Raw genomic sequence first — 57,671 nt, forward strand, 5'->3', positions numbered from 1 at the left:
GCCTGGCAAGTTCGGGACGCTTGAGCGACGCTGCGATCGAACGCACCATCGCCGCGCTGAAAATCTGCGCGGACAAATTGAAACGCCGCAACGTCACCCTGTCGCGCGCGGTGGCCACCGAGGCCTGTCGCCGCGCCAGCAACGGAGCCGAGTTCATCGCTCGCGCTTATGCCGAAACCGGGATTTTGCTCGACGTTATCACCGCCGAGGAGGAGGCGCGGCTCGCGGTGCTCGGGTGCCATGCGCTGATCGAGCCGGGCGAAGACCCTGCGCTCATTTTCGACATTGGCGGCGGATCGACCGAACTGGTTCTGGTCGACACCCGCGGCCCCGACCCGAAGGTGCTGGACTGGCACAGCGCGCCATGGGGCGTGGTCTCGTTGACCGAAAGCGCCGGCCATGGCGACGGGCCGGAGGGCCGCGCGGCCGCTTATGCCCGCATGCGCGCGCTGGTTACCGAAAGCATGGCCCCCTTTGCGGCGCGGCTGCCACGCGGCATCGCGGTGCCGCGCCTGCTCGGCACATCGGGAACCGTCACCACGCTGGCAAGCGTGCATCTCGGCCTGTCGCATTACGACCGGGCGCAAGTGGACGGTTTGATCGTCCCCGCCAGCGCCATGCGGCGCATCAGTACCGAGCTTGCGGAAATGGACTTGCGCCAGCGCGCGCAATTGCCCTGTATCGGGTCGGAACGCGCCGATCTGGTCGTCGCTGGTTGCGCCATTCTGGAAACCATTCTGGACTTGTGGCCGGCCGAACGGCTCGGCATCGCCGATCGCGGCATTCGCGAGGGCATTCTTCGACGCTTGATGGGAAATGGTGCATGAGCCGGGATGGTGGCGGCCTGAGGGTCCGCGTGAAGACGGCACGCAAGCGCACCGCGCAATCGACGCGCTGGCTCGAGCGGCAATTGAACGACCCGTATGTGAAGCGCGCCAAGGCCGACGGCTTTCGCAGCCGCGCGGCCTATAAATTGAGCGAGCTGGACGAACGCTTCGCCTTCCTGAAGGGCAAGCGCCGCGTGGTCGATCTTGGCATCGCGCCGGGTGGCTGGTCGCAAGTGGTGCGACGGCTGGTGCCCAAGGCGGCGATCGTCGGGATCGATTTGCTCCCGGTCGACCCGATCGACGGCGTCACGATATTTCAGCTCGATTTCATGGCCGATGTCGCGCCCGAGCGACTGATGGCGGCGCTCGATGGCGCGCCCGACCTTGTGCTGTCGGACATGGCGGCCAATACCGTCGGCCATCCCCAGACCGATGCCTTGCGCACGATGGGCTTGGTCGAGGCGGCTTTGGCCTTTGCCATTGACGTGCTGGAGCCCGGCGGTGCCTTTGTCGGCAAGGTCTTCGCAGGTGGTGCTGACACCGCCCTGGTGGCGGAGATGAAGCGCAATTTCGCGACGGTGAAACACGCCAAGCCCGCCGCCAGCCGCAAGGCGTCGAGCGAATGGTATGTGGTGGCGCAGGGTTTCAAGGGTCGCGCCAAGGCCGCGACGGAACCAGACGAGGCGTGATCTGGGAGACGTAAATACGGTGTGGCAAACCACGCCGTCGGACGGCAAACGCGGGAACACGCCCCGCGCTACCGCCGTCCGCCACTTGGGTGACCCGCGTCTAACGCAAAGCGTCAGGCGCGGGCGTCATACTCAGCCTTCGTAGTCCGCGCCGAGATTCTGGTTGCGCGGGGGAGCCGCTGCGGTGAGGCGCAGCGCTTCGGCTGAAGCCGCCAGCGAACCGACCGCATCGGCAACATCGTCATCGTCCATCTGGACGCGCTGCAGACCGGAGACGACCGATTCCTGCAGATGCGCGGGCTGCACCAGCTCCTCGGCGATCTCGCGCAGCGCGACGACCGGGTTCTTGTCGCGATCGCGATCTAGCAGCAATTCAGCACCACCCGAAATCTGCCGCGCGCGCTGGGCGGCGAACAGGACGAGATCGAAGCGGTTGGGAATCTTGTCGACGCAATCTTCGACAGTGACGCGCGCCATGAACGGCTTCCTTGCTTGTACGACGATAGTCGGAAAGGCGGCGATTTAGGCTGGAAGTGCGCGGGAGTCAAGGAAAGCGGGTTGCATCCCGCCAGCGGCCCCGCCAGAGCAGGCGGATGGAGAGCCCGCGCGAACAACCGACCTTCACGGTCGCTGGCAACCGCCTGACCATGCTCGATACGGGTCCGCGACGCCTCGACACGCTGATCGCGCTGATCGACGGTGCCAAACACACGCTGCGCATCCTCTACTACATCTATGTCGATGACGCGGCCGGGGCCAAGGTGCGCGGCGCGATGATCCGGGCGGCGGCGCGCGGGGTGAAGGTATCGCTGGTGGTCGACGGCCTGGGCAGCGAAGTCGCCGAGAGCCATCACTTTTTCGAACCGCTACGCGAAGCCGGCGTCGAGGTCTGTCGCTTCGTGCCGCGCTGGGGCAGGCGCTATCTATTGCGCAATCACCAGAAATTGGCGCTGGCCGATGGCGAATCCGATCAAGCGCGCGCCATTATCGGCGGCTTTAACGTCGAGGACAGCTATTTCGGGACACCCGCCGAGCAGGCATGGCGCGACCTCGGTTTGCTGGTCGAAGGGCCCGCCGCGCAGCGCATCACCGGTTATTTCGATGCGCTGGCGCGCTGGGCCAAGCGGCCCAAGCCTCCGTTGCGCGCACTGCGCCGTGCGCTGAAGACGTGGAGCGAGCCAGATGGCAGCGTGCGCTGGCTGTTCGGCGGCCCGACCCGCAGGCTGTCTCCCTGGGCGCGCGCGGTGAAGCGCGATCTCGAAGCCGCCCAGCGCGTCGATCTGATCTCCGCCTATTTCGCGCCGAGTCCGGGGATGCTGCGGCGGCTCGACGCGGCCGGGCTGCGCGGCCGGGTGCGGATCGTGCTGGCGTCCAAAAACGATCACGGTGCCGCGATTTGGGCGTCGCGCTTCACTTATGCCGGGCTGCTGCGCAAGCGCGTGCAGATCTACGAATATCAGCCGACCAAGCTGCACACCAAGCTCTTCCTGATCGACGACGTCGTCTATATCGGCTCGGCCAATTACGATATTCGCAGCCTGTTCCTGAACCTGGAAATGATGCTGCGGATCGATGACCCGGCCTTTGCCGCGCATGTCCGCGCCTATGTCGATAACGAGGTGGGTGAATCCGAGCGGATCACCGCCGAACATTATCGCGCCACCACCGGCTGGTGGACTCGCACCAAGCAGGCCGCTGCCTTTTTCGTGATGACCGTGCTCGACTATAACGTCACCAAGCGGCTCAATTTCGGGCGCGAGCGGTGAAGCGGCAAGCGCGGATCGATCGCGATTTCGCGTTGCTGTTCACCGTCATGCTGACGATCGCGGCGGGCAACACCGCGCTGCAATCGGTGCTGCCCGCGCTTGGCCGGTCGCTGCGCGTGCCCGACAGCGCGGTGGCGGCGGCATTTTCGGTATCGGCACTGCTGTGGGTGCTGGCGGCGCCGTTCTGGGCGAAGCGGTCGGACCGGCACGGACGGCGCGCGATGATCCTGCTCGGCGTCGGTGGTTTTGCCGTGTCGCTGAGCGTATGCGGCGTGTTTCTCACCGCCGGGATCAATGGCTGGATCGGCGGGACGGCGGCGTTCCTGTGCTTCATCGTCGGGCGGCTGATCTACGGCACCTTCGGCGCAGCGGCACCGCCCGCCGTCCAGGCGTTGGTCGCAGGCAATACCTCGCGCGCGCAACGCACCAAAGCCCTGACGCTGTTGGGATCGGCCTTTGGCCTTGGGACCATCCTTGGCCCCGCCATTGCCCCCTACCTGATCCTCGGGTCGCTCGGCGGGGTCGAGATCGGGCTGGCGGGCCCGGCCTTCCTGTTCGCGCTGTTCGGGCTCAGCGTGTGGATCGCGGTGCGGCAGATGCTGCCCAACGACCTGATCCCGCAGGCGGGGACGCATGGCGCGGCCAATGCCTATCCTTCGATCGGCGGGCAAAGTTCGGGTGCGAGCATCATGGCGGCGACCGAGCCGCATAGCGAGCAAGTGGGCTATGCCGACCCGCGCATTCGCGGCTGGATGATCGCCGGTCTGATCATGGGCCACGGCCAGGCGATGACGGGGCAGGCGATCGGTTTCCTCGTGATCGACCGCTTGCATCTCGCCCCGGCGCTCGCGCTGCAACCGACCGGTATCGTGCTCATGATGGGCGCGGGCGCGGCGCTGCTGGTGCAATGGGGGATCATCCCCAATCTCGATCTGCGACCGCGCGCGATGATGCTGACAGGGCTGCTGATCGCGACGCTCGGCTGCGTGCTGACCGGGCTTGCGACGTCGCTCTACAGCATCGCCTGCGCCTATGCGCTGGCCAGCGTCGGCTTCGGCTTTACGCGTCCCGCGTTTACGGCAGGCGCGTCGCTCGCGGTCGGTCACAACGCGCAAGGGGCGGTGGCGGGGAAGGTCACCTCGATCAACGGTGCGGCGTTCGTGCTGGGGCCGTCGATCGGGGTGGGGCTGTATGAAGCATGGCACCCGCTGCCCTATCTGACAGCGGGTGCCGCAATGCTGCTGCTGTTCCTCTATGCCCGCCTCACCTTGCGCGAACCGTCAGCGATCTCCCTCGCGGGGGCGCAATTGCCCCGGTGAAACGAAGCCGATTGGCTGCAGCGACGCCGCATCCTGCTTCAGCCGCGTGCTCATCGATTCATATTCGCGTTCGAGCTCGGGCGTGACCGAGGCGCGCGATTCGCCGAGCGCGATCTCGAAATGCGCCATCGTCACCTGCGTGACGGCCAGCGATTCGCGCAAAGCGGTCAGCCCCGCGCGCCGCACGAGATCCTCGAGATCGGCTCCGGTGAAGCGATCGGTCCGTCGCGCGAGTTCGTCGAGATTGACGTCCTCGGCGATCGGCATCTTGGCGGTCTGGATCGCCAGGATGCGCGCGCGCCCGTCGAGGCTGGGCACGCCGACATAGATCAGTTCGTCGAAGCGGCCCGGCCGAAGCAAGGCCGGGTCGATCAGATTGGGCCGGTTGGTCGCGCCGATCACCACGACCGACTGCAATTCCTCCAGCCCATCCATCTCGGCGAGGATGGTGTTGACGACGCGTTCGGTCACTTGCGGCTCACCCAGCCCGCCGCCGCGCGCAGGCACGAGCGAATCAAGCTCATCGATGAAGATCACGCACGGTGCCACCTGCCGCGCGCGCGCGAACAATTTGGCGATTTGCTGTTCGCTCTCGCCATACCATTTGCTGAGCAGATCGGACGAGCGCGTGGCGATGAAGTTCGCCTGCGCCTCGCGCGCGACCGCTTTGGCCAACAAGGTCTTGCCGGTGCCGGGCGGACCGTAAAGCAGGAAGCCCTTGGCCGGGCGAATGCCCAGCCGCCGGAACGCATCGGGGTCCTTCAGCGGGAGTTCGACACCTTCCTTCAAGCGCATCTGCGCTGAATCGAGACCACCGACATCGTCCCAGCGGACGCGCGGTGCCTCGACCATCACTTCGCGCATCGCCGAGGGCTGCACGCGCTTCAGCGCATCGACGAAATCCTCGCGGGTCACGGCGAGCGTGTCGAGGATCTCGGGCGGGATCGTGCCCTCCGACAGGTTGAGCCGCGGCATCAGCTTGCGCACCGCCTCGATCGCCGCCTCGCGCGCGAGTGCGGCAAGATCGGCCCCGACAAAGCCATAGGTGGTGCGCGCCAGCTCATCCAGATCGACCTTGTCGCCAAGCGGCATACCACGTGTGTGGATGCCGAGAATCTCGCGACGACCGCGCTCATCCGGCACGCCGACGACGATTTCCCGGTCGAACCGACCCGGACGCCGAAGCGCCTCATCGATCGCTTCGGGGCGATTGGTCGCCGCGATCACCACGACATTGGCGCGCGCTTCCAGCCCGTCCATCAGCGTCAGCAATTGCGCGACCAGCCGCTTCTCGGCCTCACCCGACACTTGCCCGCGCTTGGGCGCGATCGAATCGATCTCGTCGATGAACACGATCGAGGGTGCCGCCTTGGCCGCTTCCTCGAACACCTGACGCAACTTGCCCTCGGATTCGCCGTACGCGGAGCCCATGATCTCGGGCCCGTTGATCAGGAAAAACTCGGCGGCGGATTCGTTGGCAACGGCGCGCGCAAGCCGCGTCTTGCCGGTGCCGGGCGGCCCGTGCAGCAACACGCCCTTGGGCGGATCGACGCCAAGACGCTGGAACAATTCGGGGTAGCGCAGCGGCAATTCGACCATTTCGCGCAACTGATCGATCGTCGGGCCCATGCCGCCAATATCGTCATAGGTAACGTCGGCGCGGCGCGCTTCCTTCGGCTCCTCATATTCGGGGCGAAGTTCAATTTCAGTATTTTCGTCCACATGCACCACGCCCTTGGGCACGGTGGAGATCACCGCGAGGCGGATTTCCTGGAGCGCATAAGCCGGCGCGCGCAGCATATTCTGCACACCGGGGGGCATGTTGTCGACGCGCTGCTGCCCTGCGGTTGCGACGACGTCGCCCTGCGTCAGCGGGCGGCCCAGGAAGGTGCGCTTCAACGCGTTGGACGAGCCCTGCAAACGCAGATTCTGCTGCGCCGGGGCAAACACCACCCGCGTCGCCGCCTTCGATTCGACACGGCGGATTTCGACGAAATCGCCCGACCCGACTCCCGCATTGGCGCGCTGAAGCCCATCGATGCGGATGATCTCAAGCCCTTCGTCCTCGGCATACGGCGCGACCGCGCGCGCGGGGGTGGAGGATTTGCCAACGATCTCGATAACATCGCCCTCGCCAAGACCGAGCGCGGCCAGCAGCGCGCGGGGCACGTGGGCGAGCCCGCGCCCGCTATCCTCGGGACGGGCGTTAGCGACCTGCAATTTCCGAATCGGCGTCTCGACGTCCGCCATAGATCTGTTCCTCGCTTAAACCCGTCGCTGCGCAGGGCAGTCGGCCAGGTGTTGAGCGCGCGAGATAGGAACGTGGTTCCACAAATGCGAGAGCGCGGGCGAAGTCGTTACGGAAGGCGTTGATAAAACAAAAAAAGGGCCGACCCTGTGAAGGATCGGCCTTGAAAGTTTTAGGAGAGGATGCCTGAAAGGCACCCCCTATGTGCCGTGCGGCGTTCCATGTTGCAAGTGCGAAAGAACCGATTGCGATTGCGCTTTCTGCAATCGGTGCTTTTCTTTTGCAGTCGAGAAATGATAGCTTTCGAGCGAACGGTATTTTGGTGCGCTGCACAAGATAGCGCAACCATAAGGGAAGAGGCCATTCCATCATGCGGAGATTGCCGCCATTGACCGCAATCGAGGCGTTCGTGCAGGTCGCACGGACGGGGTCGATCAAGGCTGCATCGCAGGAACTCGCTTTGTCGCCGCCCGCGCTCAGCCGCCGCATCCAGGCGCTGGAGCGCTTCATCGGACGCCCGCTGTTCGAACGACGCCATCAGGCGGTGGTGCTGAACGCCGACGGCGACCGCCTGCTGCAGCAGATCGCGCCGGCGCTCGACCAATTGTCGGACGCGGTCGAAATCATGACCAGCAATACCGATGTGCTGCGCCTGCGGCTTGGCATCTTGCCGCTTTACGCGTCGCAACGGCTGTTTCCGCGCTTGCCCGAGCTGCGCGCCAAGCACCCCGAACTGCATCTTGACGTCGATACCGCGCAGCACGGCCTTGCACGACTGGGCGAAGGACTGGACGCGGTGATCGCGCTTGCGCGCGAGATCGACCCGACGCTTTATGCGCGGCGGCTGGATCGCAATCAGGTCTATGTCATCGGCGCGAAGCAGCTGCGCGAAGGCGCGGACCCGATCGTCCGCCCGGAACAGCTTGCTGGCCTGACCGCGCTGGTCCATCGCGACATGCCCGATACGTTCAGCGCCTGGCGCGCGGCAGCGGGACTGACCGACCTGGAACCACTCGCGATCGACCATTTCGATTCGGGAGCGTTGATGCTGGAGGCGGCTGCGCAAGGGCTTGGCATCGCCTTCATGCACGCCAGCCATTTCGAGGATGCGCATGACGACCGGCTGGTGCGGCTGTTCGATATTCCGGTGGAAAGCCCGTACAGCTATTGGTTCGCCTGCCGACCGCGCGCGCTGACGCAGCGGCCGGTCAAACTGTTTCACGACTGGCTGATCGACACCATCGCCGATCCGAGCGTGTAAATTTCCCTCTCCCCACTGGGGGAGAGGGTCGGGGAGAGAGGCCATCATGGGCGACAGCCCCTGATACTGCCCCTCTCCCGACCTCGCCGCGCTCGGCCACCCTCTCCCCGCAAGCGGGGAGAGGGAGATCGTTACTCGGCGCGCGCCTTCACGATCTTGCCGGGCTCGCGCGGCGGCTCGCCCTTGGGGAGCGCGTCGACATATTCCATGCCCGAGGTCACTTCGCCCCACACGGTATATTGGCCGTCGAGGAAACGCGCATCGTCGAAGCAGATGAAGAACTGGCTGTTGGCCGAGTTCGGGCTCTGCGCGCGCGCCATCGACGCGACACCGCGGACATGCGGCTCCTTCGAGAATTCGGCGGCGAGATTGGGCTTGTCCGACCCGTGCATGCCGGTGCCGGTGGGATCGCCACCCTGCGCCATGAAGCCGGGGATGACGCGGTGGAACACGACGCCGTCGTAAAAGCCGTCATTGGCCAGCTCGGCAATCCGCGCGACATGGTTGGGGGCGAGATCGCCGCGCAACTTGATCACGACATCGCCGCCTTCGCCATTTCCGGTGTCGAGCGTCAGGGTAAGGGTTTCGGGAAGTTCGGCCACGGAGGCTCTCCTGCTATTATCCGTAATGGTCCGCCGTAGCGATGCCGGGCACGGCTGGCAAATGCGCAACCGCCCCAGAGGCGGGGGTCGCGTTCGCTTGGCTTTGCGGCGGGGCGAGGCTACACCGCCATGGTCGCGTGGCTGAGGAGGTCTGACATGAGCGAGACCGACCTGCCCGAAACCGACGTCGATACCGCGCAGCTCGACGAGGACGACCGGCTCAAGCCCGAATTCGTCCGCTCGGTGCTCGATGCGGTCGAGGATGGCGACGCCGAGGCCGCGCGCGCGCTGGTCGAGCCGCTCCACCCCGCCGACATTGCCGATCTGTTCGAGCTGACCCCGCACGAACTGCGCGCCGCGCTCGCCACCGCGCTCGAAAACCTGCTCGACGGCGACGTGTTCGCCGAGATGAACGATTATGTCCGCGAGGATTTGATCGACGCGCTGTCCGCCACGCAAGTCGCCGACATCGCCTCCGAGCTCGATACCGACGACGCGGTCGCGATCATCGAGGACATGGAGCCCGCCGACCAGCGCGAAGTGCTCCGCGCGCTCGACCCCGACGACCGCGCCGCGATCGAGGAGGCGCTGCGCTACCCGGAGGAATCGGCCGGTCGCTTGATGCAGCGCGAGCTGATCGCGGTGCCCGAACATTGGTCGGTCGGCGACGTGATGGACTATCTGCGCGGGCATGAGGAGCTGACCACCGATTTCTGGGAAATCTTCGTGGTCGATCCCGCGCACAAGCCCGTCGGCACCGTCGCTTTGTCGTGGATCCTGCGCACCCCGCACGGCATCGCCATCAGCGATGTGATGCAGCGCGAACAGACGTTGATCCCGGTCGACATGGACCAGGAAGAGGTCGCCTTACGCTTCCAGAAATATGCGCTGATCTCCGCTGCCGTGGTCGACCCCGCCGGGCGGCTGGTCGGCATGATCACCGTCGACGACGTGGTCCACATCATTTCAGAAGAAGCCGGCGAGGACATTCTGCGCCTGTCCGGCGCGGGCGACGGCGACATTAACGAACCGATCCATTTGACCGTGCGCACGCGCATCACCTGGCTGGTGGTCAATCTCGGCACGGCGATGCTGGCGGCATCGGTGGTGGGGCTGTTCCAAGGCGAGATCGGGCGCTTCGCCTTGCTCGCGGTGCTGATGCCGATCGTGTCGGGCATGGGCGGCAATGCCGGCACGCAGACGCTGGCGGTGATGGTGCGCGCGATCGCGACCAACCAGCTGACCAGCTCCAACACCGGCCGCATGATCTACCGCGAATTCCGCATCGCCGCCGCCAATGGCGCAATGCTGGGCGCGCTGATCGGGATCGGCACCCTGCTGATCTTCGGCAACGCCAATCTGGCGATCGTGATTGCGATGGCGATGGTCATCAACAATCTGATCGCGGGGCTGTCGGGCGTCCTGATCCCGGTGACGCTCGACCGGCTCGACATCGATCCGGCGGTGTCGTCGGCGGTGTTCGTGACGATGATGACCGATGTGATGGGGTTTTTCTCGTTCCTCGGGCTCGCCACGCTGTTCGGGCTTGGCGGTTAGCGCACGCCGCCCCATTTGGCGCAGATGCCGCTGCATTTAACCAAGGTCGCGTTCGGCGCGACCAGCCTCGACCATCTCGCCGAACGTTTGCGCCAGCGGGGCACCGAAGGTCCGGTCTTCCTCACCACGCGCTACCTACCCAAACGGCATGAGGAAATCGCCGGGGCGAGCGCCGATGCAGGCGGTTCGCTGTTCTGGATCATCAAGCACACGCTCGTCGCGCGCTCCCCGATCCTGGGCTTTGGCGAGGCGGAGGGCGGGCGTGTCGCGATCCATATCGACCCCGAACTGGTACTGACCGAAGGTCGCCCCAAACGCGCGCACCAGGGCTGGCGCTACCTTGAGGCGACCGACGCCCCCGCCGACCTTGGCGCAGGCGTGGTGGCGGGCGATGCGATTCCGGCGGCGCTGCTGGGGAAATTGTCGGCCTTGGGATTGCTGTAGGGGCTTGAGAAGCCCGCCCCGCTATTGCGCCACCGCCGCGCCACCACAGCTAATCGCGCCGCCCGCCGCCTTGGCCTTGCACTTGGGGCTGCCCAGCACCGTCACCGCGCCCAGCCCCGTGGTCACCACATCGGCGAAATAGCGCGCGCTGGCCGTGATCGGACCCGCCCCGCCATTGCGGATGACGATCTGGTCGGCGTGCAGCGCGGTCGCATCGATCGCGCCTGCGCCACTTGAGATGATCCGCACTTGCGCGCCGCGCCCACCCAGCGTCAGCGTGCCCGCGCCGATCAGCGTCACGTTGACCTGTTCGGCTTCGATCGCCGGCGCAACGATCGTGCCACCACCCGTGAGTTGTACGTCGACGCGTTGCGCGCGCAGCGGGCCGGTGATGTCGAGCTTGCCGCCCCCAATCACGGTCGCGCCGCGCAGATCGGTGGTGCGCAGATAGACGACCGCACCGCCACCCGCCGCGCTCCGGGGCCCGGCGCGGACGATCAGCGTGCCCGCCTCGACATGGACATCGACCGCGTCGGGCGCGCCGGTGATCCGTGCGCCCGGCCCGGCGCGCGTCGCCAAATGCACCTCGAACGGGCCGTCCACACGGACCCGATCGAATTGGGTGACAAAGGCCGTGCGGTCCGCCGCCTCAAGCGGGGCAGCGACGGCAAGCAGCGGCAAGACAAGCGCGAGACGGTTCATCGCCGCCGAGCATCCCCGCTCGTGCCGCCCCATGCAAGCGCGATCAGCCGCCGCAATGCACCTCGCCCGAGCCAATCTTGGTGGTGCTGCATTTGGCACTGCGGCCAAGATCGACATCGCCCGACCCGACCACCGAGACCGACGCGCTGCCAACCACCTCGGCGCGAACATCGCCCGATCCCGCCACCGATACGCTGGCGCTGCGCGCTTTCAGCCCGCCAGCCGCGACATTGCCCGATCCCGCGACGTCGACCGTCAAGCGATCGACCGCGCCCTTCGCGGCGATATCGCCCGACCCGGCGATCGACAGCTTCGCGTGCGGCACCGTCAGTTGCGCGATGCTGAGCGTGCCCGACCCTGCGCTGTCGCCAGCAAAATCGCCACCCGCCACGCGGTCGATCGCCAGATTGCCCGATCCCGCGATTTGCGCGGCGGCGATGCGCGGCATCGTCACGAACACCTTGACGCTCTGATGCTGGCCACCCCAACTGAAGCCGCTATTGTGCTTGCGCCCGACCCGGAGCGTGTCCCCGACACGTTCGATCTTGAGCTTGTCGAGTTCGGCGCTCGGGCCCTCGGCGCGGACCGAGAAAGCTGGGCCGACGCGCACATCGACATCATCCGATCCACGCAGCGCGACCCCCGTGAAACCGGCGACCGCGAAGGTCCGCGCAGTACCGGTGCCCGTGGCGGGTACGCCGGGGCCGCCATCGTCTCCATCAACCGAGCAGGCCGCCAATGGGGCGGCAGTCAACAGCAAAGCGGGGAGCAAGAGGATGGCGCGCATGAGGGTCTCCTGTGTGTTGTCGCAACAATACACCCCTGGATCGGCTGCGCAACAAAAAAGGGCGGCTGTCGCCAGCCGCCCTCTTTCGAGATTCCGTCGCCAATGCGAATCAGGCCGGGGCGGATCAGGCCGGGGCCTTGTCCTTATTGTGGATCGCGGCGGCCTTGCGCAGGATTTCGAGGATCTTTTCCTGTGCGGTCGGCTCGTCGACCTGCTCCATCGCGGCGAGTTCGCGGGCGAGACGGCTGGTCGCGCCTTCGAAGATCTGCCGCTCCGAATAGCTTTGCTCAGGCTGGTCGTCGGCGCGGAACAGATCGCGGACCACTTCGGCAATCGACACCAGGTCGCCCGAATTGATCTTGGCCTCATATTCCTGGGCGCGACGCGACCACATCGTGCGCTTGACGCGGGGCTTGCCGGTCAAGGTTTCGAGGGCTTCCCGCAGCGTCTTGTCGCTGGACAGCTTGCGCATGCCCACGCTTTCGGCCTTGTTGGTGGGAACGCGCAACGTCATGCGTTCTTTTTCGAAGCGCAGCACATAGAGCTCGAGTTGCATCCCGGCGATTTCCTGCCGTTGCAGCTCGATCACACGGCCAACGCCGTGCTTGGGGTAAACGACATAATCGCCGACGTCGAAGGACAGCGCCTTGGCAGCCATTCCGTAAGACCTTTCTGTGGACCGGGGTTCCCGGGGCAGCGCGTCCGCAGCAGCAAGGCTGACGGGGCGCATGCAGGGTTTTGAGTGTATACGTCTCCGTGCCGGATTTGCGCGCGACGGCGCTTCCGTACGATCCTTTTAACAGAGTCGTAATAAAATTACCAGCCAAACGTCGCTCCATGCGCGGCGTTAACGCTCAAAGGCGTGGCGGGTTGCCTATCCTGCTACCCATTTTGGGACGGATCAGTCGCCCGCGCCGGGCTCGGCCGAGAAATATTTGTCGTACTTGTCCGCCTCGCCCTTATGCTCATCGGCATCGGCGGGGGTCTGGTCGGCCTTGCGCGTGACGTTGGGCCATTGCGCGGAGAAGGTCGCGTTCAGCTCCAGCCAGGTCTCGACGTCCTTTTCGGTGTCGGGCAGGATCGCTTCGGCCGGGCATTCGGGCTCGCACACGCCGCAATCGATACATTCGCTGGGGTTGATGACGAGCATGTTCTCGCCCTCATAGAAGCAATCGACCGGGCACACCTCGACGCAATCCATGTACTTGCACTTGATGCAGGCATCGGTGACGACGTAGGTCATTGAAACACTCCCGGAGCAACGAACCGGTTGCTGCTATGCCCGAGCGCTTCCGCCGTCAACGCCTGCGCGCATGGAAGGCGCATTTTCGAGCAGGTCGACATAGCAAGCGCGGGCTTCGTCCGCCGGACCACGGCGCAGCGGCAGCGCCTCGACGCGCAACGCGCGAACGCGTCCGCCAGGGGTGACGAACGCAATGACACAGCCAATGCGCACCGGCGCGGCGGGCTTGTCGATCGCGCGGCCATCGAGCCGAACATGCCCGCTTGCCGCCATCGCCTGTGCCAGGCCGCGCGTCTTGGCGATCCGCGCGAACCACAAGAAGCGGTCGATCCGCATCATGCCCTGCGTCGCCGCCAAGCGGTTACACCGCCAGATCCGCCAAAGCGGCAAACGCCCCGGCCATGGCGGTGTCGCGCGGCGGCGGCGTGGCGCGCACCGTCGGCAGACCGCGCCAGGTCCACAAGGCCGCCGTATCGGACCCCGGGGCCGGGCGGAACCCGAACCCGGCCATCAGCCGCTCAAGCGTCGGGCGTGTCAGCCCCATCGACAAAGCGAGCGCGGAATCAAGCGCGAACGGCTTGCGACCCGACGCCCCGCGCGCGTCATGCGCGGCGCGCGCGATCCGCTCGACCAGATCGATCCGCACCGCCTGTGCTGCGACCGGGCGATAGCCGTGATCGAGCGTTGCGCCAGGGGCCCCGCGCTCCAGCACGCTCGCGCCGTCGCGCGGCCCCGCTTCCACTGCGGCACCGGCGCGCGCCGCACGCAACACGCGCCGCCAGCGCGCCGGGGCGGGCTTCAGCACACGCGCATCGAACACGTCGAGCGCGCCGATCGTCACCCCGGCCCCGCGAAAGGCCTTGCGCGCGACACCGTCCAGACCATCGAGCGACACCGCGATATCGGCGCGCGCCACCATCCCGCCACCCGCGACCAGCGCCGCTGCAACCGCGCGAGAGGCGGGGCTGGCGGCAGGATCGCGCTGCACCGAATCGAGCAGCGCCAGCCCCGGCAGCGCGCGCCGAAGCTGCCCCGACAACCAATCGCCGAGCCGCGTCGCGATACGCCCGCGCAGCTCGACCGTCAGACATTCGAGCGCTCGGTCAAGGACCACGCGCGGGCGCATCAGCGATGCACCGGGGCCGAGCGTCGCCACCGGCAAAGCGCGCCACAGCAGCGTCGGCACCGCGCCTGCGTCCATCACCACCATCAGATCGGCATCGGTCGCATCGGCCAGCGCCAGCCCCCGCCGCGTGCGCTCGTCGCCGAGGCGGCGCTCGGCGGCGGCGAGCAGCAGGCGCTTGTCGGCGGCGCGCGCATCGGCGGCGACGGTGAAGCGAAAGCCGTCGAGCCGCCCGATCGCATGATCCTCGACCAGCACTTCGCCCTCAGGCCCGATCGTCACCGGCAGCGCGCGCGGATCGGTGCCGATCTGGCGCATCAGCAAAGTGGTGCGCTTGTCGACGAAGCGCTGCGTGAGACTGGCGTGCAGCGCATCGGACAGGCGTTCCTCGACCGCGCTCGCCCGTGCCGACCAATGCGCCGGGTCGGCCAACCAATCGGCCCGGTTGGCGATGTAAGACCAGCTGCGCGCCGCCGCGATTCGCCCGGCCAGCGTCTCGACATCGCCCGCGACATGGTCGAGCCGGGCGATTTCGGCGGCAAACCATTCGTGCGGGACATGGCCCTTGCCTTCGCTGAGATAGCCCCACAGCCGCGCGACGAAACGGGTATGCGGATCGACCCCCAATTTGCGGAAATCGGGTACGCCGCACGCCGCCCATAACCGCGCGACCATCGCCGGATGCCGCGCGCGGGCGCGCACCCCCGGCTCCTCGGCCATGCGCTTGAGCACCGCGAGATCGACCGATTGCGGGGCCGCCCACAAGGCCGGATGCTGCGGGCGCTGTTCCAGGCTTTCGATCAGCGCATCGACGCTCGAATAATCGGGCTCGCCTTGCCGCCAATAGAGTTGTTCGAGCGGCGGGAAGCGATGTTCCTCGATCGCCAGCACCTCTTCCGGCGCGAACGCCCCCGGCCCTTCCTCGACCAGCGCGCCGAAGGTGCCGTCGCGCTGATGCCGCCCCGCGCGCCCGGCGATTTGCGCCATTTCGGCGATGCGCAGGCGACGCTGGCGGTGGCCATCGAACTTGTTGAGGCTGGCAAAGGCGACATGCGCCACGTCCATGTTGAGCCCCATGCCGATCGCATCGGTGGCGACCAGATAGTCGACTTCGCCCGCCTGAAACATCGCGACCTGCGCATTGCGCGTGCGCGGGCTAAGCGCGCCCATCACCACCGCCGCACCGCCGCGTAAGCGCCGCAGCATCTCGGCCACGGCATAGACTTCCTCGGCGCTGAACGCGACGATCGCCGAGCGCTTGGGCAAGCGGCTGATTTTCTTGGCCCCGGCATAGGTCAGCGTCGAAAAGCGCGGGCGGTTGATGATCTCGACCTTTGGCACCAGCGCCTTGAGCATCGGCCGCAGCGCTTCGGAGCCGAGCAGCATCGTCTCCTCCCGACCCCGTGCGCGTAAAATGCGGTCGGTGAAGACATGGCCGCGCTCTGGGTCCGCGCCCAGTTGCGCCTCGTCGAGCGCGACGAAGGCGAGATCCTTGTCGAGCGGCATCGATTCGGCGGTGCACAGGAACCAGCGCGCGTCCTTGGGCACGATCTTCTCTTCGCCGGTGATCAGCGCGACGCGATTCTCGCCCTTCAGCTTGACGACGCGGTCATAGACTTCGCGCGCCAGCAGCCGCAGCGGAAAGCCGATCATGCCGCTCGAATGGCCACACATCCGCTCGACCGCGAGATGGGTCTTGCCGGTGTTGGTCGGGCCCAACACTGCCGTAACGGGCACCGCCGCAGCGGCGCGGTCTTCGTTTCGTTGCATGACCCCTGCAACATCGCGTGCCACGGAGCCGCGCGCAACCGCTGACCGCAAGAATTATGGTAATCTAGGTTTATTCCCTTAACCATATCGAATTACGCACTTTTCCGTAAGTTCCATCCCTTCGCCGCATAGACCAAACGCTTCGCCGCGCCCTGCCCATTTCAACGGCTCGGTTAATTTGACTTTAGGCTTTGCCGGGCACAGTCCTACGCCTGATGCTGCGGGGCGGGTACTGGCGGCAGGTGGAATTTTCGGGGGCACCCTCAGCCTTGTTCTTGCGAAGCGATCATGACCTGGAACAGGCGGGCGGCACGGCGACGATGGCGTTCGGTCGAGCGATCGTCCCACAACCCGAACTGGGGCTGGTCGATCGACTGCGCGCCGCCGCGCTCCAGATCGACTGGGTGCCCGATCTCGGATCGCGAATCGGTTCGCTCGACTGGTGGCGCGGCGCAGCGACCTGCGCCGCCCTGTGCGCTGGCGCGATTGCGATCGCTCCGCCGATCGGTCGACCGTTGCTCGGCACCATGCCCAGCCCGCTTTCCGGCACCGACCGCGACGAAGCGCGCGCGCAAGCGATCGCGCCGATCGCCTGGGGTGGCGACAGCGGGCGACATATGGCGGCGAACGACCTCGTCGTCCCGCTGGCCGAAGCACCCGAACGCCCGATCGAGGATCGCACCGTCACCGTCGGACGCGGCGGCGGCTTTGGCGACATGCTGCAGCGCGCCGGCCTTTCCGAACGCGATGCGCAGGATGCCACCGCGCTGATTTCGTCCGCCGTGCCGCTCGGCGATCTGAAGCCCGGCACGCAAATCCCGATGACGCTGGGTCGGCGCCCCAACAAGACCGTCGCACGTCCGCTCGAAGCGCTGTCGGTACGTGCGCGCTTCGATCTCGAACTGACGTTGAAGCGTGTCGGCGGCGGCCTGACGCTCACCCGCCAGGCGATTGCGATCGACAATACGCCGCTGCGCATTCAGGGGCCGGTCGGGGGCAGCCTGTACCGTTCGGCGCGCGCCGCCGGTGTGCCGGTGAAGCTGGTCGAAACCTATATCAAGGCAATCGCCACCAAATTCGCGATCGGCCGGGTTTCCTCGGGCGACACCTATGATCTGGTGATCGAGCGCCAGCGCGCCGCAACCGGCGAGCAGCAGCTCGGCAATCTGCTCTTCGCCGGGCTCGATCATGGCGACAAGAAGACGCAATTGGTCAAATGGACCGACGGCACCTGGTATGAAGCCTCGGGCCAGGCCGAGCGGCAGGGCATGTTCACCATGCCGGTGTCGATGGCGCGGGTGACATCCAGCTTCGGAATGCGTTTCCACCCGCTGCTCGGCTTCACGCGGATGCACAAGGGCATCGATATCGGCACGCCGTGGGGCACACCGATCCACGCCCCCGCCGACGGCACCATCGTCTATGCCGGGCGCAGCGGCGGCTATGGCAATTTTATCAAGATGGCGCATGGCGGCAATATCGTCACGTGTTACGGCCATCTCAGCCGGTTCGCGACGCGGTCCGGGCAGCATGTCGCGCGCGGCCAGGTGATTGGCTATAGCGGCTCGAGCGGGCTGTCGACCGGCCCGCATCTCCATTGGGAAGTCATCCGCAACGGCGTCGCGGTCAACCCGCGCGGCTTCTCCTTCTCCAGCATTGCCACCCTGTCGGGCGAGCAATTGCGCCAGTTCAAGGCGAAAGTGGCGAGCCTGTTGGCGGTACGCCCCGGGGCGTAACGCCCGCGTTACCGCCCCTGCGCGCGCCAGCGTTTGAGCGTCCGCGCAATAATCTCGCCCTCTCCGCCGGTTTCCCGCCACAGCCGCGAGAAAACGGGGTCGTCCGATGCGGGGCGCTTGTCTTCGGCCAGCGTATCGAAGGCGACGCGGATCGGGATCGCGACGCCCTCGCCGCAGACGATCGCCTCGCGATTGCGCAAGGCGGGGATCGAATCGAGAAATCCGCGCGCACCCTCGGGCATCGCCGCGCGGACAAAGGCCTGGTCGCGATCGTTGTTGAGCCGCATCGCGATGATCGTGCCGCATTGCGACAGCACCCCCTCCGCCAGATCCGATGGCCGCTGGGTAATCAACCCCAGCGCCACGCCATATTTGCGGCCTTCCTTGGCGATGCGGCTGAGGATGCGTCCGACGCTCGAAAAATCGGCGTGCTGCCCGCTCGGAATGTAGCGATGCGCCTCTTCGCAGACGAGCAGGATCGGCCGCTGCGCCTCGCCACGCGACCAGATCGCAAAGTCGAACACCATCCGCGCCAGCACCGCCACCACCACCGAGGTAATCTCGCTCGGCACGCCCGACACATCGATGATCGAAATCGCCTTGCCGTCGCCGGGCAAGCGGAAGATCCGCTCGAGGAACGCGCCCATCGTATCGGCGACCAACATGCCCGAAAACATGAAGCCATAACGTGGATCGGCCTTGATCTCGTCGATCTTGGTCTTCAGCCGCAAATAGGGCGCGGTGTCGCCCGCCCGATCGAGCTTGCCCATTTCGAGCTGAATCAGGTTGGACAGGTCGCTCAGCAGATACGGCACCGGGGCATCGACCGTCAGCTTGCTGATTTCCTGCCCCAGCCGCCCCTTCGCGCGCGCGCCGAGCAGGCATTTGGCGAGGATGTCGGCATCGATTTGCCGTTCCGCCCCCGATGCGGTGACGAACACCTCGCAATGTTCCTCGAAATTCATCAGCCAATAGGGCATTTGCAGGTTGGACACGTCGTAGATCGCGCCATTGCCTTTGAAGGCTGCGGCATATTCGCCGTGCGGATCGACCATCACGATATGCCCCTGCGGAGCCAGCTCGCAAATGCGGTGGAGGATCAGCGCGGCCGCCGTCGACTTGCCCGTGCCGGTCGAGCCCAGCAGCGCGAAATGTTTGCCGAGCAGAGCATCGACATACAGCGCCGCGCGGATGTCGGGCGTCGGATACACGGTGCCGATCTCGATATTCGCGCGCTCGTCGGCGGCATAGATCTGCGTCAGATCGGCGGTGGAAACCGGATAGACCGGATACCCCGGCGTCGGATAGCGCGTGACGCCGCGGCGGAAATTATACAGCTTCCCTGTCAGCTTTTCCTCGTCGCCCTCGCCCAGGAAATCGACCTGCGCGGCAATGCGATCCTCATGCCCGTCGACCAGTTTCAACGAGCGGACATTGGCGATCAGCCACGCGCCGCCGACGCGCACCTTGATTTGGCTGCCGACCGAACCGGCGGCGGCGATAACGGCGTCGCTATGCCCCATCGTCCCTTCGAGCGCGACGGGATCCAGCATCACCATGCTGCTCGATCCGGCAATATCGAACACCATGCCAATGCACGGCACCGCTGCGAACGGCACGGTTTGGACAAAGGCGTTTCCGCCCGGCATCTCGGTCATTCGCGGCAGCCCCTGCTTGCGTCGGGGAATTCATGCAAGGCAACCGGTAAAGATTGGATGAGGACAGGCGCAGCGCCCGACGGGCCATCGGCATTTGTGCTCGCGTGGCGTCTGCGGGGGAACGCAATTTTAACCGATTCGCCCGCACCAATTATGCCGACGGAGAGTAATGCTCAGACGAATAACGCCCGATCAGATTAAAATCGGCATGTTCATTCATGCCTTCGATGAGTCGTGGCTGGAAAATCCCTTCTGGCTCACGCGCTTCCTCGTCAAAAATGCCAGCGATGTCGAACGTATCCGCAAAAGCGCCGTTCCATCGGTCGTGATCGACGAGCGACGCGGCCTGCCCTTGAAAGCCGCGAGTTCCGGGCGGGCCACCGCGACCGTTCCGACGCGTCCCGACCGGGGATCGCCGCCAAGGTCGCCATTGGCACAACAGCAGGCCAACAGTTTCGCCGAAGAGACGGAGCGCGCGACCGAAATGGTCCGGGCCGCGACCGACGAAATAAAATCTCTCTTCGACGCCGTCCACGGCGGAGATATTGTAAATATTTCTGCATTTTCAGCGACGGTTGTCGACATAATATCGTCGATTGAACGCAACCGTCGCGCGCTGATCGCCATTACGCGCCTCAAGTCACGCGATGTATATACCTACGTACACTCTCTCTCGGTTAGCGCACTCCTGGCCAGTTTCGGGCGCAGTCTGGGCATGACCGAGCAAGAGGTTTTCGAGCTCGGGCTCGCCGGTCTTCTCCACGACATCGGGAAAATCTTCATCCCCGATGCCGTTCTTCGGAAACCCGAATCCCTGACCGACGAAGAGTTTGCCGTGGTGCGCACTCACCCAGAGCGAGGCTATCACCTGCTCCGCCAGGACCCGACGACGCCCGCAGTGGTATTGGACGTCTGCCGCCATCATCACGAGCGGGTCGATGGCACGGGCTATCCGTTCCGGTTGAAGGGGGAGGCGATCAGCCGCGTGGCGCGGATGGCGGCCATCTGCGACGTTTACGACGCCCTGACATCCAACCGAGTCTATAAAAGCGCTTGGACGTCGCAGCAGGCCATCACCAAAATGCACCGTTGGGTCGGCCATTTCGATCCAGAGCTTCTGCTTTCCTTTATGAAAGTGATTGGGGTTTATCCGGCGGGATTGCTCATACGGCTGCCGTCCGATCGTCTCGCGGTTACCCTGTTGAACGGTCGCCGCGCATCGCGCGCCAAGGTGCGGGTGTTTTATTGTGCCCGGACCCGAACGCCCGTGCCGCTCCAGGATGTCTTCATCGAGGACAACCTTTCCCACGATGAAATTCTGAAGGAACAAGACCCACTCGATTGGGGCATAGCGAACTGGGCAGTGGTTGCGGAGCAGCTGATGGACGGGAAAGCCCCGCGCCTGCCCTCCAAACCCTTGTTTTCGTAACGTCCTCAAGCGAAGCGGACGGGGGAGAGGTGGCAACCCGCCCTCAGAACCGTCGCGCGATTACCCCCGCGCCCCAGCCGAACAGCACCGACAACGCCACGGCAACCAGCCCGTACAGCACCGATTGCCGATCCGCCGAGCGCGCGACGAACCGTTCGAAGCCCGATTTGCGGATGTCGATTTCGCGTGTCGCCACCGCCAGCACGCGGCCATCGCGGATCAGGAAGGTTTCCGCGGTGAAGCGCCCGACGGGCACCCGTGCGGGAATGGTGACGCGTGCACGATACAGCACGCCCTGGGTGATCTCGACCGCGCGCGGGGCTTCGACATACAGTCCAGTGCGCGCCTTCAGTTCGACCAGCCCGCGCGCAAAACGATCCTGTTCCTGTGTCGGCGCGCTGGAGGCGGGCGACAGTTGCAGGCTCGACAAGCCCAATTCGTAAATGGCGCGGGTGCGCGCATCGAGCATCCGCGCAATCGGCTTGGACGAGGCGATCGCGTAAAAACTGGGGGCGGACCGATAGCGCAGGCGACTGGCATTGACCCAGATCAGCCCGCCCAGTTTCTGCTTTTCGCGCACCAGGATCGATTGCACCGGCCCCTTCACCACCACCACGATGTCGGTCGGCTTATCGTCATCGGGCAAGCGTCCGCCGGGATAAAGGATCGCGCCGAACAGCAGCAAGTTCGCGCCGGTGAAGCTGTACTGAATCTCGATGTCGCGTTGCGACACGTCGGGTACCAGCACCGGCTTGGACTGCGCCATCAACAGCGGTGCCAACAGAGCCGCGATCCAGCCGCGCCTCACGACACTTCGACCGAATAGAGTTCATCGGGCCGCCAGCCGAGCCCCAGCGCAATCCGCCCCGCAACAAGCAACACGATCACCGCCAAAGCGAGCCGCAGATATTCGGGCTTCACTTTTGCGGCAAAGCGCGCGCCGATCTGCGCGCCCGCGACCGAGCCGAGCAGCAGCAGCGCCGCGAGTACGATATCGACCGCCTTGGTCGTCGTCGCGTGCACCATCGTCGCCATCGCGGTGACGAACAGCGTCTGGAACAGCGACGTGCCGACCACCACCTGCGTCGTCATGCCGAGCAGATACAGCATCGCCGGCACCAGGATGAACCCGCCACCCACACCAAGCAGGATCGTCAGGATGCCGACGCCGAAGCCAAGCAGCAGCGGAGCGAGCGGCGAGATATACAGCCCAGAGCGATAGAAGCGCGTCCGCAGCGGCAGCGACGCGACCAGCGGATGATGCCGCCGCTTGCGCGCCTTGGGAGCCAGCCCGAGGCGTGTCGCGCGAATCGCGCCCAGCGCCTCCTTCGCCATCATGCTGCCGATCGAACCGAGCAGCACGACATAGACGATCGCGATTACGGTATCGATCTGTCCGCTCGCCTGCAGCAAGCGGAACACCCAGCCGCCGAACACCGACCCGACCAGCCCGCCCGCGACCAGCACCCCGCCCATCTTGAAGTCGACGCCCTTGCGCCGGACGTGCGCGAACACGCCCGAAACGCTGGCCCCGGTCACCTGACTCGCAGCGGAGGCGGCGGCGACGGTTGGCGGAATGCCGTAGACGATCAGCAACGGCGTGGTGAGGAAGCCGCCGCCGACGCCGAACATGCCCGACAACAGGCCGACACCGCCACCCAGCAACACGATGACGAGCGCGTTGACCGAAAGATTGGCGATGGGCAGGTAGATGTCCATTGCCCGACAGCGTTAGCCGCTCGCGCTTCCCGCGCAAAGCACGCCGTTTCAGAAATCGCTGCCGAGCGTCACCGCCAGCCCCGATCCCGGGCGCGCGGCCCCGGCGACGCGTTGCCGCCAGTCGAGCCCGAACCGCACCGAACGCGCCCCGATCGGGATAGCGACGGCAAGCGAAGGCCCGAGATCGAGCCGCGCCGCGCCACGCTGCGCCGCGCCCCACAGCCCTGCGCCGAAATCGAGGCGGACGCGGCCAATGTCGGCCAGCGGATGCGCGACGCGCAGCGCCCCATCGACATAAGCCTCTGTCGCGGTGCGGCGAATCACCCCGGCCTGGCCATAGCCTTCGAGCCGAAACCCGAGCGGCAGCGGCGTTGGATCAAGTCCGCCGACGACTCCCAATGCCGGTCCGCTACGGCCGCCGGTTATCGCGAAGCGCTGTTCGGCGACCAGTCGCAGCGGCAGGCGAGTCGGCTGCCATTCGACGCCAAGCGCCGCCTCGCGCAGGCCCGGGCCCAGCGGCGAGGACACGCGCCCGGCCAATGCGACGCGGCGTTTGCGATCGATCGCATAAGCGAGCCGCACCCCTGCTTGCGATCCGCCGAGTTGCCCGCCAAGCCCGCCCGGCGCGAGCCCGGCACCGCCACGCGCGAGCAGCCAGGCGCTCCCGGACCAGCGTGAGCGCGCGTGCGGTGCCGGGGGTTCGCGCGGCGGATGGGGCAAGCCTGGCACTAACGGGGCGGCCTGAGTCACCGGTTGCGGGTCGCCATAGCGGACCAGACCAAGCAGCGCGAGCGCGATCCGAGTCGGATCGGGCTTGCGGAGTGCCACCCTGCCATGCGGCTTGGCCACGGCGGCACGGTACCAGCGCCGCACAGTGTCCCCCGCCGCTGGTCTGGCGACAGCGACGGACGATTCCTTTGTGATCGCCGCGACCGGCACCGGCACGACCGCGCGAAACACGTCCGCCGCAGAATGGATCTGCGGCCACAGCAATGCCACCCGCACCCCGACCCAGACCAGCAGGAACACAGCGAGGAACCGCAAAGGGCGGCCCCGCCCGGCTTTCACTGATCGACCTGCGCCAGATCCGGAAAAATGTGCTGGGTCTTGTCCCAGCGCAGCGCCGTGCCGCGCAGCGACGCGACATAGGCGACCATCGCGCGCCGCGCGGCGAGCAAGGCGATAAGATTGCCGACAAAGGCGCGCGGCAGCGACCAGACAGCCTCGCGCCAGCCATAGGCCGCACCGGTAAACGCCGCGCGCGAGACGAGCCGCCACAGCAGCAAGACCGCGTTGACGTGCAACACCCCCACCATGGGATCCGACAGCGGCAGCCCGCCGCCGTCCAATAGCGCGTGGCCCAGCCGAGACGCGCCCCAAGCCACCAGCGCGACATAAGCGATCGCCAGCACCAGCACCGAAATCGGCGCGCGGCGGTCGCGCATGCGCATCCAATGTTCGTGCAGGTCGAGCGGGCGCGCCCACCCCATCCGGTCCCACCCCGCCAGCGCAATGCCCGTCATCCAGCGCGATTTCTGCCGAACGGCGGCTTGCAGCGTCGCCGGGAAATAGGCGCGCACCGCGACCAAGGGCCCACCCGGTCGCTCCCGCACGCGCGCGAACGCACCGCGACCGCCAAGCTCGGCAATGTGCAGGCCGAGCTCATAATCCTCGGTCAAGCTGTCGGCATCGAACGGCATGCCGCCGCGCGCCGCCGCAATCCGCTCGAGCATTCCGCGCTCAATCGCGCACGCTACGCCCGCCAGCGGCAACCCAGCGCCCAGCGCCTGACGCACCACGAGATTTTTCCCGTGTGCCTCCGCAAACTCGTCAGCATAATGGCCTGATACGAGCCGCGCTTTGCCGTCCACCAACGGCAAGACCGGCAATTGTACGGCGGCATAGCGCCCGATCAGCGCATCGATCACGCGCAATTCGCCCGGATGCACCATGTCCTCGGCATCGTGCAGTTCGACCGCCGCCACGCGAATCTGTTCACGTTGCTCATCGCGCAGCAGCGTCGCCCATAGCGCGTTCAGGCAATCGGCCTTGGTCGTCGGTCCATCGTTCGGGCCGATCACCAACCGGATCCGGTCATCGTCCGCCGCGACTTCCGCGACGGCGGCGATAGTCGGAAGATCATTGGGATAGGTGCCGACATAGATGCGGTAGTCGGGATGGTCGAAGCGTGCGAGGCAGGTCCGCAACATCGCGCCGATCACGCCCGCTTCGTCCCAGGCGGCGACGAACACCGCGATCCGACGCGGCACGCGCCGGGTGTAGCCCTCCAGCGTGGCGGGCAACCCGTCTGATCGCCGCCACAGCCGCGTCCCGATCCAGGCAATATCAACCGCGACATCATCGAGGCCACCGACGAGAAAGCCAAGCGCGGCGAACAGCATCGTCTCGCGCGCGACCGCGTCCAGCGCGGCGATGACCCACTCTCCCCCCAAGAGCGTTCCTCCCCTCGACCGGCCCCCCGAGTCGATCTACACGGAGTGTCTAACAGCTGTGACGGCGTAGCAAGCTGTCATCACACCGTCACCATTCGTCGCTGTACTAGCACGGTTCGTCGCTTTATAGCATGCGGTAAGGCCTTTGGGAGGATTCGATGAAGCTCGCGTTCCGAGTCGCACTGCTCGCTTTGGCGCTTGCTCCGATCACCGCTTTTGGCGACTCTAGCCCGCAAGTCATCCTGGCCACGCCCGGCATTGGCGACGGTGCGATCGAACGTTTCACCGCACGCTTCAGCCAGCCGATCGTGCCACTCGGCGATCCGCGCGCGGCCTCGCCCTTCGACGTCACCTGCGCGGTCAGCGGGCAGGGGCGGTGGGTCGATCCGCAGACCTTCGTCTATGATTTCGCAAACGGCCTGCCCGGCGGCACCGTCTGCAAGTTCAAGCTGCGCTCGGGCCTGAAAAGCGTGTCGGGCTATGCCGTGACCGGGCAACAGGAATTTTCGGTCGATGCCGGCGGCCCGGTCGCGCGCGCCGTGCTGCCCAGCCAATATGATAGCGAGATTGAGGAAGATCAGGTCTTCCTGGTCGCCGCCAATCTGCCCGCCACCCCCGCATCGGTCGCGGCCAATGCCTATTGCGCGGTCAAGGGCATTGGCGAGAAGATCCCGGTCGAAGTGCTCGCACCCGATCTGCCCGGCAAGCTGCTGGGCGAGATGGGCACCGAGAATTGGAACGTGCGCAACTTCCTGGAAAGCGCCGGGCTCCCCGCCACGATCCCCGCCGCTGCCGATCGCGCCAAGGCTTATGCCGGGGTGACCGCACTGAAGTGCCGCCGTCCCCTGCCGCCGGGCACCGACATGGCGCTGGTTTGGGGTGCCAACATCGCAGGGGCCAGCGGCAAGATCGCGGGCACCGACCAGCGTTTTGATTACACCGTGCGCAAGCCCTTTACCGCCCGCTTCGAATGCGGCCGTGTCAACGCACAGGCCGGGTGCAATCCAGTCGAAAAGGCGTGGGTGCGCTTCTCCGCGCCGGTCGCGAGCGATCTCGCCAGGCAAATCCGCATCCAGACCGCCGATGGCAAGCTGCTGACCCCGACGCTGTTCGATGATTCGTCCGAAGATTCCGGGCATGGCGATGCCAAGAGCAAGGCGACCGTCTCGTCGATCGGCTTCAAGAGCCCGCTGCCGGAATCGCAAACCGCCAAGCTGCTGCTGCCAGCGGGCGTGAAGGACGAAAGCGGTCGCCCGCTCGCCAATGCCGAGCGCTTCCCGCTGGACGTGCGCTTCGACGCGGCGCCGCCGCTGGTGAAGTTCGCAGCCCCCTTCGGCATTCTGGAATCGAAGCAAGGCGGCGTGCTGCCGGTGACGGTGCGCAATGTCGAACCAGCCCTTCAGGGCACCAACCTCAGCATCGCCGGGCAATCGCTGCGTATCGACGGCTCGGATGGCAAGATCGCCGAATGGCTGCGCACCGTCGGCCATGCCGACGATACCGCCAGCCATGAGGAAACGCGCGGCAAGGACAAGGTCCGCATCAACGATACCGGCGCGACCTCGATCCTCGGCAAGCAGGGCGCGTCGCTGAAGATCGGCCTGCCCGGCAAGGGCAAGGATTTCGAAGTCGTCGGCATGCCGCTCGGTGGCGGCAAGCCCGGTTTCTATGTCGTCGAACTGGCCAGCCCCGTGCTGGGCCAGGCACTGCTCGGGCGCAAGGTGCCGCGCTATGTCGCCGCAGCCGCGCTCGTCACCAATATGAGCGTCCACTTCAAATGGGGCCGCGCCAGGAGCCTCGCCTGGGTGACCGCACTCGACACCGGCAAGCCCGTCGCCGGGGCCGAAGTGCGCGTGAGCGACAGCTGCACCGGCGAAGTGCTGGCGCGCGGCGTGACCGACAAGAGCGGCGGCGTCTATGCCCCGCCGGGCCTGCCCGAGCCCGAAACCTGGGGCAGTTGCGAAGGTACCAGCAGCCATCCGCTGATGGTCTCGGCGCGCGCCGCCGACGACTTCAGCTTCACGCTGACGGCATGGGGCGAAGGCATCCGCCCGTATGACTTCGATTTGCCCTATGGCTATCAGGCGCGCGGCGAAATGCTGCACACGGTGTTCGACCGCATGCTCGTCCGCCAGGGCGAGACGATCCACATGAAGCACATCCTGCGCACATCGATCGCCGATGGCTTCGGCATGGCTCCGGCGGTGTCCGGCACGCTCCGGCTGCAGCATCGCGGGTCCGACACGCAGTTCGACCTGCCGCTGACGATCGACGCCAACGGCATTGGCGAAAATGAGTGGACCGCCCCCGCCGGCGCGCCGATGGGCGATTATGATCTCTCGGTGATCGTCGATGGCCGCCGCATCGAAACCACGCAATCCTTCAAGGTCGACGAATATAAATTGCCGACGATGCGCGCGAGCGTCACCGGCCCCAAGGACCCCGCGATCCGCCCCGCCAACCTGCTGCTCGATCTGTTCGTCGGCTATCTGTCGGGTGGCGGCGCATCGAACCTGCCGGTCGACATGCGCATCGGCTATTTCGCGCATGACACCAAGCCCGACGGCTATGAAAGCTACAGTTTCGGCGGCAAGGCAATCGCCGAGGGCACCAAGCCGCTCAATGGCGATGGCGAGGAGGAGCAGACCGCGCTCCCGCCAACGCAGACGCTGCCCACCACGCTCGGCGGTGATGGCACCGGCAAGCAGACCGTCGCCGTGCCGCAGACGCTGGACGGCGTCACCGACATGCTGGTCGAAATGGATTATCAGGACGCCAATGGCGAAATGCTGACCGCGTCCAAGCGCATCCCGATCTTCCCGAGCGCGGTGCAATTGGGCGTCAAGACCGATGGCTGGCTGATGAAGCAGGACGATTTGCGGCTGCGCTTCGTCGCGCTCGACACCAGTGGCAAGCCCATCGCCAACCAAGCGATCTCGGTCGCACTCTACAGCCGCCAGATCCTGACAGCACGGCGCCGGCTGATCGGCGGCTTCTATGCCTATGACAACCGCATGAAGACGACCAAGCTTGCGCAAAGCTGCACCGCGACCACCGACGCGCAGGGACTGGCGACGTGTAAGATCGCGCCGGGCATTTCCGGCGAAGTCTATGCCGTCGCCACGACCAAGGACGCGAATGGCAATGAAGCGCGCGCGACGCAAAGCGTGTGGCTGGCGGGCAATGACGATTGGTGGTTCGGCGGCGACAATGGCGACCGCATGGACGTCGTGCCCGAACAGCAAGCCTATAAAGCGGGCGACACCGCGCGCTTCCAGGTGCGGATGCCCTTCCGCAAGGCGACCGCCCTGGTCACGGTCGAGCGCGAAGGCGTGCTGTCGAGCTTCGTCACCGAACTCAGCGGCACCGATCCGGTGGTCGAAGTGAAGATGCCGGGCAGTTACGCGCCCGACGTGTTCGTCTCGGTCATGGTCGTGCGCGGTCGCACCGAAAGCGGATTTTGGACGTGGCTGCACGGCATCGCCCAGTCGGTCGGGCTGGCGAGCAGCCCACCCGAGGGACAGGAGCCGACTGCGCTCGTCGATCTCGCCAAGCCGAGCTATCGCCTCGGCATCGCCAAGGTGAAGGTCGGCTGGGAAGCGCATCAATTGCAAGTCGCGGTCAAGGCCGATCGCGCGCGCTACGCCGTGCGCGACGTGGCGCAAGTCGATGTCGCGGTGAAGACGCCCGACGGCAAGCCTGCGCGCACCGCCGACGTTGCCTTTGCGGCGGTCGATGAGGCGCTGCTGCAACTCGCCCCCAATGATAGCTGGGACGTGCTGACCGCGCTGATGGGCGAGCGCCCGCTGTCGGTGCTGACCTCGACCGCACAGACCCAAGTCGTCGGCAAACGCCATTATGGCAAGAAAGCGGTCGAGGCGGGTGGCGGCGGCGGCGGCGATTCCTCCGGGCTCAATCGCGAGAATTTCCAGCCGGTGATCCTGTGGAAGGGCCGCGTCGCGCTCGACGAGAACGGCCATGCCCGCATTCCGGTGACGCTGAGCGACGCGCTATCCTCGTTCAAGCTGGTCGCGATCGCCACCGATGGCGCGCAACTTTACGGCACGGGCATGACGAGCGTGCGCACCGCGCAGGATCTGTCGATCTATGCCGGCATTCCCCCGGTCGTGCGCACCGGCGATTTCTATGCGTCGAGCTTCACGCTGCGCAACGGATCGGACAAGCCGATGACGGTGACGGCAACGGTCGACCTCACCCCGGCCATCGCGCAGGGCAAACCGCTGACGGTGACGATCCCGGCGGGCGGCGCGGTGCCGGTTGCGTGGAATCTGACCGCACCGGCCAATATCGATCGCTTGCGCTGGCATGTCAGCGCCAAGGCGTCGAACGGCAAAGCGGTCGATCAGATCACCACCGATCAGGCGGTGGTGCCGCTCTATCCGGTCGAAGTCTGGGCGGGCACGCTGGCGCGCGTTGGCGCGGACACCACCATCCCGATCCAGCCGCCTGCGGGCGCGATTGCGGGGCGCGGCACGGTCGATATCCGGCTCGACGATACGCTGGCACCGCCGCTCGCCGGGGTGCGCGAGTTCATGGCGCGCTATCCTTATGATTGCTTCGAACAGCGTCTGTCGCGTGCGGTCGCGCTGGGCGATGCCGGGCTGTGGCAATCGCTGGCGGGCGACCTTCCCGCCTATCAGGCGGATGACGGCCTGCTGCGCTATTGGCCATCTGGCAGCCTGACCGGCTCGGAAGCGCTGACCGCTTATGTGCTGGCGATGACCTCCGACGCCGGATTGCCGATCCCGGCAGGCCCGCGCGCGAAGATGATCGAGGGGCTGAAGGCCGTGCTCGACGGGCGCTTGCGGCATGAGGATTATGGCGATGTGCGCTGGCAGCGCGTCTATGCCTTCAACGCGCTCGCTCGCGCCGGGGCCGCGACCCCGGCGATGCTCGGCCAATTGAGCATGACGCCAAAGGAGATGCCGACCGCGTTGCTGGCCGATTATCTCGTGTCGCTCGATCATCTGCAGGGCCTGGCCAATGGCGCTGCGCTGAAGAGCGCCGCCGAGGCCGTCCTGCGCACGCGGCTCGTCTATGAAGGCACACGGCTCGATCTGTCGGACAGCAGCAATCAGCCATGGTGGCTGATGTCATCGGGCGACGAAGCGTCGATCAAGACCGTGATCGCCACGCTCGGCCGTCCAGGCTGGCAGGACGAAGCCGCCAAGATGATGGTCGGCGTGGCGCTGCGCCAGTCGCACGGGCGGTGGGACACCACCACCGCCAATGCCTGGGGCACGATCGCGGCGCGCAAGTTCGGCGCGCTCTATCCCGCCAGCGCGATCATCGGCACGACGACGCTAGGGTTGGGCACGCAAACGATCAGCAAGAGCTGGCCGCTCGCCGCCACCGCGCGCACCGCAAGCTTTGCGCTGCCGACGACCCAGACCCCGCTGAAACTCGCGCAATCGGGTGGGGCCGGGCCGTGGGCCACCGTCTCGGTGTCGGCAGCGGTGCCGCTGACCAAGCCGCTGTTCGCCGGCTATGAGATGCAACGCCGTGTCGAGGTGGTGCAAGCGCGCACCAAGGGCGTTCTCACGCGCGGCGACGTGGTCAAGGTGACGATCACGGTCAAGGCCAGCGCCGAGCGCAACTGGGTGGTGATCAACGATCCGATCCCGGCCGGCGCAACCATCATCGGCGATCTGGGCGGGCAGTCGCAAATCCTTGCCGGGCAAGCGCAGGCAGGACCCGGCACCAAGTTCGAGGCGCGCGATGCCGATGGCAAGCTGTGGGACATTCAGGTCGGCGTCGTCCCGGCCTATGTCGAGCGGCGCAACGACACCTGGCGGGCTTATTATGGCTGGGTGCCGCGCGGGGCGTTCAGCGCGTCGTACATGCTGCGGCTGAACGGAGCCGGACGCTTCAACCTGCCGCCGAGCCGGGTCGAGGCGATGTATTCGCCCGCGATCCGCGCGCAACTGCCGCTCGATACGATGACGGTGGTGCAGCGATAATCTTTGTTGAATTCACCCCGGCGAACGCCGGGGCCCAGTATCGAGCGGTTGAATGATCGAGCGTGGCGCTCTCTTGCAGAAACTGTCGCAACTGGGCCCCGGCGTTCGCCGGGGTGGTGAAAAGCTTTGGGCTGCGCTCCAGACTCGGGCGGGGGCGAGCGTCGCCGGGCTAACGCTCGCGCTCGTCGCCTTCATCGCGCTTGATTATGCGACCATGCCCCCGCCGCTCCCCGGTTACGCCCAGGTCCGCGCCGCATGGCATCCATCCGAAGCGTGGCTCTATGACCGAAACGGCGTGCTGATCGACAGCGCGCGGGTCGATTTCAAGGCGCGCCGCCTCGCCTGGACCCCGCTCGACCACATCGCCCCGGTGGCGCGCACGACGATCGTCGGTGTCGAGGACCGCCGCTTCTTCTCACACGGCGGCGTCGACTGGCTCGCGCTCGCCGGGGTCGCGCGCGACAAGGCTAAGGGCGAACGGGCGCGCGGGGCGAGTACGCTGTCGATGCAGGTCGCCGGTTTCCTCGCGCCCGACCTTGCCGCCCCCGGCCAGCGCCATTTCTGGGACAAGATCCGCCAGATGCGCGCCGCCTGGGCGCTCGAATCACGCTGGTCGAAGGATCAGATCCTCGAAGCCTATCTCAACCTGGCCGGGTTTCGCGGCGAAGCGCAGGGCATTGGCGCGGCCGCGCTCGGGCTGTTCGGCAAGACCCCCGACGCGCTCGCGCGCGATGACGCACTGCTACTGGCGGCGCTGCTGCCCGATCCGCAGGCCGACGCCGGAACCGTCGCGCGGCGCGCCTGCGCCGTATCGCACGAGCAGGACTGCGGGCGTTTTGCCGGGGAAGCCGCCTCGATGCTCGGCCCGGCGCGCAGCCTCGCGCTTGATCCCGGCCTTGCCCCGCATCTGTCGGACCGGTTGCTGACCAAGCCCGGGCTCAAGGTGACCACCACGCTCGATCGCCGCATCCAGACGCTCGCCATCGTCGCCTTGAAGCGGCAGTTGCAGGGCCTTGGCGGCGCGCGCGCGCGGGATGGCGCGGTGGTGGTGGTCGACAATGCCAGCGGCGACGTGCTGGCCTATGTCGGCGGCATCGGTGGGGCGTCGACCGCGCCCGCTGTCGACGGCGCGAACAGCTATCGTCAGGCGGGATCGACGCTGAAGCCGTTCCTCTACGCCCAGGCGATCGAAAAGGGGTATCTGACCCCGGCCTCGATTCTCGACGATTCGCCGGTGCAACTCGACACCGCGTCGGGCCTGTATGTGCCGCAAAATTACGATCGCGGCTTCAAGGGGCCGGTGTCGGCGCGTTCGGCGCTGGCGGGGTCGCTCAACGTGCCTGCCGTGCGCACCTTGCTGCTCGTCGGGGTCGATCCGTTTCGCGACCGACTATGGGATACGGGCTATCGCGGGCTGGTCGAGGATGGCGAGTATTACGGCTATTCGCTTGCCTTGGGATCGGCTGAAGTCACCCTGCTCGAACAGGCTGATGCTTACCGTAGCCTCGCGCAAGGCGGGCGCTGGTCACCGCTGCGGCTGACGCTCGATGCACCGCACACCGCCCCGCGCGCGATTACCACCCCGCAAGCCGCATGGATCGTCGCCGACATGATGGCCGACGCCAATGCCCGCGCGGTCACTTTCGGGCTCGATTCGGCGCTGCATTTGCCCTTCTGGGCGGCGGTGAAGACGGGGACGAGCAAGGCGTTGCGCGACAATTGGTGCATCGGCTTCACGCAGAAATACACGGTTGCCGTGTGGGTCGGTAATCTCGAGGGCGATTCGATGCGTGCGGTGTCGGGCGTCAGCGGCGCGGCACCGGTGTGGCGCGACATCATGCTGTCGCTCAATGCCGAGGAACGCGGCACGCCGCCGCCGCGCCCGGCGGGCGTGGAAGCGCGCGCGATCACCTTTGCGCGCGCGATCGAACAACCGCGCACCGAATATTTTCTGGCCGGCACCGGGCAAAGCCACATCGCCTTCGCGCCCGACGAATCGCGCCGGCCGCGTATCACCAATCCGGTGTCGGGCAGCGTCTATGCGATCGATCCGGACATTCCGCACGACCGGCAACGCCTCGCGGTCGATGTTTCGGGTGCGGTGACGGCGCATCGTTTGTGGCTCGACAAGACCGACATTGGAGCGGCGGATTCGCAACCCGAAATCATCGCCGGGCCGGGCACGCACCGCTTGCGCCTGACCGATGTCGGCGGGCGCGTGGTCGATCAAGTGATGTTCACGATTCGCTGAAACACCGGCCGCGCCGAGGGCGCGGCCGGTGCGATATGGTTTAGCGATAGAAGCCGCGGATCACGTCGATGACATAGCCGCGCCGCGTATCGACCAGGATCACGTCGTCATAGTGCCGGATCCACTGCTGGCCATAAGCCGGACGACGCAGATGATAGCGCCATGGATCGGCGATGATGTAGCGCGGGCCATAATAAGGCGCGCCGATGCGCAGGCCGGGGCGGAACGCGGTATAGCGGAACGGCGCTTCCCAGTGGCCGCGCGCATACCAATTGGGGTTGCGATCGCGCCAGCCGCGCCAGTCATCGCGGCCCCACGCGCGCTCCCGATCGCGTACGTCTTCCCGATAATCGTGGCGGGCGTCGCGGAGATCGCGCTGGTCGCGCCGGATGTCTTGCCGGTCCCGGCGCAGGTCTTCGTTCGATTGAGCACTGGCGGCAACCGGGACGAGAGTTGCAGCGAGCAGCGCGGTGGCAATGAATTTGCGCATCATATCCTCCATGTCTGGCCGACCGGATCAAGAGGTCAAGCCATGCAAGGGATTTTGGCAAGCGCGCCCTGAACGGTTTGCGAACACGGGTGACAGGATTTTGTCAGGATTGCCGAAAGGGCGTTTCGCCCCGTTACGGCGTATCGCGGCCGCCACCGGTGTTGTTGTTGCCGCCCTGGCCGCCACCAATCGCGCCGACCGTGCCGATATTGCCGAACAGTTCGTCGAAGAAGCTGCGCTTCTTGCCCAAGGTCGGCGTGGTCTTGCCCGACGGGCTGATCGACGCGACCTGCTCGGCCCCCGAGCGCCGCACCGCCGACACGACGCCGCGCGAATCGAAGCTGATGCGCAGCGTCACCTGATCGTGCACATGCGGATTATTGTATGCGAAATTGCGGACATCGCGCGAAATATAATACCAGTCGCCCTGGTTGAACTCGCTGGTGAAGGTCGGCTTGCCGAGCACCGCGAGCACCGACTGACGATTATCCGTGCCCGCCTGGACCGAATTCACCAGATCCGAATCGATGACATAGCCCTGATGCCCCTTCAGCGGAACGCAGGCGCTGGCCCCGAACACACTGGTGGCGAGGGCAGCGGCCGTCATCAGGCGGACGGACTTGGGGCTCATCGACACTCTCCACAGGCACGCAAAGCTCCGGGACGCATTGCATCGCGGACAGGGAGCCTCAATATGCCGGGAAACGCGGCCAAACAAGGGCGCATGGGGAACAAGGTTTTGGGCTGGCTTACCAGATTGCTGGGCGGGGAGCGCGATACGGTCGCGTTGCGGCTGTACAATGGCGTGATCGAACGCGCGCGCGCGCCGCATTGGTATGAGGCGGGCGGCGTGCCCGATACGCTCGACGGGCGTTTCGATATGGTGGCGGCGGTGCTGGCGCTGGTGCTGTTGCGACTGGAAGGAGACGCCGAATCGGCCTCCGTCAGCGCACGCCTGACCGAGCGTTTCGTCACCGACATGGACGGACAATTGCGCGAAAGCGGCATTGGCGACATCGGGGTCGGCAAGCATATCGGCAAGATGATGAGCATGCTTGGCGGGCGGCTGGGCGCATATCGCGATGGGCTGGCGATGGGCGATCTTGCTACGGCGCTGCAGCGCAATCTCTATCGCGGCGTCGACCCCACCCCGCCCGCGCTGGCACATACGCAAGCCGCGCTGATCGCCTTTCGCGACGCGCTCGCCGCCACCCCTGCCCCCGCGGTGATCGCTGGAGACCTGCCATGACCACCCCAGAATTTTCGCGACTGGAGCGAATCGACACGATCGGCGAGGGGGCCCGCAGCGTCTCGATCACCGCCGATGCGACCGAACGGGCAGCACTGGCGGAACGGTTTGGCCTGCTCGCGGTCGATCGGCTGGAGGCGACCTTTCGCGTGCAGCGCGATGCGGCGGGCGTGGTGGCACGCGGCGAAGTGCGCGCGTCGGTGGTGCAGGCGTGCTCGGTGACCGAGGAGCCGTTGCCCGTCACCGTCAGCGAAGACGTCGCCTTGCGCTTCGTCACCGAGCAGGAAGCCGCCGCCGAGGAGGAAATCGAACTCGATCTCGATGCGCTCGACACGATGCCCTATGACGGCGCGGCGATCGATCTCGGCGAAGCGGCGGCGGAGACGATGGCACTGGCACTCGACCCGTTCCCGCGCGGCCCCAATGCAGCGGCGGCGCTGCGCGCGGCGGGGGTCATCAGCGAGGAAGACGCCAAACCGGCGGGGGCACTTGCCGGTTTAAAGAGTCTGTTGGCGAAGGATTAATCCTCGGGCCCCAACGCCGGATCGAGATCGCGCGGACGAACGAAGCGCACCAGCCGCGCGGTGCCTGCTGCAAGGTCGGCCCAGTCCCCCTCAAACTGGAGTTCGGCGATCGTCGCGGTCGGATATTTGGCCTCAAGCGCAACGCGCGGGGGCTCCTCCGATTCGGGTACCAGCAGCATCGCCAGATCCTCCAGCCCGGGATTGTGCCCCACCAGCAGGACCCGCGCGGTGTCTTCGGAAAATTCGTGGACGATATCCAGCAGCGTAACCGCTGAAGCGAGGTAGATGCGTCGGTCCCACTCCGGCGCAAGCGTGCGGCCATAGCCCGTTTCGACCTGGGCCAGCGTCTCCACCACGCGGAGCGCGGGCGAGGCCACCACGTGATCGAACACCGCGCCGCCGCTGCGCAAATAGCCGCCGATCAACGCGGCGGCGCGTTTGCCGCGCGCGTTGAGGGCGCGGTCATAATCGCGGAGCGCCGGATCGTCCCACCCCGATTTGGCGTGGCGGAGCAACGTCAGCGTCTTGGTGCCGGCGGTCATGCGGATCTCCGTCAGGCGGTTTCGCGCGCCTCATGCCCCGTTTGCGCGGCGGAGGGAAGCGCTGCCGCATGCGCCACCGCTTCATCCAGCGTAACGCGCGTGATGCGGACGCCTGGGGGAAACGCCGTCAGCAATCGCGACGGCATCGCTGCAGAGAGCAAGACGAACACGCCATGGTCGTCCGCGCGACGAATCAGGCGCCCAAACGCCTGCGCCAGCCGCGCCCGCACGATGCGGTCATCATAGCCGCTGCCGCCGCCTGCCAGACGCCGCGCGGCGTGCAGGACGGTCGGTTTGGGCCAGGGCACGCCCTCCATCACCACCATCCGCAGCGACCGGCCCGGCACATCGACGCCATCGCGCAACGCGTCCGTGCCAAGCAAGGATGCCGCCGGATCATCCCGGAAAATATCGACCAATGTACCGGTATCGATCGGATCGACATGCTGGGCGTAGAGCGGCAGCCCCTCTCGCGCGAGCCGATCGGCGATACGGGCATGGACGCCGCGCAACCGCCGGATCGCGGTGAACAGGCCGAGCATCCCGCCGCCGCTCGCCACGCCGAGCCGCGCATAGGCATTGGCGAGCGCGCCCATATCGCCGCGCTTCACATCGGTGACAATCAGCACTTCGGCTTGGCTCGCATAATCGAACGGCGACGCCGCCTCGAACCGGCTCGCGCCGCGCAGCAGATGCGTCGCCCCGGTGCGCGCCTCCGCCACGTCCCAATCGCCGCCGCCGCGCAAGGTCGCCGAGGTTACCAGCACGCCATGCGCGGGTTTCAGCACGGTCTCGGCAAAAGGCCGCGTCGGATCAAGCCAGTGGCGGTGCAGGCCGACATCATAATCGCGCCCCTCGACGCGATCGACCGCCATCCAGTCGACGAAATCGGGCGAGGCCGGCCCGCCGATCCGCGCAAGCAGCGACAGCCACGCCGCCACCGTCTCGGCGCGCCAGCCAAGCGAGGCGATCGCGCCTTCGATGCGCGCGCGCGCCGGGCCATCCATCCAGTCGGGTGCTTCGTCGAGCACCGCCTCGAGTCGCCGCCCGAGCGCCACCAGCGGGCGTACCAACGCATCCAGCGCTTCCGCTGCCGGGCCTGCCGCCTCGATCAAGCCGGGATCGGGCTCGGCCAGTTCGGTCTCCAAGCCATAGCCAGCATCGCCGCCCGGATCGCGCCCCGATTCGGCGCGCGCATAGGTGAGGCCGCGCACCGCCGCGAGCAGCGCCTCGATCGGGCCGAACGGCGCGCCCTCGCCCAGGCGCTGCAGCCAGCCATCACTCGCCAGCGCCTGCGCCGCGTTCACCGCATCCGCGATCGCGCGCGCGCCGCCCTCGTCATAGCTCGCGACGTCGGACAACCGCGCCGCCAGCCCGCGTCGCCGCCCGCGCCCGCCCGATTCGGGGCCGAGCACCCAACGCCTGAGCTCGATCGTCTCGGCACCGGTCAGCGCGGTCGAGAACATCGCGTCGGCGGCATCGAACAGATGATGCCCCTCGTCGAACACATAGCGCGTCGGGCGCGTGGTCGATTCCCGTCCGCGCGCGGCATTGACCATCACCAAAGCGTGGTTGGCGATGACCAGATCGGCATCGGCACTCGCGCGCGCGGCCTTTTCGATGAAGCATTTGCGGTAATGCGGGCACCCCGCATAGACGCACTCGCCGCGCCGGTCGGTGAGCGCGGTCGCGCCGTTGCGACGAAACAGCGTCGGCAGCCAGCCGGGCAGATCGCCGCCGACCATATCGCCATCGGCGCTATACGCCGCCCAGCGCGCGACCAGCTGCGCCAGGATCGCGGCGCGCCCGGCGAAACCGCCTTGCAGCGCATCTTCCAGGTTCAACAGGCACAGGTAATTCTCGCGGCCCTTGCGCGTCACCACCTTCGCCCGGCGGGTTGCCGCATCGGGGAACAGCCGCGCGCTTTCATGCCCCAATTGCCGTTGCAGCGCCTTGGTGAAGGTCGATACCCACACCGCGCCATCGGCCTTCTCCGCCCAAAGCGAAGCCGGCGCGAGATAGCCAAGCGTCTTGCCGATGCCGGTGCCGGCTTCGGCGAGCACCATGTTGGGCATCCCCGCCGCCATGCGCGGCCCAAACGCCTCGCGCGCCGCCTGCGCATAGGCACGTTGGCCGGGACGCTGCTCGGCAGTGCTGCCGGTCAAGCGAGCAAGCCGGGCCTGCGTTTCGTCCGCTTCCAGCGTGACGGTGCGCGGCTGCGCGCGCGGCGCGCCCTCCGACCATTCGCCGAGCTTGGTGAACAGCCAGCGCTCGGCCGTCTCGGGCTTTTTCAGGCGCTGGGTCAGCACCGGTGCCCAGGTCCAGCGGAGGCGGAACAGCGACTGCGCCGCAGTCCACGCGCCCTCGCGTTCGGGCCACTCGCCCTCGATCATGCCGAGCAACGCCCCGGCGGCGGCGCGCAGGAAGGTGGCGACTTCGGCATCGGCGGCGGGCGGCGTCAGCCCCGTCACGCGCGCGAGCCCGCGCGGCGTCGGCACCATGAAGCGCGCCGGACACAGAAAGGCGAACAGTTCGAGCAGATCGAGCCCCGACAGATCGGCATAGCCCAGCCGCTGCCCGACCAAGGCGGCATTGAGCAGGATGACCGGCGTATCGGCCGCAATGCGGATCGCCTCCCCGCGCCCGATCGGTCGCGTGCCGCCTTCATCCGCGATCCAGATGCCGCTGTGGCTGGCGTGGAGGGCGGGATAGGGCAGCGCAAGATCGGGGAGCGGCGACATCGCGCCGACAGTGCGCGAGCCGGAACGAAAGGGCAACCTTGATCCGCCCTATATGACGCATCCCGCCCGATGGAGGTTGTGCCGCGCCGCACCCATGCGCTACGCCCCCGCTTATGACCGACGTTTTCCGCACCGCCGCCCTCGATTCCAAAGCCTGGCCGTATGAAGAGGCGCGCAAGCTGCTCAAGCGCTATCCTGAGGGCAAACCGGGTGGTGCGCCGATCATCTTCGAGACCGGCTATGGCCCGTCGGGTCTGCCGCATATCGGCACCTTCAACGAAGTGCTGCGCACGACGATGGTGCGCCACGCCTTCCAGACGCTGTCCGATGCGCCGACGCGGTTGATCGAGTTTAGCGACGATATGGACGGGTTGCGCAAGGTGCCCGACAACGTGCCCAACCAGGCGATGCTGACCGAAAACCTCGGCAAGCCGCTCAGCCGCATCCCCGATCCGTTCGAGAAGTTCGAAAGCTTCGCCGCCCACAACAACGCCATGCTGCGCGATTTTCTCGATCGCTTCGGCTTCGAGTACGAATTCATCTCGTCGGCCTCGCAATATGAAGCCGGCGTGTTCGATGATGCGCTGAAGGGCGTGCTGCGCAATTATGCCGCGATCATGGGCGTGATGCTGCCGACGCTGCGCAAGGAACGCGCCGCGACCTATTCGCCGATCCTGCCGATCAGCCCCAAGACCGGGATCGTGCTGCAAGTCCCGGTCGAGGTGGTCAATGTCGAAGAGGGCACGATCCGCTTCACCGACAGCGATGGCGAAGTGCTCGTCCAGTCGGTGCTCGGCGGTCAGGCGAAACTACAATGGAAGGTCGATTGGGCGATGCGCTGGGTCGCATTGGGCGTCGATTATGAGATGTACGGCAAGGATCTGATCGACAGCGGCGTGCAGTCGGGCAAGATCGCGCGCGTGCTCGGCGGTCGCCCACCCGAGGGGCTGATCTACGAGATGTTCCTCGACGAAAAGGGCGAGAAGATCTCCAAGTCCAAAGGCAATGGCCTGACGCTGGAGCAGTGGCTCGAGTACGGCACGCAGGAGAGCCTGGCCTTCTTCGCCTATCGCGAGCCCAAAAAGGCCAAGCAGCTGCACATCGGCGTCATTCCGCGCGCGGTGGACGACTATTTCCAGTTCCGCGGCAGCTATGCCGCCCAGCCGGTCGAACAGAAGCTCGGCAATCCGGTGCACCACATTCACAATGCCGCGGTGCCGGACACCAACCCGCCGGTGACCTTCGGCTTGCTGCTTAATCTGGTCGGCGTGCTGGGCGCGGGCGCGACGGCGGAGCAAGTGCACGGCTATCTCAGCAACTATATCGAAGGTGCCATCACGCCCGAACTCAATGCGCTGATCGGTCATGCACTCGCCTATAACCGCGATTACGTCGCGCCGACGCTCCAGCGCCGCAAGCCCGAGGGCATCGAGATTGCCGCGCTCGAACGGCTCGACCGCGAACTCGCGGCTGCGCCTGCCGACAGCTCGGCGGTCGATTTGCAGAACATCGTCTATGCGATCGGCAATGAAGGCGGGTTCGATCCGCTGCGCGCCTGGTTCGGGGCTTTGTACGAAACGCTGCTCGGTTCGAGCCAGGGTCCACGCATGGGCAGCTTCATCGCGCTGTACGGCATCGACAATAGCCGCAAGCTGATCGCCGAAGCGCTGGCGGACTGACGAGGACACGCCGATGCCCACCAAACCGCTGATCGGGCGCGATACGCGGCTGTGCATGTCGCTATCGGCGCGACCTGGCAATTTCGGAACGCGCTTCCACAACCGGCTCTATGAGCTGCTCGGGCTCGATTTCGTCTACAAGGCGTTTTCGACGCGCGACCTGGAGGGCGCGGTGCGCGGCATTCGCGCGCTCGACATTCGCGGGTGCGCGATCTCGATGCCGTTCAAGGAAGCCGTGATCCCGCTGCTCGACAGCATCGCCCCCTCCGCCGCCGCGATCGACAGCGTCAATACCATCGTCAACGATGAGGGGGTGCTGACCGGGCACAATACCGATTATGCGGCGGTGGCGCGGCTGATTGCCGACATCGACCCCGCAACGCCATTTCTGCTGCGCGGATCGGGCGGCATGGCCAAGGCGGTCGCCGCAGCACTCTGCAATAGCGGGTTTCGCAACGGCACGATCGTCGCGCGCAACGCCGAGCAGGGACAGGCACTGGCAACGCGCTACGGCTTTCGCTGGCGGGCCGATCTCGACCCGGCGGGCGCGCCCTTGCTGATCAACGTCACGCCGATCGGCATGGCGGGCGGCGACGCCGATGCGCTCGCCTTTCCCGAAACGATGATCGTGGCAAGCCGGGTCGTCATCGACGTGGTGCAATATCCGCCGGAAACACGGCTGCTGCGCGCCGCGCAAGTGGCGGGCAAACGGATCATCACCGGCACCGAGATCGCGACCTTGCAAGCCCTCGACCAGTTCGTGCTCTATACCGGCGTCACCCCCAGCGACGCGCAAGTCGCCGACGCCGCCGCCTTTGCCCGCGCGGCGGGGTAAAACCCCGAACGGCTCCGGTTTCGGTTTCGCACCGGGGCCCGTACCGCTAGGCTAGGGGCATGGCCAACCCCACCACGTCGCGCCGCGTAGCCCGAAACATCCGTTCGGCACTGCGCACCTTCCTCGCGCAGGAAGCGGCGGGCGGTATGGTGCTGATGGCGGCGGCCGCGTTCGCGCTGATCTTCGCCAATTCGGAGCTCGCCCCCGCCTATTTCGCGTTTCTGCACTATGAGACGGGGCCGGTATTGGCCGCTGCCATCGGGCCGATGACGGTGCATCTGTGGATCAACGACGGCTTGATGGCAGTGTTCTTCCTGCTGGTTGGCCTCGAGATCAAACGCGAACTGGTCGACGGGCAATTGGCGAGCCCCGCGCGGCGGCGCTTGCCGATCATCGCGGCGGGCGCTGGGATGGCGATGCCGGCCTTGGTCTTTCTCGCCATTACCGGCGGTGCGCCAGCACTGGGTCCAGGCTGGGCGATACCGGCGGCGACCGACATCGCCTTTGCGATCGGCGTGCTGGCGTTGCTCGGCAAGCGCGTCAGCCCGGCGCTCAAACTCTTCCTCACCACCGTCGCGATCGTCGATGATTGCGGCGCGGTGGCGATCATCGCCTTGGTCTATAGCCACGGTATCGACTGGATCGCGCTGGCGGGCGCGGCGGGGACGGTGCTGATCCTGTTCACGCTCAACCGGCGCGGGGTGGTGGCCTTGTGGCCCTATCTGCTCGGCTTTGTCGGTCTGTGGTGGCTGGTGCTGCTTTCGGGCGTCCACGCCACCGTCGCGGGGGTGATTACCGCCGCGCTGATCCCGGTTGCCACTTCCCCCGGCGCGCCCGATGCCGCGCATTCGCCGCTCCACCGGCTCGAACATGCGCTGTCGCCGTGGGTGGCGTTCGGCATCGTGCCGCTGTTCGCCTTTGCCAATGCGGGCGTCTCGCTGCTTGGGGTGTCGACGGCGACGCTGGGCGATCCGCTGGTGCTGGGCATTGCGGGTGGACTGTTTCTGGGCAAGCAGGCCGGGATTGTCGGGGGTGTGGCCCTCGCCGAGCGTCTGGGAATCGCCAAGCGCCCGAAGGGAATGCGCTGGATGCAGCTTTATGGGGTCGGCCTGCTCGCCGGGATCGGCTTTACGATGAGCCTGTTTATCGGGGGCCTCGCTTTCCCGGGCGATGCGCAGCTGCAGGATTCGGTCAAGATCGGCGTGCTCGGCGGATCGATCCTGTCGGCGATCGCGGGCTATGTCGTGCTGCGCTACATCGCGCCGCGCGCGAAAATCGGCTGACCCGCTCAAAAAGAAACGGGCACCCCGGCTGGAGCGCCCGTCCCTGGTTACGATGACCGGTCAATCAGAGCTTTTCGGTCAGCTCCGGCACGATCTTGAACAGATCGCCGACGAGGCCGAGATCGGCGACCTGGAAGATCGGCGCGTCTTCGTCCTTGTTGATGGCGATGATGGTCTTGCTGTCCTTCATCCCCGCCAGATGCTGGATCGCGCCCGAAATGCCGACCGCGACATAGACTTCCGGAGCGACGATCTTGCCGGTCTGGCCGACCTGATAATCGTTCGGGGCATAGCCCGCATCGACCGCAGCGCGGCTGGCACCGACGCCCGCGCCGAGCTTGTCGGCGAGCGGATCGATCACTGCATGGAACTGCTCGCTCGACCCGAGCGCACGCCCACCCGAAACGATGATCTTGGCCGAGGTCAGCTCAGGCCGCTCCGACTTGGCGATTTCCGAACCGACATAGGTGGACACACCCGCATCGCCGGTCGAGGCAACCGCTTCGATCGTGCCCGTGCCGCCTTCGGTCGCCGCCTTTTCAAAGGCAGTGCCGCGCACCGAAATGACCTTCTTGGCATCCTTGGTCTGCACCGTGGCGATGGCGTTGCCGGCATAGATCGGGCGCGTGAAGGTATCCTCGCTCTCGACCGAGAGGATGTCCGAAATCTGCATCACGTCGAGCAAAGCGGCGACACGCGGCGCGATGTTCTTGCCGTTGGTGGTCGCGGGCACGAGGAACGCATCGTGCGTTTCCATCAGCTTGGCGACCAACGGCGCGACGTTTTCAGCCAGCGCATGGGCATAGGCGGCATCGTCCGCGACATGCACCTTGCCGACGCCCGCGATTTTCGCGGCGGCCTCGGCCACCGCGCCGACGCCTTGACCAGCGACGAGCAAATGCACTTCGCCCAGCTTGGCGGCGGCAGTGACGGTGGAGAGGGTGGCGTCCTTCACGGATGCGCCATCATGTTCGACCCAAACGAGCGTCTTCACTTCGCGACTCCCATTGCCTTGAGCTTGGCCACCAGTTCATCGACATCGGCGACCTTGATCCCCGCCGAGCGCTTGGGCGGCTCGACCACCTTGAGCGTGGTCAGGCGCGGCGACACATCGACGCCGTAATCGGCCGGGGTCTTCTGCGCGAGCGGCTTGGACTTGGCCTTCATGATGTTGGGCAGCGAGGCATAACGCGGTTCGTTGAGGCGCAGGTCGACCGTGATGATCGCGGGCAGCGGCAGCGATTCGGTCTCCGCGCCGCCATCGACTTCGCGCGTCACCACGACGGTGCCGGGCGACAGTTCGACCTTGGAGGCGAAGGTCGCCTGGCCGCGACCGAGCAGCCCGGCCAGCATCTGGCCGGTCTGGTTATTGTCGTCATCGATCGCCTGCTTGCCGAGGATGATGAGGTCGGGCTGTTCCTCCTCGACGATCTTGGCGAGCAATTTGGCGACGCCCAGCGGCTCGACCTTGTCTTCGGACACGATCAGGATCGCGCGGTCGGCACCCATGGCGAGCGCGGTGCGCAGCGTTTCCTGCGCTTTCTGCTCGCCGATCGACACGACGACGATCTCGGTGACGCCCGCTTTTTCCTTCAGGCGGATCGCCTCTTCGACCGCGATTTCGTCGAACGGGTTCATGCTCATCTTGACGTTGGCGAGGTCGACCCCCGTCCCGTCCGCCTTCACGCGGGGTTTCACATTGTAATCAAGCACGCGCTTGACCGGGACCAGCACTCTCATCGGCATTCCTTCCAGGGCAGTTTCTTGCTCGACGGCATCGGCTGTCCAAATGGCGGTTTCACGCGGTTTTCGCAAGTCCGGTATGCCATACGCGCGTGCCGTAGCGGCATCTCGCGCGACTCGAACCCGCCCTTAACGCGAAAGGGCCCGGCGTTTCCGTCCGGGCCCTTCCTTTAGTGCGTGTAGGACGGGTTGGTCCGTTCAGGCAGCGGCCTTGACCTCTGCCACGATCTTCTTGGCGGCATCGCCCAGATCGTTGGCAGGGACGATCGCCAGGCCGGAATTGGCCAGGATGTCCTTGCCCAACTGGACGTTGGTGCCTTCGAGGCGAACGACCAGCGGCACCGAAAGGTTCACTTCCTTGGCGGCCGCGACAATGCCCTCGGCAATGATGTCGCAGCGCATGATGCCGCCGAAGATGTTGACCAGGATGCCCTTCACATTCGGATCGCTGAGGATGATCTTGAACGCAGCCGTCACCTTCTCCTTATTGGCGCCGCCGCCAACGTCGAGGAAGTTGGCCGGGAACATGCCGTTCAGCTTGATGATGTCCATCGTCGCCATGGCAAGGCCGGCACCGTTGACCATGCAGCCAATGTCGCCGTCGAGCTTGATATAGGCGAGGTCATACTTGGACGCTTCGAGCTCGGCCGGATCTTCCTCGGTCTCGTCGCGCAGTTCGAGCAGATCCTTGTGGCGGAACATCGCATTGCCGTCGAAGCCGACCTTGGCGTCGAGCACGACCAGCTTGTTGTCCTCGGTGACGGCGAGCGGGTTGATCTCGATCTGCTCGGCATCGGTGCCGAGGAACGCGTCATACAGCTTGGACGCGACGCTGGCGGCCTGCTTGGCGAGATCGCCCTTCAATTCAAGTGCGGCGGCAACGGCGCGGCCATGATGCGGCTGGAAGCCGGTCGCGCAATCGATGTCGATGGCGTGGATCTTCTCGGGCGTCTCATGCGCGACGGTTTCGATGTCCATGCCGCCTTCGGTCGAGGCGACCATCGACACGCGGCCGGTTGCGCGGTTGACGAGCAATGCCAGGTAGAATTCCTTGGCGATGTCGACACCGTCGGTGATGTACAGGCGGTTGACCTGCTTGCCATGCTCGCCGGTCTGCACGGTTACGAGGGTGTTGCCGAGCATGTCGGTTGCCGCCGCGCGAACCTCGTCGAGCGTCTTGGCGAGGCGGACACCGCCCTTGGCATCAGGCCCCAGTTCCTTGAACTTGCCCTTGCCGCGGCCACCGGCGTGGATCTGCGCCTTGACCACGTAGAGCGGCCCAGGAAGCTTGGCGGCGGCGGCGACGGCCTCTTCGACGGTCAGCGCAGCGAAACCCGCGGGCACCGGCACGCCGAATTTCGCGAGGACTTCCTTGGCCTGATATTCATGGATGTTCATGGGCTGCGTGCCTTTCGAAGATCGGGGATAGAGTGGCCTTAAGCACAGCCGCCCGCGCGAATCCACCCCGTAGGCACCTGCGTCGCTCGCCATTGCGTGTACGGCTCGCTATATCATGTCCATGTCCTGGATCATCGGCCCGCTGCTGTTCGTCGCCACCGTCGCCGGAATGGAGGGGTTCGCCTACGGCGCGCACCGCTGGCTGATGCACGGACCCGGCTGGTTCCTGCATGAAAGCCACCACCGCCCGCGCACCGGCAATTGGGAGTTGAACGACCTGTATTTCGTGATCTTCGCTGCGCCCTCGATCACGCTGTTGCTGGGCGGCGTGCAATGGGGCTGGGGCGACTGGGCGATCTGGGTCGGCGCGGGGATTGCCGGGTACGGGGCGATCTATCTCGGCTTTCACGATGTGATCGTGCACAAACGCTTCAACCACCGCTATCTGCCGAAATCGGCCTATATGAAGCGGATCGTCCAGGCGCACCGGCTGCACCATGTGGTGGAAACCAAGGGTGGCAATGTCAGCTTCGGCTTTCTGGTCGCGCCAAGCCCTGAGGCGCTGAAGGCCGAACTCAAACGCCGCGGCCATGCCGGCGTGCGGGCTGCAGCACAGCAGGCAACGCCCGTTTCCCATTGAACGAGAGCGCTTTCTTCTACGCGCTGGCGATTCCGGCGGTCTTGCTGCTCGGCCTGTCCAAGGGTGGCTTTGTCGGGCTTGGCGCGCTGTCGCTGCCGCTGCTGTCGATGGCGACATCCCCGGTGCGCGCGGCCGCGATCCTGCTACCGATCCTGATCGTGCAGGACGTGGTCGGCGTATGGGCGTTCCGGCGCGATTGGGATGCGACCGTGTTGGGCTGGATGCTACCGGGTGCCGCAATCGGGATTGCGCTCGGCTATCTGTTTGCCGCGCAGGTTCCGACCACGGCGGTGCTTGCGCTGGTCGGGGCGATCTCGGTGGTGTTCGGTCTCTATCGGTTATGGACTGACCGGAGGGGTGCCGTGGCGGTCGCCGCCCAGGCACCGGGCTGGGTCGGCGCGCTGCTGGGCGTTGCATCGGGCTTCACCAGCCAGGTTGCCCATGCCGGCCAACCGCCCTTTCAAATTTATGTACTGCCGCGCCGCCTGCCACGCGACGTACTGGTCGGCACCACCGCGATCTTTTTCGCCGCGGTCAATTGGATCAAGGTGCCGGCGTATTGGGCGCTCGGCCAGTTCAACCGCGACACTTTAGGCGTCGCGGCACTGCTACTGCCGGTCGCGATTGCATCGACCTTTACCGGGGTCTGGCTTGTGCGCCGTGTGTCGCCCGCCCGCTTCTACACCGCCATTTACGCGCTGATGGTCGCGGTTGGGATCAAGCTGATCTGGGATGCGCTGGCCTAAGCCACCGCGCCTTCAATCGAACAGCGACGACACCGAGCTTTCATCGGCGATACGGCGGATCGCCTCGGCGAGCAGCGGGGCGATCGTCAGATGGCGGATCTTCTTGGCGGCGGCGACAATGTCATGGCTGCCGAGCGAATCTGTGATGACGAGTTCCTCGAGCGCCGAGCTTTCGACGCGCGCCACCGCGCCACCCGACAGCACGCCGTGCGTGATATAGGCAGCGACGCCCTCGGCACCCGCTTGCTTGAGCGCGGCGGCGGCGTTGCACAGCGTGCCGCCCGAATCGACGATATCGTCGATCAGGATGCAGAAGCGGCCTTCGACCTCACCGATGATGTTCATCACTTCGGATTCGCCCGCGCGCTCACGCCGCTTGTCGACGATGGCGAGCGGCGCATTGTCGAGTCGCTTGGCCAGCGCCCGCGCGCGCACCACGCCGCCCACGTCGGGCGAAACCACCATCAAATTGCGCTTGCCATAGCGCGTCAGAATGTCGGCCGACATCACTGGGGCCGCGAACAGATTGTCGGTCGGGATATCGAAAAAGCCCTGGATCTGCCCGGCGTGCAAATCGACCGAGAGCACGCGGTCGGCCCCGGCAACGGTGATGAGATTGGCGACGAGCTTGGCCGAAATCGGCGTGCGCGGCCCAGGCTTACGATCTTGGCGGGCATAGCCGAAATAGGGGATGACGGCGGTGATGCGCTTGGCCGAGGCGCGTTTCAGCGCGTCGATGCAAATCAGCAGCTCCATCAGATTGTCATTCGCGGGATAGCCAGTCGATTGCAGCACGAACACGTCCTCGCCGCGCACATTCTCGCGGATTTCCACGAAAATTTCCTCATCGGCGAAGCGGCGGACCAACGCGTCGGTCAACGGCAGTTCGAGATAGGACGCAATATCGCGCGCGAGGGGCAAGTTCGAATTGCCGGTCATCAATTTCATGGCGTTCGAAACTCCTTTTGGTCCCCATGCCCCGCGTCTGGCTGCGCGCACTGTTGGCTGAGCGTCCTTTAGGCGCGGGCTTTGCGCGCGGTAAAGGGGCATTGCCGCAGGAACGAGCGCTGCCTAGAGCAAATCCATGACCATTCGCACCCGTTTCGCCCCTTCGCCCACCGGCATGTTGCATGTCGGCAATATCCGTACCGCGCTCCACAATTGGCTGTGGGCGCAAGCGCAAGGCGGGGAATTCTGGCTGCGCATCGACGATACCGACGCCGAACGCAGCGAGGAACGCTTTGTCGACGCGATCCGCGCCGATCTCGGCTGGCTCGGCCTCACCCCGCAGGGCGAGGAACGCCAGTCGGCGCGGTTCGCGCTGTATGAAGCGCGCTTTGCCGCGTTGCGCGCGGCAGGCCGGGTCTATCCGGCGTATGAAACCGCGCAGGAACTCGACCTCAAGCGCAAGATCGCCGCCGGGCGCGGCTTGCCGCCGATCTATGATCGCGCGGCGCTGGCTTTGTCGGATGCCGACCGCGCCAAGCTCGAGGCCGACGGCATCGCCCCGCATTGGCGCTTCAAGCTCGATCACGACACGCCGATCGTCTGGGACGATTTGATTCGCGGCCCCCAGAAATTCGATGCGGCGACGATGAGCGACCCGGTGATCCGCCGCGCCGATGGATCGTGGCTGTATATGCTGCCCTCGGCGATCGACGATGCCGAGATGGGCATCACCCATGTCGTTCGCGGTGAAGATCATGTCTCCAACACTGCGCTGCAATTGCAGATGTTCGAGGCGATGGGCGTCGCGCCGCCCGCCTTTGCGCATGAAGCGCTGCTGGTCGGATCGGAAGGTAAATTGTCCAAGCGGCTTGGCTCGCTCGGCGTCGAGCATTTCCGCGAGGTCGGGATCGAGCCCGCCGCCGTGCGCGCGCTGCTGGCGCGGATCGGGACGAGCTTGCCGGTCGAGCCATTGGTCGACACCGCCGCGCTGGTCGCAACCTTCGATTTCGCCAAATTCGGCCGCGCGCCTGCGCGCTTCGACGAAGCCGAACTGGCCGGGCTCAACGCCAAAATCGTCCACCAGCTCGATTTCACCAGCGTGGCTGAGCGCTTGCCATCGGGCATGGGCGCGGCGGAATGGGAAGCTGTGCGACCCAACCTCTCGACCGTTGCCGAAGCGACAGATTGGTGGGGCGTGATCGAAGGGCCGATCGACGCGGTGCGCGATCCGGCCGATGCCGATTTCCTCGCCGCCGCCGCGCGCCACGTCGCCACGATGCCGTGGGATGCCGATCCGTGGCACGCACTGACCGCCGCGTTGAAGGCCGAGACCGGGCGCAGCGGCAAGGCGCTGTTCCTGCCGCTGCGCCGCGCGCTGACCGGGCGCGATCACGGCCCCGACATGAAGGCACTGCTGCCGTTGATCGGACGCGATCGTGCGGCAGCGCGGCTTTCCGCGATCTGATATAATGTCTCTTGCGTCAGAAATGTTATGATGTAACATTCTCTCCTGTCCGGCGTGCGACCGGACGCCATAGTGGGAGAGAAACGATGTACGCAGATCGTTATTCCAGCCGCCAAGGTCTCAGCCCCGGGGGTGTCGGTTTCGCGCTCGGCGCGAGCGGGGTGCTTTTATTCGGGCTTTCGCTGACCGCGCCCAATCTCGTCACCCGTCTGGTCGATCCACCGTTGACGACCATCAACATCCCGATCCCGACCGATCCGCCACCGCCCGAAAAACCCCAGCCTGCGCCGCATCTGAAGGACCCAATCCCGACCAACCCACCCCCGGAAACCGTCGATAGTTCCAAACAGCAAACCGCGACGGCCACCGGCATCCCCACGTTCAACATCGATCTTCCGCCCAAGACCGAAGTCGCCGTGGGCACTGGCGCTGGCGAGATCGGCACCGCCCCACCGCCGCATGTGCCGACGATCGTCGGACCCCAACTCGATTCGCGTTATGCCAACCTCTTCCAACCCGCTTACCCGAGCGACGAACGCCTTGCAGGCCGATCGGGCCGAGTCGTCGTGCGCGTGCTGATCGGCACGGACGGGCGCGTGAAGGAGGTGCAGCAAATCAGCGCCGCCAGCACCGCCTTTTTCGAAGCGACGCGCAAGCAGGCGCTGACCAAATGGCGCTTCACGCCGGGCACGCGCGACGGCGTTCCGGTCGAAGCATGGCGCACCATGGCGGTACGCTTTGAACTCGATGGCGAATAGCAAAGCGTGGTGAGGCGCGGCGGGGGTGGCATCGGTGCCCCGCCGCGCCTATCTGCTCTTCCATGAACTTCCTGCGCTATTTCTCTCCGCTGCGTGCCTGGCGCGATTTGCGCTATTACATCGTCACGCGGCAGCGGCATCAGCTCGGCTTTATGGGCGTCGCGCTGGCGCTGACCTATGTGATGGTGGTCGGCGTTATTTATGAATCGCGGATCCCGCCCAAGCCCTATCACCGCGACATCATCTATGTGCAGCAATGGCCCGCCACCCGCACCGATGCCGAAATCGTCGCGCAGCAGAAAATCGATGGCATCGAACAGACCAAGCGCGAAAACGAGCTGAAGCGGCTGCAGGCCGAGCGGCGCGCGCAGTTCAAGAAAGTGAATGACGGCCTCAAGGCTTACGGGCTCTGAGCATGATCGACGACCATCGCTGGATGGGTGCCGCGCTGGCGCTTGGCGAGCGCGGGCGCGGGCGCACCGCCCCCAACCCCAATGTCGGCTGCGTGATCGTGTCCGAGGGCCGCGTCGTCGGGCGCGGCTGGACCCAGCCCGGCGGCCGCCCCCATGCCGAGGCGATGGCGCTGGCTGAGGCTGGGGAGCAGGCGCGCGGGGCGACGGTCTATGTCACGCTGGAACCCTGCGCCCACGTCTCGCCGCGCGGCCCCGCGTGCAGCGATCTGCTGCAACTGGCCGGCGTGGCACGGGTGGTGGTCGCGATGGAGGACCCCGATGTGCGCACCAACGGCGCGGGTATTGCGCGCCTGCGCGACGCCGGTATCACGGCGGAGGTCGGTGTGCGCGCCGACGAAGCCCGCCGGGCGATGGCGGGATTTCTTGCCCGCCGCCTGCTCGGACGCCCACACGTGACGCTGAAACTCGCCGTGTCGCTCGACGGGGCGATGGCGCTGGCGTCGGGGCAAAGCGTCTGGATCACCGGGCCGCAAGCGCGCGCGCACGCGCACCTGGAACGCGCGCGCCACGAAGCGATTTTGGTTGGACGCGGGACCTTCGAAGCGGACGCTCCGAAGCTCGACGTCCGGCTCGCGGGACTTGAATCGCGCAGCCCGCAGCGAATTTTGCTGTCGCGCACCGAAACCGATGGCTGGACGCGCATCGCCGCGCCCGCTGACATCTCGACACTCGAAGCGGTCGATCACGTCCTGGTCGAGGGCGGCCCGGCGACCGCCGCCGCGTTCCTAGCCGGCGATCTGGTCGACCGGCTGTTGCTTTATCGTGCGCCGATCCTGATCGGCGGTGGGCGCACGCTGCCCGACATTGGCCTCACCGATCTTGCCGACGCGCATGGCCGCTGGCGACCGATCGAGTCGCGGAGCCTTGGCAGCGACCGGCTCGAGGTTTACGAGCGCGTCAGGGAGCCTGCACCGGGCGAAAGAGGATAGCGCGATGTTCACCGGCATCATCACCGATATCGGCACGATCGACCGGGTCGAGGCGCGCGGCGACCGGCGCATCTTCGTGCGGACGGACTATGATATGGCAGGCGTCGATCTTGGCGCGTCGATCGCCTGTTCGGGCGTGTGCCTGACCGTCGTCGACAAATCGGGCGCGGGCGAATCCGGCTGGTTCGCCGCCGACGTCTCCGGCGAAACCGTCTCGCGCACGCCGTCCGAACAATGGACCACCGGACGCCGCCTCAACCTCGAACGCGCGCTGAAGCTCGGCGAGGAACTGGGCGGGCATATCGTGACCGGCCATGTCGATGGCATCGGCAGTGTGGTGAGCGTCAGCGACGACGGCGATTCGCGCAGGATCGATATCGCGGTGCCCGCCGACCTGGCCCCCTTCGTCGCGAAAAAGGGTTCGATCACGGTCGATGGCGTGTCGCTGACGGTCAATGCCGTCGCCGACCATGGCGACACCTCGCATTTCTCGCTCAACATCATTCCGCACACCCAGGCGATGACCACGCTGGGCGACCTTCACCCCGGTGCCGCCGTCAATATCGAGATTGACGTCCTCGCCCGCTATCTGAAACGCATGGAGCATTATCGTGCCACAGCCTGAAGTCGCGCGCCTGCGCCATGGGTTCCTGTCGACCCCTGAGGAATTGATCGACGAGGCCCGCAATGGCCGCATGTTCATCCTGGTCGATGACGAAGACCGCGAGAATGAGGGCGACCTCGTCATTCCGGCACAGATGGCGACGCCTGAAAAGATCAACTTCATGGCCAAATATGGCCGCGGACTGATCTGCCTTGCCATGACCAGGAGACGCGTCGACGAGCTCGGCCTCGACCTGATGAGCCGCCACAATGGCACGCGGCATGAAACCGCCTTCACGACTTCAATCGAGGCGCGCGATGGGGTGACCACCGGCATTTCCGCCGCCGACCGCGCCCGCACCATCTCGGTCGCGATCGATTCGTCCAAGGGCAAGGACGAGATCGTCACGCCGGGCCACGTCTTCCCGCTGGTCGCGCGCGATGGCGGCGTGTTGGTCCGCGCAGGGCACACCGAGGCGGCGGTCGACGTCTCGCGGCTGGCCGGGCTCAACCCGTCGGGTGTGATCTGCGAGATCATGAACGAGGATGGCACGATGAGCCGCCTCGACGACCTCGTCACCTTCGCGCAATTCCACAATCTCAAGATCGGCACGATCCGCGACTTGATCGCCTATCGCCGCCGCCACGATCATCTGGTCGAGAAGCGCGCCGAAATGGCGTTCGAGTCGAAATGGGGCGGCCAGTGGAAGGCGATGACCTTCCACAACAAGGCGACCGGCGACGAAACGATCGCCTTGGTCAAGGGCAAGATCGACCCGGCCAAGCCGACGCTGGTGCGGATGCACACCGCTTCCTATTTCGTCGACATGTTCGGCGAGCAATCCGAACGCTCGGGCCTGCTCTCGCGCTCGATGGAGTTGATCGCCGAGGAAGGCGCTGGCGTGATCGTCGTGATCAACCGCCCGATGAGGGACCCGCTCACCCGCTTCATCAAGCTGCGCGGCGAAGGCAAGGGCGCGGGCGCGCCCGAGGTCGAGGAGCTGCGCGATTACGGCGTCGGCGCGCAGATCCTGGCCGAGCTTGGCGTTGAGGAAATGGTGTTGCTGACCAACACCCACCATGCGCTGGTCGGCCTCGAAGGCTATGGCCTGTCGATCGTCGACGAACGCACGATTCCCGGTACTGGAGGCGAATAATGCGCACCGGGATCGACGAGGCACACGATCCCAAATATGCGCATATCGAACGCGAGCGGCGCTGGCTGGTCAATCCCGCGATGCGCCCCGACCTGTCGGCGCTGCCCTATGTTCTGATTGAGGACCGCTACATCGCCAACACGCGGATGCGTTTGCGGCGGATGACGGCAAACACCAGCGGCGAGCAGGCGCTGAAGCTCACCAAGAAATACGAATGCAGCGATCCGCTCGCGCGACCGATTGTGACCACCTACCTGACCCAGGACGAGTATGCGCTGTTGGAGACGCTGCCTGCTGCCGTTCTCATCAAGCGGCGCTATGAGGTGGTGGATCAAGGAATCACGTTCGGAATCGATCAATTCCTTGGTGCGTTGGCACCGCTGGAACTCGCCGAGGTTGAATGGAGCGACGATACCGGTTTAAGGGCCTTGCCCTCACCCAGTTGGGCGGTCCGCGACATCAGCAACGACCCGCGCTATCAAGGCGGCGCAATTTCGCATTCTGGCATTCCCAAGGATTGATCGTGGCAAAGATTCTCATCGTCGAAGCCCGCTTCTACGACCATCTCAACGACATGCTGCTCGACGGCGCGCGCGCCGCGATCGAGGAAGCGGGCCATAAGCACGAGACGATCACCGTGCCGGGCGCGCTGGAAATTCCCGCCGCCGTCGCGCTGGCAGCGGATAGCGGGGCCTATGATGCCTTCGTCGCGCTGGGCGTCGTCATTCGCGGCGAGACCTATCATTTCGAGATCGTCGCGGGCGAAAGCGCGCGCGGATTGATGGCGCTGTCGATGGACGGGCTGCCGATCGGCAATGGCATTCTCACCACCGAGGATGAAGCGCAAGCGATCGTCCGCGCCGACCGCGCGCAGCTCGACAAGGGCGGTGCCGCGGCCAAGGCGGCGCTCGCCATGCTGGCGCTGAAGAGCCGCTTCGGCTGAGGCAAAGGTGCAGCCGCCCCCGCCTCGCTACAAGATTTTCGAGCGCGACGGGCGGCTGATCACCATCGATACCTGGGCGGACAAAACCACCGCCACCCCGCCGACCCCGGCCGTGCGACCGAGCCGCAGCCCGACCGATGCGCGTATCCCAGCGATGCTGGTCGCGGTCGCCGTGCCGGTGCGCGACGCAAGCGGCCGCCGCTTGCTGACCACGGGGCCAAGCTGGGATCAAAAGGGCCCGCGCGTGATCGCGCTTTCACCGCAGGGCGAACAGCGGGTCGGCAGGGTACTGCTGTTCGGCATCGTTGCCCTGGCCACCCTACTGCTCCTCGCCATCATCAATATCGAATGGATGCTGCCCTTTCTCATCATCGGCGTGGCGCTGAGCAGTGCGATCGCCACGGTTGGTTTGCCGTGGGTGGCGCGCTGCCTCGATTCGCTGGGCGAGACCACCGCCGCCTGAGGCTTCCATCCGCCGCGATCTTACTTATACTGGTGTCAATAAGTGGGAGAGCGATCGATGGCCTATGCGCACACCTATCGGGCGAACCCGCATTGGCTGCCCCGCCAGAAGCAATCCGCGATCCATGCCATTCCGGGCGAGGACGGTCTGCCGTTCATCGGCAATACCTTCCGCATGCTCCGCGACCCCGTCGCTTTCGGCAAGCGGATGATCGACACGTATGGCCCGGTGTTCCGCAACAATGCCTTTGGCGGCCCGACGGTCAGCTTGATCGGCCCCGACGCCAACGAACTGGTGCTGTTCGACCGCGACCGCGTGTTTTCGTCCGAACAGGGTTGGGGGCCGCTGCTCAACCTGCTGTTCCCGCGCGGGCTGATGCTGATGGATTTCGAAAAGCACCGCGCCGACCGCAAGGTGATGGCGGTGGCGTTCAAGCCCGAGCCGATGCGGCATTATGCCGAAACGCTCAATGCGGGCATTTCGCGCGCTGTGGCGACCTGGGGCAACAAACCCATTCGCTTCTACGACGCGATCAAGGAACTGACGCTCGATCTGGCGGCGGAGAGCTTTCTCGGCATGCCGCTCGGGCCCGAGGCCACGCGGATCAACCAGGCGTTTGTCGATGAAGTGCAGGCGTCGATCACCCCGATCCGCATTCCACTGCCGGGATCGCAAATGCGCAAAGGCGTGCGCGCGCGGGCCTATCTGATCGACCTGTTCGAGCGCGAGATTCCGGCGCGGCGGGCTGGCGAGGGCCAGGACTTCTTCTCGCAATTCTGCCGCGCGACCGGCGATGACGGCCAGCCGCTGCCAGCCGATGCGATTGCCGATCACATGAACTTCCTGATGATGGCGGCGCACGACACCATCACTTCCTCGGCAACCAGCCTGATCATGCTGCTCGGGCGCAACCCGGAGTGGCAGGAGAAGCTGCGCGCCGAGATCGCCGACCTCGGGATGAATGCGGAAGGGGCGCTGCCGTATAGCCAGCTCGACCGGCTCGAACTGACCGACATGGCGTTCAAGGAAGCGCTGCGGCTGATCCCGCCTGTGCCCTCGCTGCCGCGACGGTCGATCAAGCCGTTTGACTTTGGCGGCTATCACATCCCGGCGGGCACTACGGTCAGCGTGAGCGTGGCCTATACCCATACCATGCCCGAGCTGTGGCCTGATCCGCAGCGCTTCGACCCGTTGCGCTTCACGCCCGAGGCGGTGCGCGCCCGCCACAAATATGCGTGGGTGCCCTTTGGCGGCGGCGCGCATATGTGCCTGGGGCTGCATTTCGCGACGATGCAGATTCGTATCCTGCTCGCGCAATTGCTCAGCCGGTATCGGATCGAACTCGACGAAGACGCGGGGGCACAATGGCAAGCCTGGCCGATTCCGCGGCCGAAAGACGGCTTGCCCTTGCGCTTCGTGCCGCTGGCCTGACCCCTCCCGTTTCCGGGAGGGGCCACCGGCTTCAGGCCGGTGCCGTTTCCAGCGCCGGATAGTCGATATAGCCTTCCGCGCCCTGGCTGAACCACGTCTTGGGGTTGGACGGGTTGAGCGGTGCCCCCGTGCGCAGCCGTTCGGGGAGATCGGGATTGGCAAGGAAGGTGCGCCCGAAGGCGACGGCATCGGCAACGCCCGAGTCCAGGACGTCCTGGGCTTGCTCCAGCGTCGTGTAATCCGAATTCACCACCAACGGCTTGGTGAAGACCTCGCGGATCGCCGGGCTGAGCTTGGGGACGTCGGTGCGGCCATAGGTGCCGTCGGGGCCCGGCTCCCGCAATTCGAGAAAGGCAATGCCGATTTCGTCGAGCGCCTTGGCGGCGGCGGTGAACAGCGCGCGAGGGTTGCTGTCATCCACCCCTTGTGAATCGCCATTGGGCGACAGGCGGATCGAAGTGCGGCCCGCACCGGCAACCGATACGACGCGCTCGGTCACTTCGCGCATCAGGCGGATGCGATTCTCGATCGACCCGCCATAGATATCGTCGCGGAAATTGGCGTTGTCGCGCAGGAACTGGTCGATCAGATAGCCATTCGCGCCATGAATCTGCACGCCATCGAAGCCGGCGCGGATCGCGTTGCGGGCGGCGTGTTCATAATCGGCGAGCAAGCGCGGGATCTCGGAGAGTTCGAGCGGCCGGGCAATCTCGAAATCCTTCTTGCCCTCAAAGGTATGCGCCTGCCCGTCGGTGCGGGTGGCGGAGGAGGAGACCGGCTGCACGCCCGTTACCGAGGAATGCACCTGGCGACCCATATGCCAAAGCTGGACGACAATATGCCCGCCCGCCGCATGAACCGAATCCACCACCGGCTTCCAATGTTCGACCTGTTCGTCGGTCCAGATCCCCGGGGCAAACGGCCAGCCCAACCCTTCGCGGCTGATCCCTGTCGCTTCGGTGATGATCAACCCGGCGCTCGCGCGCTGCGTATAATATTCGGCCATGATCTCGGTGGGCACGGCGTCGCGCGTGGCGCGTCCGCGCGTGAGCGGTGCCATGAGGAT

General features: G+C 66.0%; 51 protein-coding genes (1 of these 51 running past the window's edge). 28 read left to right on the forward strand and 23 right to left on the reverse strand.

All coding sequences use genetic code 11. The annotated features are described in order from the left end of the window. The coding region (locus tag EJC47_RS13890) for a Ppx/GppA phosphatase family protein (protein WP_148110552.1) at window positions 1-827 on the forward strand (827 nt) is incomplete at its 5' end. Next, window positions 824-1,516: an RlmE family RNA methyltransferase gene (locus tag EJC47_RS13895; RefSeq protein ID WP_033964670.1), complete on the forward strand. Its 693-nt coding sequence runs from the start codon at window positions 824-826 to the stop codon at window positions 1,514-1,516. The genes EJC47_RS13890 and EJC47_RS13895, both read left to right, overlap by 4 nt. A gap of 132 nt (window positions 1,517-1,648) precedes the next feature. Here the strand turns inward: EJC47_RS13895 and rpoZ are convergent, their stop codons facing one another. Then, window positions 1,649-1,993 (reverse strand): DNA-directed RNA polymerase subunit omega, encoded by a 345-nt coding sequence (gene rpoZ / locus EJC47_RS13900; RefSeq protein ID WP_033964671.1) that lies wholly within the window; start codon window positions 1,991-1,993, stop codon window positions 1,649-1,651. A 116-nt stretch (window positions 1,994-2,109) separates the two neighbouring features. Between rpoZ and EJC47_RS13905 the strand changes: the two genes are divergently transcribed. After that, window positions 2,110-3,282, forward strand: coding sequence for a phospholipase D-like domain-containing protein (locus EJC47_RS13905; protein WP_126848546.1), 1,173 nt, complete (start codon window positions 2,110-2,112; stop codon window positions 3,280-3,282). Then, on the forward strand, window positions 3,279-4,601 hold the full coding sequence (locus tag EJC47_RS13910; RefSeq protein ID WP_126848548.1) for an MFS transporter: 1,323 nt from the start codon (window positions 3,279-3,281) through the stop codon (window positions 4,599-4,601). Before EJC47_RS13905 ends, EJC47_RS13910 begins: the two co-directional genes overlap by 4 nt. Here EJC47_RS13910 and EJC47_RS13915 read toward each other — a convergent pair. After that, window positions 4,563-6,851, reverse strand: coding sequence for a CDC48 family AAA ATPase (locus EJC47_RS13915; protein WP_033966505.1), 2,289 nt, complete (start codon window positions 6,849-6,851; stop codon window positions 4,563-4,565). The two genes, EJC47_RS13910 and EJC47_RS13915, sit on opposite strands and share 39 nt — an antisense overlap. A 368-nt stretch (window positions 6,852-7,219) precedes the next feature. Here EJC47_RS13915 and EJC47_RS13920 point away from each other — a divergent pair, with 368 nt between their 5' ends. Continuing rightward, window positions 7,220-8,110, forward strand: coding sequence for a LysR substrate-binding domain-containing protein (locus tag EJC47_RS13920; RefSeq protein WP_033966504.1), 891 nt, complete (start codon window positions 7,220-7,222; stop codon window positions 8,108-8,110). 131 nt (window positions 8,111-8,241) lie between these two features. On the opposite strand, the gene EJC47_RS13925 is transcribed toward EJC47_RS13920, so the two are convergent. Beyond that, window positions 8,242-8,712 carry a peptidylprolyl isomerase gene (locus tag EJC47_RS13925; RefSeq protein WP_033967243.1) on the reverse strand — a complete coding sequence of 157 codons (471 nt, stop codon included), beginning with the start codon at window positions 8,710-8,712 and terminating at the stop codon, window positions 8,242-8,244. 156 nt (window positions 8,713-8,868) lie between these two features. Between EJC47_RS13925 and mgtE the strand changes: the two genes are divergently transcribed. Both mgtE and EJC47_RS13935 read left to right on the forward strand, forming a co-directional pair. Then, window positions 8,869-10,269, forward strand: coding sequence for a magnesium transporter (gene mgtE, locus EJC47_RS13930; RefSeq protein WP_126848550.1), 1,401 nt, complete (start codon window positions 8,869-8,871; stop codon window positions 10,267-10,269). 24 nt (window positions 10,270-10,293) lie between these two features. Beyond that, on the forward strand, window positions 10,294-10,713 hold the full coding sequence (locus tag EJC47_RS13935) for a DUF1489 family protein (protein WP_126848552.1): 420 nt from the start codon (window positions 10,294-10,296) through the stop codon (window positions 10,711-10,713). Between the two features lie 21 nt (window positions 10,714-10,734). Here EJC47_RS13935 and EJC47_RS13940 read toward each other — a convergent pair whose 3' ends face one another. From EJC47_RS13940 to EJC47_RS13965, 6 genes are all read right to left on the reverse strand, one after another. Further along, window positions 10,735-11,415, reverse strand: coding sequence for a GIN domain-containing protein (locus EJC47_RS13940; RefSeq protein WP_126848554.1), 681 nt, complete (start codon window positions 11,413-11,415; stop codon window positions 10,735-10,737). 43 nt (window positions 11,416-11,458) lie between these two features. Beyond that, complete coding sequence (locus EJC47_RS13945; RefSeq protein WP_312845346.1) at window positions 11,459-12,202, reverse strand: head GIN domain-containing protein; 744 nt, start codon at window positions 12,200-12,202, stop codon at window positions 11,459-11,461. Window positions 12,203-12,326: 124 nt separating this feature from the next. Beyond that, on the reverse strand, window positions 12,327-12,860 hold the full coding sequence (locus EJC47_RS13950) for a CarD family transcriptional regulator (RefSeq protein ID WP_010161421.1): 534 nt from the start codon (window positions 12,858-12,860) through the stop codon (window positions 12,327-12,329). 243 nt (window positions 12,861-13,103) lie between these two features. After that, window positions 13,104-13,445: a ferredoxin FdxA gene (gene fdxA, locus EJC47_RS13955; RefSeq protein ID WP_033967381.1), complete on the reverse strand. Its 342-nt coding sequence runs from the start codon at window positions 13,443-13,445 to the stop codon at window positions 13,104-13,106. A 33-nt stretch (window positions 13,446-13,478) separates the two neighbouring features. Beyond that, complete coding sequence (locus tag EJC47_RS13960) at window positions 13,479-13,781, reverse strand: RNA-binding S4 domain-containing protein (protein ID WP_033967383.1); 303 nt, start codon at window positions 13,779-13,781, stop codon at window positions 13,479-13,481. A 25-nt stretch (window positions 13,782-13,806) separates the two neighbouring features. Beyond that, a complete protein-coding gene (locus tag EJC47_RS13965; RefSeq protein WP_126848556.1) occupies window positions 13,807-16,338 on the reverse strand; it encodes a helicase-related protein in 2,532 nt (843 codons plus the stop codon). 269 nt (window positions 16,339-16,607) lie between these two features. Between EJC47_RS13965 and EJC47_RS13970 the strand changes: the two genes are divergently transcribed. Next, window positions 16,608-18,074, forward strand: coding sequence for a M23 family metallopeptidase (locus EJC47_RS13970; protein WP_126848558.1), 1,467 nt, complete (start codon window positions 16,608-16,610; stop codon window positions 18,072-18,074). Between the two features lie 8 nt (window positions 18,075-18,082). Here the strand turns inward: EJC47_RS13970 and EJC47_RS13975 are convergent, their stop codons facing one another. Next, window positions 18,083-19,732 (reverse strand): ATP-binding protein, encoded by a 1,650-nt coding sequence (locus EJC47_RS13975; RefSeq protein WP_126848560.1) that lies wholly within the window; start codon window positions 19,730-19,732, stop codon window positions 18,083-18,085. A gap of 169 nt (window positions 19,733-19,901) precedes the next feature. Here EJC47_RS13975 and EJC47_RS13980 point away from each other — a divergent pair, with 169 nt between their 5' ends. Beyond that, the gene (locus EJC47_RS13980; RefSeq protein WP_126848562.1) at window positions 19,902-21,161 is read left to right on the forward strand and encodes an HD-GYP domain-containing protein; all 1,260 of its coding nucleotides are present in this window, start codon (window positions 19,902-19,904) and stop codon (window positions 21,159-21,161) included. A 43-nt stretch (window positions 21,162-21,204) separates the two neighbouring features. Here the strand turns inward: EJC47_RS13980 and EJC47_RS13985 are convergent, their stop codons facing one another. From EJC47_RS13985 to EJC47_RS14000, 4 genes are read right to left on the reverse strand one after another with little or no spacing between them, the layout of a single operon-like run. Further along, a complete protein-coding gene (locus EJC47_RS13985; protein ID WP_409574487.1) occupies window positions 21,205-21,927 on the reverse strand; it encodes a TIGR02186 family protein in 723 nt (240 codons plus the stop codon). A 38-nt stretch (window positions 21,928-21,965) separates the two neighbouring features. Beyond that, a complete protein-coding gene (locus EJC47_RS13990; RefSeq protein ID WP_126848566.1) occupies window positions 21,966-22,880 on the reverse strand; it encodes a sulfite exporter TauE/SafE family protein in 915 nt (304 codons plus the stop codon). A gap of 48 nt (window positions 22,881-22,928) precedes the next feature. Then, window positions 22,929-23,924, reverse strand: coding sequence for a hypothetical protein (locus EJC47_RS13995; protein WP_260591587.1), 996 nt, complete (start codon window positions 23,922-23,924; stop codon window positions 22,929-22,931). 20 nt (window positions 23,925-23,944) lie between these two features. Then, on the reverse strand, window positions 23,945-25,333 hold the full coding sequence (locus EJC47_RS14000; protein WP_126848568.1) for a glycosyl transferase family protein: 1,389 nt from the start codon (window positions 25,331-25,333) through the stop codon (window positions 23,945-23,947). A 158-nt stretch (window positions 25,334-25,491) separates the two neighbouring features. Here EJC47_RS14000 and EJC47_RS14005 point away from each other — a divergent pair, with 158 nt between their 5' ends. Both EJC47_RS14005 and pbpC read left to right on the forward strand, forming a co-directional pair. Beyond that, window positions 25,492-31,314 (forward strand): alpha-2-macroglobulin family protein, encoded by a 5,823-nt coding sequence (locus EJC47_RS14005; protein WP_126848570.1) that lies wholly within the window; start codon window positions 25,492-25,494, stop codon window positions 31,312-31,314. A 52-nt stretch (window positions 31,315-31,366) separates the two neighbouring features. Next, window positions 31,367-33,565, forward strand: coding sequence for a penicillin-binding protein 1C (gene pbpC / locus EJC47_RS14010; RefSeq protein ID WP_126848572.1), 2,199 nt, complete (start codon window positions 31,367-31,369; stop codon window positions 33,563-33,565). A gap of 40 nt (window positions 33,566-33,605) precedes the next feature. On the opposite strand, the gene EJC47_RS14015 is transcribed toward pbpC, so the two are convergent. Then, entirely contained in the window at window positions 33,606-34,055 is a 450-nt protein-coding gene (locus EJC47_RS14015; protein ID WP_033965692.1) for an RcnB family protein, read from the reverse strand. Window positions 34,056-34,188: 133 nt separating this feature from the next. Continuing rightward, entirely contained in the window at window positions 34,189-34,686 is a 498-nt protein-coding gene (locus tag EJC47_RS14020) for an outer membrane protein assembly factor BamE (protein ID WP_126848574.1), read from the reverse strand. 93 nt (window positions 34,687-34,779) lie between these two features. Between EJC47_RS14020 and EJC47_RS14025 the strand changes: the two genes are divergently transcribed. Beyond that, a complete protein-coding gene (locus tag EJC47_RS14025; RefSeq protein WP_126848576.1) occupies window positions 34,780-35,304 on the forward strand; it encodes a ubiquinol-cytochrome C chaperone family protein in 525 nt (174 codons plus the stop codon). Then, window positions 35,301-35,828, forward strand: a complete 528-nt coding sequence (locus tag EJC47_RS14030; protein WP_126848578.1) for a YceD family protein — start codon at window positions 35,301-35,303, stop codon at window positions 35,826-35,828. The genes EJC47_RS14025 and EJC47_RS14030 overlap by 4 nt, the downstream gene beginning before the upstream one ends. On the opposite strand, the gene EJC47_RS14035 is transcribed toward EJC47_RS14030, so the two are convergent. Both EJC47_RS14035 and EJC47_RS14040 read right to left on the reverse strand, forming a co-directional pair. After that, window positions 35,825-36,370 carry a SixA phosphatase family protein gene (locus EJC47_RS14035; RefSeq protein WP_126848580.1) on the reverse strand — a complete coding sequence of 182 codons (546 nt, stop codon included), beginning with the start codon at window positions 36,368-36,370 and terminating at the stop codon, window positions 35,825-35,827. The two genes, EJC47_RS14030 and EJC47_RS14035, sit on opposite strands and share 4 nt — an antisense overlap. An 11-nt stretch (window positions 36,371-36,381) precedes the next feature. Then, entirely contained in the window at window positions 36,382-39,111 is a 2,730-nt protein-coding gene (locus EJC47_RS14040; RefSeq protein WP_126848652.1) for an ATP-dependent DNA helicase, read from the reverse strand. Between the two features lie 113 nt (window positions 39,112-39,224). On the opposite strand from EJC47_RS14040, the gene EJC47_RS14045 reads away from it, so the two are divergent. From EJC47_RS14045 to nhaA, 3 genes are read left to right on the forward strand one after another with little or no spacing between them, the layout of a single operon-like run. After that, window positions 39,225-40,790, forward strand: coding sequence for a lysine--tRNA ligase (locus EJC47_RS14045; RefSeq protein WP_126848582.1), 1,566 nt, complete (start codon window positions 39,225-39,227; stop codon window positions 40,788-40,790). A 13-nt stretch (window positions 40,791-40,803) separates the two neighbouring features. Continuing rightward, window positions 40,804-41,625 carry a shikimate 5-dehydrogenase gene (locus EJC47_RS14050; protein ID WP_126848584.1) on the forward strand — a complete coding sequence of 274 codons (822 nt, stop codon included), beginning with the start codon at window positions 40,804-40,806 and terminating at the stop codon, window positions 41,623-41,625. 59 nt (window positions 41,626-41,684) lie between these two features. Next, entirely contained in the window at window positions 41,685-42,908 is a 1,224-nt protein-coding gene (gene nhaA, locus EJC47_RS14055; RefSeq protein ID WP_126848586.1) for a Na+/H+ antiporter NhaA, read from the forward strand. A gap of 64 nt (window positions 42,909-42,972) precedes the next feature. On the opposite strand, the gene EJC47_RS14060 is transcribed toward nhaA, so the two are convergent. The 3 genes from EJC47_RS14060 to sucC form a co-directional block, all read right to left on the reverse strand. After that, on the reverse strand, window positions 42,973-43,902 hold the full coding sequence (locus EJC47_RS14060) for an electron transfer flavoprotein subunit alpha/FixB family protein (protein WP_033966993.1): 930 nt from the start codon (window positions 43,900-43,902) through the stop codon (window positions 42,973-42,975). Next, window positions 43,899-44,648, reverse strand: a complete 750-nt coding sequence (locus EJC47_RS14065; protein WP_126848588.1) for an electron transfer flavoprotein subunit beta/FixA family protein — start codon at window positions 44,646-44,648, stop codon at window positions 43,899-43,901. The genes EJC47_RS14060 and EJC47_RS14065 overlap by 4 nt, the downstream gene beginning before the upstream one ends. A gap of 201 nt (window positions 44,649-44,849) precedes the next feature. Next, window positions 44,850-46,049: an ADP-forming succinate--CoA ligase subunit beta gene (sucC, locus tag EJC47_RS14070; protein ID WP_126848590.1), complete on the reverse strand. Its 1,200-nt coding sequence runs from the start codon at window positions 46,047-46,049 to the stop codon at window positions 44,850-44,852. 121 nt (window positions 46,050-46,170) lie between these two features. Between sucC and EJC47_RS14075 the strand changes: the two genes are divergently transcribed. Both EJC47_RS14075 and EJC47_RS14080 read left to right on the forward strand, forming a co-directional pair. Beyond that, window positions 46,171-46,689, forward strand: coding sequence for a sterol desaturase family protein (locus tag EJC47_RS14075; RefSeq protein WP_126848592.1), 519 nt, complete (start codon window positions 46,171-46,173; stop codon window positions 46,687-46,689). After that, window positions 46,686-47,435, forward strand: a complete 750-nt coding sequence (locus EJC47_RS14080) for a sulfite exporter TauE/SafE family protein (protein WP_126848594.1) — start codon at window positions 46,686-46,688, stop codon at window positions 47,433-47,435. Before EJC47_RS14075 ends, EJC47_RS14080 begins: the two co-directional genes overlap by 4 nt. A gap of 12 nt (window positions 47,436-47,447) precedes the next feature. Here the strand turns inward: EJC47_RS14080 and EJC47_RS14085 are convergent, their stop codons facing one another. Then, a complete protein-coding gene (locus EJC47_RS14085; RefSeq protein ID WP_010405850.1) occupies window positions 47,448-48,383 on the reverse strand; it encodes a ribose-phosphate pyrophosphokinase in 936 nt (311 codons plus the stop codon). A 136-nt stretch (window positions 48,384-48,519) separates the two neighbouring features. On the opposite strand from EJC47_RS14085, the gene EJC47_RS14090 reads away from it, so the two are divergent. From EJC47_RS14090 to EJC47_RS14135, 10 genes are all read left to right on the forward strand, one after another. Beyond that, window positions 48,520-49,848 carry a glutamate--tRNA ligase gene (locus tag EJC47_RS14090; protein WP_126848595.1) on the forward strand — a complete coding sequence of 443 codons (1,329 nt, stop codon included), beginning with the start codon at window positions 48,520-48,522 and terminating at the stop codon, window positions 49,846-49,848. Window positions 49,849-49,934: 86 nt separating this feature from the next. After that, complete coding sequence (locus EJC47_RS14095; RefSeq protein ID WP_126848597.1) at window positions 49,935-50,606, forward strand: energy transducer TonB; 672 nt, start codon at window positions 49,935-49,937, stop codon at window positions 50,604-50,606. Between the two features lie 62 nt (window positions 50,607-50,668). Further along, window positions 50,669-51,019, forward strand: coding sequence for a hypothetical protein (locus EJC47_RS14100; protein ID WP_126848599.1), 351 nt, complete (start codon window positions 50,669-50,671; stop codon window positions 51,017-51,019). Window positions 51,020-51,021: 2 nt separating this feature from the next. After that, a complete protein-coding gene (gene ribD, locus EJC47_RS14105) occupies window positions 51,022-52,008 on the forward strand; it encodes a bifunctional diaminohydroxyphosphoribosylaminopyrimidine deaminase/5-amino-6-(5-phosphoribosylamino)uracil reductase RibD (RefSeq protein WP_185867676.1) in 987 nt (328 codons plus the stop codon). A gap of 4 nt (window positions 52,009-52,012) precedes the next feature. After that, a complete protein-coding gene (locus tag EJC47_RS14110) occupies window positions 52,013-52,633 on the forward strand; it encodes a riboflavin synthase (RefSeq protein ID WP_033967562.1) in 621 nt (206 codons plus the stop codon). Continuing rightward, complete coding sequence (gene ribB, locus EJC47_RS14115) at window positions 52,620-53,768, forward strand: 3,4-dihydroxy-2-butanone-4-phosphate synthase (RefSeq protein ID WP_409574486.1); 1,149 nt, start codon at window positions 52,620-52,622, stop codon at window positions 53,766-53,768. The genes EJC47_RS14110 and ribB overlap by 14 nt, the downstream gene beginning before the upstream one ends. Continuing rightward, window positions 53,768-54,289 (forward strand): hypothetical protein, encoded by a 522-nt coding sequence (locus tag EJC47_RS14120; RefSeq protein ID WP_126848603.1) that lies wholly within the window; start codon window positions 53,768-53,770, stop codon window positions 54,287-54,289. Before ribB ends, EJC47_RS14120 begins: the two co-directional genes overlap by 1 nt. 2 nt (window positions 54,290-54,291) lie before the next feature. Next, the gene (gene ribH, locus EJC47_RS14125; protein WP_033967591.1) at window positions 54,292-54,711 is read left to right on the forward strand and encodes a 6,7-dimethyl-8-ribityllumazine synthase; all 420 of its coding nucleotides are present in this window, start codon (window positions 54,292-54,294) and stop codon (window positions 54,709-54,711) included. A 7-nt stretch (window positions 54,712-54,718) separates the two neighbouring features. Beyond that, complete coding sequence (locus tag EJC47_RS14130) at window positions 54,719-55,174, forward strand: hypothetical protein (RefSeq protein WP_126848605.1); 456 nt, start codon at window positions 54,719-54,721, stop codon at window positions 55,172-55,174. A 57-nt stretch (window positions 55,175-55,231) separates the two neighbouring features. Then, window positions 55,232-56,605, forward strand: a complete 1,374-nt coding sequence (locus tag EJC47_RS14135; RefSeq protein ID WP_126848607.1) for a cytochrome P450 — start codon at window positions 55,232-55,234, stop codon at window positions 56,603-56,605. A 31-nt stretch (window positions 56,606-56,636) separates the two neighbouring features. On the opposite strand, the gene EJC47_RS14140 is transcribed toward EJC47_RS14135, so the two are convergent. Beyond that, on the reverse strand, window positions 56,637-57,671 hold the 3' portion of the coding sequence (locus EJC47_RS14140) for an alkene reductase (RefSeq protein WP_033967557.1). Its footprint extends 54 nt past the window's final position; only the last 1,035 of its 1,089 coding nucleotides appear in the window; its start codon lies beyond the right edge, outside the window — the gene reads right to left on this strand; the stop codon is at window positions 56,637-56,639.

Origin of the sequence: Sphingomonas sp. TF3 (genome assembly GCF_003985085.1) — a bacterium.
GTDB lineage: Bacteria > Pseudomonadota > Alphaproteobacteria > Sphingomonadales > Sphingomonadaceae > Sphingomonas.

Excerpts from the sequence above, each read along its gene's own strand:
- EJC47_RS14120 (WP_126848603.1), top strand. The coding sequence starts at position 53,768 with ATGCGCACCGGGATCGACGAGGCACACGATCCCAAATATGCGCATATC.
- EJC47_RS13945 (WP_312845346.1), bottom strand. The coding sequence starts at position 12,202 with ATGCGCGCCATCCTCTTGCTCCCCGCTTTGCTGTTGACTGCCGCCCCA.
- EJC47_RS14040 (WP_126848652.1), bottom strand. The coding sequence starts at position 39,111 with ATGTCGCCGCTCCCCGATCTTGCGCTGCCCTATCCCGCCCTCCACGCC.
- EJC47_RS13985 (WP_409574487.1), bottom strand. The coding sequence starts at position 21,927 with ATGGCGCAGTCCAAGCCGGTGCTGGTACCCGACGTGTCGCAACGCGAC.
- EJC47_RS14035 (WP_126848580.1), bottom strand. The coding sequence starts at position 36,370 with ATGACCGCCGGCACCAAGACGCTGACGTTGCTCCGCCACGCCAAATCG.
- EJC47_RS14135 (WP_126848607.1), top strand. The coding sequence starts at position 55,232 with ATGGCCTATGCGCACACCTATCGGGCGAACCCGCATTGGCTGCCCCGC.
- EJC47_RS14110 (WP_033967562.1), top strand. The coding sequence starts at position 52,013 with ATGTTCACCGGCATCATCACCGATATCGGCACGATCGACCGGGTCGAG.
- EJC47_RS13905 (WP_126848546.1), top strand. The coding sequence starts at position 2,110 with ATGGAGAGCCCGCGCGAACAACCGACCTTCACGGTCGCTGGCAACCGC.
- nhaA (WP_126848586.1), top strand. The coding sequence starts at position 41,685 with ATGGCCAACCCCACCACGTCGCGCCGCGTAGCCCGAAACATCCGTTCG.
- EJC47_RS14065 (WP_126848588.1), bottom strand. The coding sequence starts at position 44,648 with ATGAGAGTGCTGGTCCCGGTCAAGCGCGTGCTTGATTACAATGTGAAA.
- EJC47_RS13975 (WP_126848560.1), bottom strand. The coding sequence starts at position 19,732 with ATGACCGAGATGCCGGGCGGAAACGCCTTTGTCCAAACCGTGCCGTTC.
- ribD (WP_185867676.1), top strand. The coding sequence starts at position 51,022 with ATGATCGACGACCATCGCTGGATGGGTGCCGCGCTGGCGCTTGGCGAG.
- EJC47_RS14095 (WP_126848597.1), top strand. The coding sequence starts at position 49,935 with ATGTACGCAGATCGTTATTCCAGCCGCCAAGGTCTCAGCCCCGGGGGT.
- EJC47_RS13895 (WP_033964670.1), top strand. The coding sequence starts at position 824 with ATGAGCCGGGATGGTGGCGGCCTGAGGGTCCGCGTGAAGACGGCACGC.
- EJC47_RS13965 (WP_126848556.1), bottom strand. The coding sequence starts at position 16,338 with ATGCAACGAAACGAAGACCGCGCCGCTGCGGCGGTGCCCGTTACGGCA.
- EJC47_RS14030 (WP_126848578.1), top strand. The coding sequence starts at position 35,301 with ATGACCACCCCAGAATTTTCGCGACTGGAGCGAATCGACACGATCGGC.
- EJC47_RS14085 (WP_010405850.1), bottom strand. The coding sequence starts at position 48,383 with ATGAAATTGATGACCGGCAATTCGAACTTGCCCCTCGCGCGCGATATT.
- mgtE (WP_126848550.1), top strand. The coding sequence starts at position 8,869 with ATGAGCGAGACCGACCTGCCCGAAACCGACGTCGATACCGCGCAGCTC.
- sucC (WP_126848590.1), bottom strand. The coding sequence starts at position 46,049 with ATGAACATCCATGAATATCAGGCCAAGGAAGTCCTCGCGAAATTCGGC.
- EJC47_RS14025 (WP_126848576.1), top strand. The coding sequence starts at position 34,780 with ATGGGGAACAAGGTTTTGGGCTGGCTTACCAGATTGCTGGGCGGGGAG.
- EJC47_RS14100 (WP_126848599.1), top strand. The coding sequence starts at position 50,669 with ATGAACTTCCTGCGCTATTTCTCTCCGCTGCGTGCCTGGCGCGATTTG.
- EJC47_RS14045 (WP_126848582.1), top strand. The coding sequence starts at position 39,225 with ATGACCGACGTTTTCCGCACCGCCGCCCTCGATTCCAAAGCCTGGCCG.
- EJC47_RS14015 (WP_033965692.1), bottom strand. The coding sequence starts at position 34,055 with ATGCGCAAATTCATTGCCACCGCGCTGCTCGCTGCAACTCTCGTCCCG.
- EJC47_RS13990 (WP_126848566.1), bottom strand. The coding sequence starts at position 22,880 with ATGGACATCTACCTGCCCATCGCCAATCTTTCGGTCAACGCGCTCGTC.
- EJC47_RS14075 (WP_126848592.1), top strand. The coding sequence starts at position 46,171 with ATGTCCTGGATCATCGGCCCGCTGCTGTTCGTCGCCACCGTCGCCGGA.
- EJC47_RS14005 (WP_126848570.1), top strand. The coding sequence starts at position 25,492 with ATGAAGCTCGCGTTCCGAGTCGCACTGCTCGCTTTGGCGCTTGCTCCG.
- EJC47_RS13935 (WP_126848552.1), top strand. The coding sequence starts at position 10,294 with ATGCCGCTGCATTTAACCAAGGTCGCGTTCGGCGCGACCAGCCTCGAC.
- pbpC (WP_126848572.1), top strand. The coding sequence starts at position 31,367 with ATGATCGAGCGTGGCGCTCTCTTGCAGAAACTGTCGCAACTGGGCCCC.
- EJC47_RS14050 (WP_126848584.1), top strand. The coding sequence starts at position 40,804 with ATGCCCACCAAACCGCTGATCGGGCGCGATACGCGGCTGTGCATGTCG.
- EJC47_RS14020 (WP_126848574.1), bottom strand. The coding sequence starts at position 34,686 with ATGAGCCCCAAGTCCGTCCGCCTGATGACGGCCGCTGCCCTCGCCACC.
- EJC47_RS13950 (WP_010161421.1), bottom strand. The coding sequence starts at position 12,860 with ATGGCTGCCAAGGCGCTGTCCTTCGACGTCGGCGATTATGTCGTTTAC.
- EJC47_RS14090 (WP_126848595.1), top strand. The coding sequence starts at position 48,520 with ATGACCATTCGCACCCGTTTCGCCCCTTCGCCCACCGGCATGTTGCAT.
- rpoZ (WP_033964671.1), bottom strand. The coding sequence starts at position 1,993 with ATGGCGCGCGTCACTGTCGAAGATTGCGTCGACAAGATTCCCAACCGC.
- EJC47_RS13920 (WP_033966504.1), top strand. The coding sequence starts at position 7,220 with ATGCGGAGATTGCCGCCATTGACCGCAATCGAGGCGTTCGTGCAGGTC.
- EJC47_RS13940 (WP_126848554.1), bottom strand. The coding sequence starts at position 11,415 with ATGAACCGTCTCGCGCTTGTCTTGCCGCTGCTTGCCGTCGCTGCCCCG.
- EJC47_RS13960 (WP_033967383.1), bottom strand. The coding sequence starts at position 13,781 with ATGCGGATCGACCGCTTCTTGTGGTTCGCGCGGATCGCCAAGACGCGC.
- fdxA (WP_033967381.1), bottom strand. The coding sequence starts at position 13,445 with ATGACCTACGTCGTCACCGATGCCTGCATCAAGTGCAAGTACATGGAT.
- EJC47_RS13915 (WP_033966505.1), bottom strand. The coding sequence starts at position 6,851 with ATGGCGGACGTCGAGACGCCGATTCGGAAATTGCAGGTCGCTAACGCC.
- EJC47_RS13980 (WP_126848562.1), top strand. The coding sequence starts at position 19,902 with ATGCTCAGACGAATAACGCCCGATCAGATTAAAATCGGCATGTTCATT.